Below are 56548 nucleotides of genomic sequence, written 5' to 3'. Positions count from 1 at the left end.
CATCTTCCGAAACAAGAAAAGCCCGCTGACCCTGGAATTCCACCAAGCGGCCTGCTAACGCCGCCGGTATGCGCTCATTTTTACTAAACCGGCCACTTGGCTCAATGACCCCAACCCGTACCAGTTCACCCACCAGGTCTATCAGGCCGCTGCCGCAAAGGCCGATAGGAGTAGCATTGCCAATAGTCTTGAGATGCACATCTCCCTCATCGAAAATCGAAACAGCTTCAATAGCTCCACCCTCAGCCCGGCACCCATGAGAAATGTTCATTCCCTCCAAGGCGGGACCGGCGGCGGAAGAGGTGCCGGCGAGAAGACCGTCTTTGAGGGCGACGATTTCCCCGTTAGTGCCAATATCAATAAATAAAGAAGGTTTCTGGAAATGGTGAAAGTCAGTGGCCAACAGACCCGCGACGATGTCGGAACCGACGAAGGCAGAAGCTGAGGGGAGGAGGGTTACCACCCCGCCGGGAGCGATTTTGATACCAAGAGGACCGGGACTGACTTCCAATTGATCGATAAAGACGGGCCGATATGGCGCGATGGCCAGGGAGCGGGGATTGACACCCAAAAGTAGATGAAGCATCGTTGTGTTGGCTGCCACAACAATTTCGTAAATTTCCCCGCAGGTAACTTTCTGAGTGCCGCAAAGAGATTCAATAAGTTTATTGATCCCTTTGACCACTTCTGATTGGAGGATTTGAGCCCCGCCGGCCTGGCTTGTCGCGTAAGAAATCCGGGTCAGAACGTCTCCGCCGAAAGCTATTTGTGGATTAAGGCTAGAACACGTTCCGAGGTGTTCCCCGGATTCCAGATCCGTCAGTTCGGCTACAATACTGGTAGTCCCAATGTCCAGGGCTATTCCAAGGCATTTTTTCCCCCGGCGGTAACGCAGGTCCAGGAGTATGTTGTTTCGCACAATAGCTTCCGAATAGTTGCGCTCCGTCAGATGTTCCTGTGCCAGAGCCCGCAAGAAGACGGGCAACCGTTCCGGAGAAATATGCTTCGCGTGACTCAAGTCAAGGGTCTCCCAAAGGGTCTTTCTTTCTTCCCCTATTTTATGGGGTGGAAGAACGAGCTTTCTGATCAGGGGGTTAATCTTTCCCCCTTTGTTTTGTCCGTCCGTGACGGTCTCGAAAGTTTCCTCCTTGCTTTTCAGCAGATCTACTTGGGCAGGCCCGAAAACTCTGGCCTGACAGGCTAATCTGATTCCTTCATCTGCCAGCGCGCCCAACTGCTCCAATTCTTTCTCTTCAGGGGCGTTTAAACTGCCGCTTGCCCTAAGCCTGCATTTCCCGCACTTTGAAAGGCCGTCGCAAGGCGCCTCTAGGCGTAGTCCAGCCACCCGGGCGGCCTGCAGGAGGCTGGAGCCCTCCTGAACCAGAGCGGTTTTCCCTTCCGGCTGGAATATCACCTCGTAAAAACCTTTACTCATGTCTTACCTACCTCCAGGATGTTATAACATCGTAAGCAGCTTTAATCGCTTTCGGGGAAAGCCCTTTGTACAGTCCGCCCGAGGAACCGAAAATATAGCCCGGGAAACCGGCCCATTCTTTTAATAGGTTGAGGACCTCGTTTTTTACCTCAGTGTCACTTTTTAGTCCGGCCTGCCCTTCAAATTCGAAATTCCCCCAAAAAACCCAGTTCTCCAGGCCTTTCCCGCGAAAACTGCCGGCTCCGATTCCCACCGATGGTTGCAGGCCGTGAATTCCCCAAAATCCCGCTTTACGGAGGTGGACAATAAGTTCCATGATGATTCCATCCGAGTGAAAGACGCATGGTACGTGCCGGCTGCCGATTCCCCGCAGTAATTCGGCGATAAGAGGGAAATACTTTTTTTCGAGGTAAGAAGGGGAGATCAGGAGACCCCGGTCGCCAGCCAGGTCATCCGCCGCAATAATTCCGTCACAGCCTGCTTCCAGGGCTGCAGTGGCCGATCTGACGCTGTTCTGAATAATTTTGCTCATGATCTCCCGGGCTTCCCAGGGTTTCTTTACCATCAGGCGGCTAAACCCCAGCCAGCCCAGTTTCCTGTTGAGGTATGTTATTGGACCCGTTATAAGGCCAAAAATGAAATACCCGGTTTTTGCCCAGGTCCTCCAAAGAGATGAATTCATTTCAGGCTGCTCAATCGGCAGGACCACCAAATCCGTGTTTAAATAAGCAAGAACAGTTTGGATGTCGGGGCGGCGAAATTCTTTTACGATTTCCGGAGTGATCAAGATCTCGCCTTTGGGCGGGCGATCTAAATGGCTGCCCTGGAAAGCAGCCCACACTCTCTTACGGCCGGTCATCATTATTTAGCCCTTTCACCGCGCCGGTAAGAGTCCTTAAATTATTTAAAGGGGTTTGCAGGCTGATGCCGCAGGCGGGGGATATGATCTCAACACCACAGTCAAAGCTGTTTTTAACCGCCCTGGCAATTCTATCCGGGGTGCCCTGGTGCAGGAGTTGGGTGCTGATGTTGCCCATCAGAGGGAAACCTTCAAGTTCTTCCTTGGCATGTCTCATGTTTACCAGGGAATCAAAACTTAAAGCGGCTCCTTTGATCTTGTTTAATTCAGCCAGGAGTACCGCGGCGTCGCCACAGATGTGGACGATGGCGCCGGCTCCGGCCGCCCGGATTTCTTTTACCAGGCGGATCAGGCAGGGACTGACGAACTCCCGGAAATTTACGCCGCCCAAAATTTCCCCGGTAGCCGTAGGGTCGGCGATGGTTATCACATCGGCCCCGGCGGCAATCTGCATGCGGGCGTAGCTGATCAGGTATTCCGTCAGATAGCTAAATAAAAGGTGTATGTCTTCCCGTTTCTTGCGCATCAGCCGGAAAATTTTCATGGGATCGATAACCGAGGTGGCCAGGCTGACCGGACCGGTCAGGTTGCCGATAACAGGAGTTTCAGTGTTTCTCCGGGCTAAAATGCTGATAGCTTCCAGGACAACCGGGAGCCGGCCTTCCTTTTGCGGGTCGGGGAAGGGATGCTCTGTAATATCAGCCGGTTCCCGGGCCGCGTATGCTGTTACACTCGGTTCCACCGCCGCGTCACCGAGGTCCACTACGCTTCCCAGGGGTTCCGCTTCCACCGTCATGCAAAAAGGCACGCCCAAGTTCTCAAAACCGGTAGCTCTCCGGATTTCCTCGGCTGTTTCAGCCATGACCAGGGGATCTGTATGAAAATTACCCTTTGCTTTCCGGAGTATCTCTGTGGTAGCCGCGCTCATCATCCCACCGGGGCAGATAACCGGTGGACGTTCTATTTTCTTTCCGGCCAGACAACTCAATAATCTTTCTTTTTCCGTCATCTTCTCACTTCCCAAACTATTTCGAACCGGCGCGCTTCCGCCGCCAAGTCTTACTCATATCTACCGAAATCCCTGGCGGCTTGTAGCATCGCGTGGACATTCAACGGGGGCGTAAGGGCCGGCAGCGCGCAGGCGGGCATTAGAATAAAGCCGCCGGGATGGTATTTCATTTTTTCGATCACTTGCCTGGAAGCCTCATATACTTGATTGGCGGAACCGGTCTGCAGCAATGTTGTGTGGACGTTCCCTCCGATGATATGGTCATCTCCAAGGGTACAGGCAAAATGTTCGATGTCTGCTTCGTGTCCGAGGTGGAAAACTGTTCTCGGGGCCAGAGGAATTTCTCCAGTCCAATAAGGCAGGTTGTTTGTATGATCGCCGCATAAATGAACTATCCATTTTTTTATACCTTTATCCAACAGCTTTTGGTGTATTTCCTTGATATAAGGCAGGCTGAAGTTTGCAAAGTCACGGTGCGAAATTAAAGCATGGCATTCTAAAGGGTAAGTTGAAAAGGCGGCACAATTTAGAGCCCCAAACTCAAAAATATACCTGTCAGCGATTGTTAACAAGAAATCCGTTGCCAGGCGCAGGACCCGGTGGATAAGTTCCGGCTCTTTCTTAAGCCAGCGCATCATCAGTTCAGGGCCAATAACAGCGCCGGCAATTCCCATAGCTGATCCCGCGGGAATAGATACGCCAAACCCTTTCTCCCAGGCCATTTTAGCGAACCTGAAAACCCTGCTGAATGCGGGAGCCTGATCTAAATCAGGCATCTGCAACTTTTCCACATCCCCAGGCTCCTGTACAGCTCTTTTGCTTAGATAAGGCAAGGATATTTTGGGTGAAGTGGGGAACACCATTTCCCCCCCGAAATCCCAGCCGCTCCAATCAGGTATATTATAGGATGGCGTCCCGTCATATTGATGCAGTGCCAGTGCCCATAATCCTGCTTCCATAGCCTTTTCAGGTTCTAGATAGTAGTCTCTGGCATACATTCCTGAAATGGCGGCGGCGTAAACACTGGCTCCCGCGTTAACCGGGATCCGGTCGAGTCCTTTCCTGGTGAGCAGCGCCTTCATTCGTTCCGCTCTTGTCAACCGGTCTTCACTCATCGTCCTTATCCCCCGGTCGTTATTTTTCAATTTTCACAATGCGGGCCAAAAGAGCCCGGTCAGGCGGAAACCCGCTTACCGGGTCTAAAACCTCACTGTCAGTCAGGATATTGCTATTGGCTTTATCCCAGCCATGTGGCGCGAAGATAACTCTGGGGTCGAACTTTGTGCTGAAACTTACCTTCATCTCGATACTGCCGCGCATCGATTCAACCTTGACTGTCTCACCGTCACAGATCCCCATCTCTTCGGCTTTGGCCGGGTGAACGAGAAGCAGCGGTTCCGGTAGTAATTTGCGCAGCGACTCGATGTTGCGGTAGCGGGAATGATAATAACCTATTGTCCTTGCTCCGGTTGATAATATCAAGGGGTATTTTTCAGCGACCTGCGGACTTGTTAGAGGACTTTCACCGGGCTCCCGGTACACCGGGAGCGGGTCGAAGCCGTAATCGGCTAATTCTTGTGAAAAGATCTCAACTTTGCCCGACAAGGTCTTAAAGCCAGCCTTTTCGTATTTTTTTTCCTCTTTTTCTGAATAAACATAGCCCAGGCCGTTATCCTTTAACTGGTCATAGGACAAACCCAACGGTTTCAACCTGAAATTAAGGGCGTCCACTTCATTCGGCCAGGGAAAGTGCTCCTCATGGCCCATCCGCCTGGCCAGTTCATTCCAAAATTTCCAGTCAGTAATTCCTTCGTCCTCAAGAACCTTGTCGATCAGACTGATGCCCTGCACTCCGTAAGTCGAAGAAGCATCCCTCAGCTCGTAGCGTCCGAGGAAAGTTGCCGCCGGAAGGACCAGATCAGCTAAACGGCCTGTTTCAGTCATGAAGTGATCGATAACCAATAATAACTCCAGACTGGACAGAGCCTCTTTGACTTTGGAAGCGTTTGGCCAGGTTAGCACCGGATTGCTGCCGTCAACGATCATCCCTTTGATGTGATAGGGATCCCCTTTCAAGATCGACTTGTAATAAATGTTTGCCTGGGCTCTCTTTGTATATTTGTGGAAGACAGGAAACTCTTTTTCCCCGATAGCCGGTTTTTTTGCTTCCTTAATGGGAATTTCCAAAGATGAAAGTTTCGCAGGCGGAACAAAAAGAGCCCCCCCTGTTATATCAAGGTTGCCGGTGACAGCCTGCAAAATCGCTAGAGCTCTGGCTGTTTGAAAACCGTTGGTCTGGAGTTCCAGCGAAATGCCCGGTGAAATATTGGCGGGAGATGTTTGGGCAAAAAGGCGGGCAGCCTCTACTATTTTTGCCGCCGGTACCCAAGTGATTTTTTCTGTAATTTCCGGGGTATATTCTTTAACAAGCTCCTGGAGCTTGTCAAAGCCAATCGTCCATTCGGCTACAAAATTCTTGTCATATAACTCTTCGTTAACAATAACATACAGCATCCCCAGGGCCAGAGCCCCGTCGGAACCGGGTCTCTGCTGCAAGTGGATATCGGCGCTGAGCGCCGCCGGGGTAACCGTTGGGTCGACAACGATTAGCCTGGCGCCGCGGGCTCGCGCCTTGTTTATATTATTCATTTGCGGCGGGCAGGCATTGGCGGGATTGTATCCCCATAGAACGATGCAATTGCTGTTCAGGTAATCGGCGGCCGGTAAAATCCCATATGTTATCTCGTTGGCCATACTTTTCGATATGTGGCAGTGACTTCCCGCTGAAGAGCAATTGGGTGTGCCGTAAACAGCGGCAAACCGCTCCAAGTAATTAGTGAATTCTTTCCTGACCCCCGTTTGTCCCACATGAATAGCCAGGGATTCCGGCCCGTAATTTAGCTTTAGTTCCTTTAGCTTGCTTACAATGTAAGCAAAGGCGTCCTCCCAGGAAATATCCCGCCACTCGCCGGGCGCCACCTTTTTAAGCGGTTTTGTCAGCCGGTCCGGCGCGTATACCAATTCTTTCAAAGCCTTGCCTTTGGGGCAAATGTAGCCATTGGTAAATGGATCATCTTGGTCGCCCTTAATACTGGTGATGACACCACCGCTCAGCTCGAGGCAAATCCCGCAGGCGCCGTTGCAAATCCCGCAAATTGTTTTTATCGTCCTGGTTTCGCAATTATTTAGCATAGCTATCATGCGCTTTCTTCAAGAACGAATCGTCAACAACGTTTGCCATCGCTACCGGTTCCTTAATCATACCCACGTCTAAAGCGGATTTTGTAACGGTATCATGGCCTTCTTGAGAAAAGTAACCATCTTTGGACAAGGTAAGTTGGACGTCTTTAATATCGCTAATCAAATCGTCCTTATTTGCATTGGGAAAAAATGGAGATATTTTTTCCGCAATTTCCTCGGGCGAATGAGTGTTTTCCCAATGCATAGCCTTCACTACGGCGTTACTGAATTTTTGAACGGTATCGGGATGGTTTTTTATAAAATCATCGGTTACCTGGACGACATAAAGCGGGAAATCTTTTGAATTGAGTACCTTTTGATGCTGCTGCGGATCAGTAAGATCCACAAGCGGTTTGTAGCCAAGATTAAGAAGCTGAATCTTGGTTATCCCGCTGCCAATGCCGGCGGCGACTTCGCCCTTCTCTAAAGCTCCAATCAAGGATCCCGACGAGGGCAGTGTAACATACTCCACATCCTTTTCGGGATCCAGGCCGCCGTATTTAAGACATGCCCTCACAAAGGCACGCGGTGACGAACCTTCCATGCCGCCTGAAATTTTCTTTCCTTTAAGGTCGGCAAAACTCTTAATGTCTTTACCGACAAACAGGGACCAGGGGTTCTTGTCGGAAGTAGCCATGATCATTTTAGTGCTTTTGCCTTGACCATAAGTCTTCAGCACCTGATCATAACCTGTCAAAGCAAACTGTGAGTCGCCGGCTATGAGGGAGGCAATCACCAGGGGGCCATGACCGCCGCCAAAATCCGAGTAATCAACATTGAGACCTTGTTCGTCAAAGTATCCCAGTTTATCAGCCAGGTAAACGGGGAGCCAGCTTTCTCCCGTGCCGGGTTCTGCTATCACAATTTTTTCTATTTTCTTATCGGTATTTGTTTGTACGGCATTTTTACCGGCGCAGCCGGTAACGTTAGCCAGCAGCAGCATAAACACTGTAATTACAACTATTTTTAATTTCATCAGTCAATCCTCCATATTGTATATTTGTTCTAAACAAGGCGCTTCACTGAACGGACGGGCGCCATTTTAAAACGCGCTTCTCCAGCAGTTTCAGCCCTCCGTTCATAATAGCGATAATCATTGTTAATATTAAAATCGAAGAAAAAACACGTGTTGTATCGTACATGCCGCCCGCGGTCAACACCATCCAACCCAAACCGCGGTTTGATCCGATATACTCGCCGACAATCGCCCCCAAAAGACTTGCCCCGATTCCGGCCCGCAGTCCGGCCATTATCCAGGGCATACATGAAGGGAAAACTACCTTTCGCATGATCTGCCCCTTTGTGGCGCCCATTAACTTGACCGTGCTTATTAAAGAAGGCTCAACACTGCGAAAGCCGGCGTAAGCGCTAAAGAAAACCAGGAAAAACACCGCAAATGTGGATATGAATATCTTTGCTTTAATACCAAGTCCAAACCATAGAATAAATAAAGGTCCTAAGGCAAGTTTGGGAATCCCGTACAGTGCCATGACAATAGGATCAAATATCCCGGCGATTAAGTTAAATTGGCCAAAGATAAAGGCTACTATGATGCCTGCGGCACTGCCTATGACTAATCCCCAAAATGTCTCTTGCAAGGTGATGATAATATGCGGCCATATTTGCCCCGTAACGAATAGTGTTTTTAAATCAAGCAAAATAGCCGAAGGTTTACTAAAGAAAAAATAATCAATTACCCCGCGCCCGGCCAGCATTTCCCATAGCGACAAAACAAAAGCGGCAACTAGGATTGTACCGGTCATGGAGGTTATTCTATGTTTTTTGCTATCTTGCAATATCTAAACCTCCTTTAGGCTCGATAACTTCATCCCGCAAATCATTCCAAATAAGTTTATGTAAATCAAGAAATCGCGGTTCAAAGCGGATTTCCACAGCAGATCTGGGACGTTTCAACGGTATGTCATATATCGCTTTTATCGTTGAGGGGCGGGAAGTCATCAGAATTACGCGGTCGGCCAGCGTAATAGCTTCGGCAAGATCATGCGTAACGAAAACAATGGTTTTCTTCGTCTCTTGCCATAATTTCAGGATATCATCCTGCAGCTTCTCTCTAGTAAAGACATCAAGCGGGCCAAAGGGCTCGTCCATGAAAAGAACTTCCGGGTCCAGAGCCAGTATTCTGATAACGGCAACTCTTTTCCTCATCCCGCCGGAAAGTTCAAAAGGATAACTTTCCTCAAAACCGCCAAGGCCTGCCCGTTGGATTAGCTCTTTGGCAATAACCTTTCTTTTAGCTTTGGTTATTCCCCTGATTTCCAATCCAAGCGCCACATTTTCAATTACTGTCCGCCACGGCAACAGAGCATCGGACTGGGACATGTAACCGATTCTCGAGATGATTCCATTAATAGGTTTTCCCTCGATAAAAACATCACCGGTTGTGGGTTTGATAAGACCGGACATGATATTCAACAACGTACTTTTGCCGCAGCCGCTGGGACCCACGATAGCTACAAATTTGTGGTCCTCTATTTCCAGATTAATATCTTTTAGACATTCGGTCGGTTTACCGTTGGACGAGAGGTACATGTGGTTTATGTCTTTAACTGCCAGTTTGATCTTGGCGGGCTTTTTGTTTAGGGCGGGTGCCAATTCCAGAACATTGTCAGCTCCTTTCACCTGAATCTCACCTCCATATCCTGAAATACTTAAATTAAATCGGCGGATACTTCTAGGCGCATGCTCTTACCTCCAATAGTTCCTTTAACTTCCTGGCCGCAGAGTTGGCGTCAGGGGCGTAAAGGTCCGCGCCAATCTCTTTGGCAAATGCCGGGGAAATAGGGCCGCCACCGATAATAACCAGGAATTCGTCCCGGATTCCACGTTTTTTCAGATCATCTATAACCGTCCTCATACCGTCCATGGTGGTGGTCATCAAGGTGGACATGCCGATGATTCTGGAACCTACCTCCAGGGCTTTTTCCGCGAAATCCTGCAAAGGCACGTTGCGTCCCAGGTCGTATACTTCAAAGCCGGATGCTTCCAGCATGATTTTCACCAGGTTTTTGCCGATGTCATGGGTGTCTCCCTGGACAACTCCGATAACTACTTTTTCCGCGGCCTTGTTGCCATCCACGGGCAGGTGAGGCTGCAACACCTCCAGTCCGGCCGTCAAGGCGTCTGAACAGAGGAGCACTTCCGGGATAAAGTACTCCTGTCGCTCGTATAAGTCCCCTACGACTTTCATGCCCTTTACCAGTCCGCCGTTTATCGCTTCATAGGCCTCAATGCCGAAGTCAATGGCTTCACAGGATGTGTTTCTCGCCTTGTCTTCCTCCATGTCTATTACTGCTTTGGCTAGATCCTGTAAAATTTTCTCCTTACTTTTCAAAGCGCACACCTCTCTAGCTTAAATTCTACTATTTTGATATAGTAAATATAGCATAAGAAAAAGTCATTTTACCAATAAAAAATTTATATCTAAATTGCTATGGTAATAAGATAATTCAATCTAAACGATGGTCACGGAGAATACAAAAAAAAGAGGAGCAATTTGAAAACGTCTCCTCTGTAATCTTGATAATAATTAAACCAAAACCATCATTTTTTGCAATTATACATGAAATTGTAAGTATCCTTTGCCTTCACACAAGTATCATGCTTTCCAAATCTATAACTACTTTGGATTTCATCAAATAATCCATTCCAAGGATTCCGTCAATATCAAATCCATAATCCATATCACCAATTTGTATTTTAAATTTGGTCAATTTTTTGGTGCCCAACTGAATTCTGTCAATATGTTTTTCATACACATATTCTGTTCCGCCAACGCCGCGTATTTTTCTTATGACATCCAAAGGTTCAGGACCTAACCCCAATTCCACTGCAATTTCGGCAGCGATAATTGTGGATGCAGAGCCGGTATCTATCAAAAAATTATCAAAACTGAGGGATTTATCCCTGTGAACAAGTACAACGTCAGTAAACGGCAGCCCATATTTTAATTTTAGATTCATATATCGGCACGCACCCCAATCCATCTTTGCTCGATTATATCCAGTTCAGGACGCGAAGTGTGAACAACATAAAGCTCTCTTTCCCTATGCTTTCGGTGTAATTGCAAATATTGCAACAAAGCCTTATTATTGTCGTCCTGGAAATTGTCAACTACAGTCATTTGAGCTATAATCCTTTTATCCCCTTCTGTATGGGCCTCAATAGCTTCAATGATTACCCACTGATTAGGATATGCTCTTTTTACTTCTATCCATAACATTTTTGAACCCTCCTTTGAGGTTTTTTTCATTTCTTCCCTTATAAAAAGGTAATAGCTATCTTTATTTTCTCAATTTACCCATGGTTCACTAGTCGCATTTTAATTAATTATAACACGTAAGTGAAAATGACAGACACCCTCGGCAACACCACCCAGTACGAATACGATCAGACACAGCTCTATTGGTTGTGAGAATTCTTCAAAACTATTAATAGATATATAGGCGCCCACCACTCGTACCTTTGTATAACGGAATGCCAATATTCCCTGCAACAGATTCAGGGCGGCATGGCTTAAAATAAGGCAATCATATAAAAGCGCGCCCTTTGCGATGCGCTTTTGTATGGTCCATATCAACATTTTTATGATATCTTACCCTGTAGCATCATCTGCTGGATCTCCTGCTGCAACTGGGTAACATTTTGCATCTTGGCGTCACGCATTTGGGTAAACAGTTGACGGATTTCAGGATTGGTTATGTCCATCATATGTTTATTATACATAGACTGCAGCATCATTTCTCCCTGCAGGGAATCTTGCAATTTATCAAGGGTATTCAATAATATTACCCCTTCCATTGTTATTAGTATAAAATAGTTTTTTATACTTTTTCTTCTATACTATACCAAGATTGCTCATCTTCTGGGATAGAGTACTATAATTATTACGGGCGGCCATTTCCATACCTTTAAGCATCTGTTGCAGTTTAGGATCAGTTACTTCGGACAGGTTATGCGCACCCTGATTTTTGGGAGTGGCTGGATTGATCAGTTTTTTCATTTTGGGCCCGTAATTATAAATCTGCACTAGCAGGATCACGATTAGCGCCGCCACTAATAACAATTTTATGAATAGTACGATGCCTGCCGGCTGCTGAAAAAAGGGGGTGAGTTTTTCTGCTTTGTCGATGGTAGCATAGGTACCAGTGACAATTAGAACCACCAGACTGGTCCAGGTCAGAGGAGAAAAATGCCCCGTGGCAATCATGTTGATAGCGCTGGCTTTCGGAGCGCCAAGGTGCTTTAGGGCGGGAGCCACTGCGAATTGGCTATAAATCATACTTCCGATCCAGGTTACCGCAGCTAGAATGTGTAAAAAACCGGAGATAGTATGTAAAAGTTTTTCCACGAATTTTTACTCCTTTGATCCAAAATATCTAATTCATGCTTTCAAAAATATTATCCCATTTCACAGTAGATATATTCTTGGTTCAAAGAATAGTTTTTTAATGGGATTTCTCAGTAATAATGATTCTGTTGACAGGATAAACTTAACGCTTACAGAGACATATTAATATTGCATAACAAATCTGCTGAAGGAAGGGGGTTAATTGGTATGTCCAGAGTAATGAGATGTATGTGCGAGGAGTGTCACTATAACAACAAGCATGAGTGTCACGCTGACAGCATTGAGGTCCGGTCTAGTGGTGACAACAAGGTGGAAACATCGGCCGGGACTTGCTGCCATACCTTTAGAAGCAGAAAGGACGCCAAGTAACTGATACGGCACATGTTTAGCTGCGATACAATAGCTGAATCGCACATGGTTTTACCATTACCAGACATAACACCGAATGTTGCTTGGAAGCTTCTATAATAAATTGATAGAATAATTGGGGTATCTTTTAAAATATTAAGGTGGCTAATAGCCACCTTAATATTTTAAAGTGATATTATCACTACTTGCAGTATTTCTGCATAGCCTCATTAAATAAACGATGTGGTGATATTCATCCCGGATGCTCCTTTCCAAAAGCTCTTTGATGTATGGAGCGCCAATCCTTTGTTGATGATCGCGGTAGGCCACGATGGCAGCCCATTTAGACGCGATGTCGGCCGCCAGCTTGTCGCACACACTATAGCCGTAGTAGACATAAGCGGCATTCCAGTATATTTCTTGGTTGTTCCGGAGCACTCGGGAACGCGGGTCCACACCTAATAGCCTGATTGTTTTCGCCAATAGTTCCATATGGTGCATCTCTACCAAAGATATGCACTCCTCCAGGTCAGTAACTTCTTCATTTATCCCTTTAATTCTTTTTATTATTTTTATTAGGGTGACATTTAAAAAGAAGTTAAGCTTTTTAAAGGATATTGCTTTAAAGCAGTAATTAAATTAATAAACCACCTTGGCTTTTACGCTGCCCTTGCAGTCAAGGAGGTGGGTCGCACAGGATATGCAAGGGTCGAACGAACGGATGGTCCGGCCAAGAATCGTGAAAAGCATGTCCTGGCCGGGTATTTCGGTTCCCACCAGCGCGTTTTCCAGCGGCCCGCGGCCGCCGTGTCCGTCTTTGGGCGAAAAATTCCAAACCGTCGGGGTAATAATGTTGTATTTCACAACTTTTTCGTCTTCAATGAGCGCGGTATGGAGGAGTGCGCCCCGCATGGCGTCCGTGACGGCGGTCACCTCTTTTTTTACCGGAGTACTTTTTTGGTTGACGGGGGGATGACTGGGCTTCAGATCTTTCAGCCATTCCTGGACCAATTCGGTTAGCAAAAGGGTTTCCAGCGTGCGGGCGTAGATTCTATCCATCGTCGCGGTGCCGCCTTTATAAAACCCGTTGATTATCATGCGGGCAAGCGGACCCACTTGAAAATAACGTCCCGCGTACCGCACTGATTTCACCCAGGTATAAGCGCCCGGTTTAAAAGGATCCGGCTTTATTTCTTCAGCGCCGGTTTTATCAAACCAGGAACTGGTTATGTCCTCGCTGATCAGTGCCAGCTGTGGAGGGTATAACTGGCCATCCGCCAGTACGCCGCTTCGCCACAAAAACATTTCATTTTTAGCGCCGAATCTGAATAAGCCAAAAGATAAAAATTGCCAGGGAGTTATTCCTATTCTAAAATAGTCGCTGTAAACCCGCGTTATCAACTCGGTATCGGGAACCATCCTGCTTTTAACAAATTCACTGATATTGCCGATCAGTGCCAGCGCCTGTTCAATTTTATCCGCTGTAGGAGCTACCGTTACGCCGCCGTGGACAAAACTATGCTGGTGGGGCGCTTTGCCGCCAAATAAGGCCAGGATTTGGTGGCTTTCCTGGGCCGCCTTAACCGCTTCGAAGTAATGCCCCGCCAGGCGCTGGTTATCTTCGGGATTAAGGCGGGTGTCAGCAGGGTTTTGCCCGTGGAAGGGAGGGCGTTCCGGCATTTTTATAAAGTCAGGCAGGCTGAACAAATAAAAGTGCTTAATATGGTTTTGCAAAAAATCTGCGGCAAACATTATATTACGCAAATATTGGGCATTATCTTCCAGTTCATTATCATAAAGCTCATCCAGCAGGTAACTTGCCACTGCCCCGTGAGACAGTGAACAAATACCGCAGATCCGCTGGGTCAAATATACCGCGTCAGTGACGTGCCGGTCACGCATGATCCACTCGTAACCCCTGAACATGGTGCCGCTGGCGTTTGCTTCTGTCACCCGCCCGTTTTCAAGCATCACGTCAACGGATAACAGGCCGCTCAGGCGGGTGACGGGACTGAACATAACTCGCTGTTTGCTCATAGTTTGGCTCCTCCCTGGCTCGAAGTGTTTTTACCACTTTCTTTACCTGTGCTTTTTTTAGGCATTGGAGTAAAAAAGGGCGAGGAGCCGTCCGGGAAATCCTCATTGGTGCAACCTATGCAAGGGGTGTTGGCCTTGACCGGCCAGCTTACATGATTTATCCACTGCCTGTACGGGCAGTCGGCGCTTGTGCGGGGACCCATACACCCGAGTGAAAACATGCATTCGATGTCACCGAGCTTTTTGGCAAAATCTTTATTGTCAAAGTAAGAGCGCCGCTGGCAGTGCCTGTGCACCGTAAAACCGTAAAATAGGGTGGGGCGGCCCAATTTGTCAAGATCCGGCCTGCCATACATTAAAAGGTGGGCCAGGGTTCCCACGAACCAATCGGGATTGACCGGACAGCCACTGACGTTGATCACTTCCCTGTCCAGCACGTCACGTACGCCTGCGCTGCCGGTAAGATTGGGCCGGGCCGCGGTAGGTCCGCCAAAGCTGGCGCAGGTACCGATGGCGACGACATATTCAGCCATCTCGCCCAGCCGGGTTACCGCTTCAAGGGCGGTAATGAAACGGGTTTCAGTGCGGGCGATGGCGTTGTACAGACCGTTGTCCTTTTTTGGTATGGCTCCCTCAACAATCAAAGTGAATTTCCCTTTGTATGTTTCAGAAACCTGCTCAAGAATGCTGAGCGCCCCCCTACCCTGGGCGGCCATGAAGGTGTTGCTGTAAAGCAGATCGATCATTTCCGTGAAAACCCGGCCCAAATAGGGGTAAGTAGTGTTCATAAAAGCTATATTGTTGTCACCGCTGTCGTTGGTCTCAAGCCAGATCACCGGCAGCTTCTTTTTATTGTGGAAGGCCAGATGTTCTTCAACTACGGGCAAAATTGCCCCGGAAAGGGCGTGGTTGCTGCCGGACGACAACTCACGGCATATTTGGGAAAACTCCTCTTTTTGCATGCGATAACTCCTATTCAAATTAATTAATAACATGAAAATACGCTATATTTTATGCAAATATGTTACGAAAACTTCGCAAATATCCACGCAAGGGAAAGGACCTGGTTAGCAAGTAACCAGGTCCTTTCTTGGGGTTTAAGGGAAATATTTTATGAGGTTTTTGTGAGCAAATGGTGATCTGGCTGTGAGCGCCAGGAAGGGCGTCTTCTACCGGCACACTGAATGGGAACATGCTTTTCTTCGCGCTTGCCTGACAGCTTTAACCAAACACTCTACTTCTTCTTCGGTATTGAAAAAACCGATGGAAGCCCGGACACAATTTAACTCTTTGATTGTGCGAATAATAATGCCTTGACTGGCCAAAGTCTTGACTAATTGCTGCGGTTCCACCCCGTTCAGCTGAAAACTAATCAAGCCGGCCGCCGCTGCAGGAGTCAAGACTGTAACGTCCGTAACAGTCGCCAATTCCTGTCTGGTCAAGTGATGAAGAGTCTTGATCCGGTCAAAAGCCCAGTCCAGACCAACATATTCGGTAAGCCAACGGATACTGGCCCCTTGGCCGAGCAGTGACGGCGTATTTGTTGTGGCAAACTCAAAGCGGCGGGCAGTGCTGTGAAAGCTAAAAGACCCCTCCGGGTCGAAATGTTCTACCGATGCATATCCGATATATGCCGGGTGCAGGTCATTTAACCGCTCCTGGCGGATATAAAGGGCGCCGGTGCCCTCCGGGCCGCAAAGCCACTTCTGACCGGAGAAACTGTAAAAGTCCACTCCCAATTCGCTTATATCTACCGGTATGGCGCCAACAGCCTGGGCGCCGTCGATTAGTACCGGAATCCCGTGTTGGTGGGCTAACTGAGCGATTTCCTGTATAGGCAACAGTTCCCCGGTGCTGTAAGAAACGTGGGAAATGGCGATAAGCCTGGTGTGGGGACTTATCAGTTCTTTGAACGCTCTTAGCGGATTACCGTCTACCCGGGCTGTTTTTATGCTGACTCCATATCTCTGATTAAGTAAAAAGAGCGGCAGCAGCACGGCGGCATGTTCAATATTGGTAGTAATCACTTCGTCCTCCGGCTGCCACTTAATCCCTGAGATGATCAGGTTAATGCCTTCTGTGGTGTTTCTGGTTAAGACGATCTCATCATTATTAGCCTTAATTAATTCAGCAAGCAATTGTCTGGTTTCGAGCTTGGCCCGTTTTTTAAGTTGCACTACTTCTTTATTAATCCTTCCATTATACAACTCAGCTTGTTGAGCTTCTTGAACAGCTTGTATGGCCGTTACAGGCAAAGGACCAGTGGTGCCGGTATTCATATACACAATATTTTGTGTCGCGGGCAGGTTCTGTCTAATCTTTTCGAGGTGTTCAAGATGAGAGATCAAAATCATATCCTCCTCAAGTGTACTGCTAAACCTCAGTTTATGACAGTTCGCGCAGCAGGGAAAATAGCGAGCGGGCTGTATTGTCATTCAGCCACATGACGGACCAACAGTGGACGCCTCCAAGGTTATATTCATCCAGAAAACCCAGCTTGGCCCGCCAACTGTCATAGTCATCATAATAAACAAAATGCTGCGTTCCGCTCTCATCCTGATAGCTGTAATGAGGTATGCCCACTAGGTCTGCTTGTGTTGTTTCCCGTTCGATCGAGGCGGAATATTCCGCTGACCTGCTCAATGCCTGGGCCAGACCCAGAGCATGCGCCTCGTACGTGGAACCTGTTGACGCCCAGTCCCGGCCGTAGTATGGAAGGCCAAGAAGAACTTTGTCCATGGCTACATGCTGAGCCCGGGCGTAGTCCAGGACTCGTTTGATCCAGTCAGGAGGAGCAATGGGCCCAGGCTCGGAGGTACTGTAATCATATGTCATAATTGCTAGATAGTCCACTGCCAGGGACAGGCTTTGGTAGTCAAACGCTGTGTAAGATCTGCTTGTAGACGTGCGTGACGGCACGGCTTCCACAAGCAATTTATCCCGGGCATGTAGTTCGGAGGAGAGTTCCAGCATGAATTGCGTGAGAAAAGGTCCGGTGGAACCGCTCATATACTCAAAATCAATCACGACCCCGTCCGCCCCTGAAGAGGTGATCATTCCAACTATTTGATTAACTAAATTTAAACGGGAGGTCTTTTGGCTTAGCACATTATACAAGGTCATCTTTCCTGTATCGTCCCAGTCCGCCGCAATCAGCGGTAAAACTTCAAAACCGCGATGATGGGCAACGGCAACCAGCTGATTATAGTTGCCGCTGGAAAGTTCCCAGGGACCGGTGAAAGTCCCGTCGGCGGAATTATTTAAGTGATACCAGTTGGGCGAAACCGCGGTAATACCATTGGTGCTGTCTGTTACCAGGGAAAGTTGCTTGCGGTAGTCAGAATAAGAATCAGGTCCATAGGCCTGAAGATATTGCAGGAAAATACGGTGAGAATCAGATCTTTTGGAAGAAAAGGCTTCTGACGATGCAGAGCATAAGACAATAACCAGAAGCCCAAGCAAGACGAGTACAGGATACTTTGAGATGTTTTTGGACATTGAAATCACTCTCTCCTGATCCATTAAAGCTTTTCCTAATTTATTATATAGTATTTATTAAGGTTCAGGAGATAATTTCTGAGCATTTTCGAGTGATTTCGAATTCACTATCGAACTTCTTTTCTTAGTTGGTAAGCCAGATTTCCGCGTCTTCCCGGGTTTTAAAAATCCTAAAGTGATTTCCTTTGTTTGTTTCCGAAATCATGTCCCTTAATTTACCTTTAATAACAAATTGCTCAGGAATAATAACCGCGGTTTTTCTCCGCATAAGGCCACCAGATCCAAGGCATCTTGTTCGGTGTTCAATGGAAAGGCAGCCGAAATAAATTCAATGTACTTATTTATCCCGTTTTCAACAATTACGTAATTCATTTTGCCTCTCTAGAACAACCCAGGCATGCCCTGCGATCTATTTTGCGAATCTCCCGTCGTCTCTTGTAGATGAAAGTTTTTGAACACTGTTTTTAAACCACCCAATTTTGACCGCTTCTCTGACGTCAAATTCTGCCACATAAGGTTTTATATCCAGAAGAGGAGTCCCATTAACAATATCTACATCCAGAATGTGGAGTATATTGCCTTCAACCTTAGCAAGACGCACTACCGAAAAACCAATAGCATTGGGCCTGCTAGGAGCGCGCGTGGCGAAGACTCCGTGCAGTTCATTGTCCAGGAATGGTTTCACTAATAAAGTAGACTCTTTCGCCAAGTGAAAATGGTAAATCAAAATAAGGTGAGAAAACCCTTCAATATCCTTTAACCCTTCAATATACTCGGGGTATACTTCAATAACACCGGCAGTGTCCCGCGCCGCTGTCGTCTGAATAGGTGTTCCTTTCGGTTTTTTAAACGGAGATTGAATGACGCCGATTGGCTTGAAATTAATCATAACTTCACCTCAATAATAATATGCTTCTTGTTGAACCAGGTGTCAATAACCTCCGGTGATTTACGCATATATTTAGTTATTTGCCTTTGTAAACAGGGGTAGAGAAATGGTTAAGTAACATGTGATGTATAGCTACACCAGCTACGCCAATAATAGAAGCGATATTATAACAATCAAAGCTTCTTTATATTTGCGCCCCCATGAACTATTTGGTTAACTAAAAAACATTTATTTGGAGTTGTAACCCGTTATTTCTTCCATAACATTATCAGAGCGCGTTAACCAAAATTACGACCGCTTTTTAAATTCCAGAGCGCTGAAACCAGCAAGTCTATTTCTTCACATGTGTTGTAAAACGCCAGTGAAGGCCTGACGGTGCTCTCTTGCCCGAACCTCCTTAAAATCGGCTGGGCGCAGTGATGGCCTGCCCGGACAGCTATTCCTTCCTGGCTCAGGGCACTGCCGACTTCTTCCGTGGTGAAACCTTCCAAGACAAAGGACAGCACGCTTGTTTTTTCTTTGGCCGTACCGATCAGTCTTAAGCCGGGTATGCGCTTTAAAGCGTCCATACTGTATTCCAGAAGATTATGCTCGTATCTTCTGATATTTTCCATACCCAGGGAATTAACATAATCTATGGCGGCGCCAAGCCCGACAGCGCCCGCGATATTCCCTGTCCCCGCCTCAAACCGGTGTGGTGGGTCCTGATAAACAGTTTTTTCAAAAGTCACATCAAAAATCATGTTTCCGCCGCCATGATAAGGGCGCATAGTATGCAAAATTTCAGGTTTGGCATATAAAACCCCTATCCCCGGCGGGCCGAAAACCTTGTGTCCGGAGAACACATAGAAGTCACTGTTTAAAGCCTGAACATCCACTTTCAAATGAGAAACAGCCTGCGCTCCGTCGACTAAAACTTTCGCTCCATATCGATGCGCCATCTGCGCCATTTCCGCTACCGGGGCAATGGTGCCCAGCGCATTGGAAACATGAGTAACCGCGACTATTTTCGTTCTGGAGCTAAGCAGCTTTTCATACTCATTCAAAAGCACCTGACCGGTTTCGTCAACGGGAACAACACAAAGTTTGGCTCCTGTTTCAGAACAAAGCATCTGCCAGGGAACAATGTTGGCGTGATGTTCAAGCCAGGTGATGATAATCTCGTCATCTTTCTGAAGGTTGTATTTTCCAAAGCTCTGCGCGACCAAATTGATCGCTTCGGTTGTCCCGCGGACAAAAACAATTTCCGAGGATGAAGGAGCGTTAAGAAACTTGCTTACTGTATCTCTTGCCCCCTCGTAAGCATCTGTCGAGCGGGCGGCAAGGGTGTGCGCCCCTCTGCGCACGTTCGAGTTTTCATGTTCATAGAAATAGACTAACCGGTCGATGACGCTTTTGGGTTTCTGGGTTGTCGCCGCGTTATCCAGCCAGATCAGGTTTTTACCGTTAACTTTTTCCGATAATATTGGGAAATCCCTGCGGACAGCGTTCACGTCAAAATGCTCAAAAGAAAAATCCGCTAAAGGAACGATCACTGGTGCGATACTTACACCGGGAGCCGGGTAATTATTAAGAGTTTCATTATTATTAACTGATCCGGTGGGATTAGACGATAAAATCGATCCGGCATTTTCAAGAAAGGAAAACTGCTGCCATTCATCTTGAATTGCCGCCTGATAATATTTATCGAGATCAGTTATGGATGGAAACACCCTGATGTCATCTGTTTTCAGGGCGTCCGGGATTGCTTTTAAGAAATCCTCCTCCGAAAAAGCATTCTTTATTGGCACCGGGTTTGGCGCAAATTCTTGAATAGAAGAACTCTTAGCAGGGGTTTCCTGAGCGGAAAACTCGGGGAAATATTCGCTTGCCATAGCCTCGATATTAGTTATATTCATAATAGTTACCCACATCCACGTCTTCGAGCACCCCAACCGCGTCTTCCGTCAAAATGGCTAAAGAGCAATATATCGCAAGAAGATATGATGCTATTCCGTTTTTATCTATCCCCATGAATCTTACCGATAAACCCATCGACTGTTCCCCTGGAACACCTGCCTGGAAGAGGCCTATAACACCCTGTTTCTTTTCACCGGTGCGGACAAGGAGGATATTTGTTTTGCCGGTTTGACTCTCCGGTTTTTTCTGACCGTCGACTAACAGTTTATCCGTGGGAATAATTGGAATACCTCTCCATGTTAAAAACGGCGAGCCGAATAAATTTACTGTCGCAGGTGGTACTCCACGTCTGGTGCATTCACGGCCGAATGCCGCTATAGCTCTTGGATGCGCGAGGAAAAATGAAGGCTCTTTCCATACTTTTGAAATAAGTTCATCCATGTCGTCCGGAGTGGGGTAACCTTTGCGCGTCTGAATTCTTTGTGAATCAGACGCATTTTTTAATAGTCCGTAATCGTCACTGTTAATGAGTTGGCTTTCCTGTCTTTCTTTTAAGCTTTCCATGCTCAGGCGAAGCTGTTCTTTGATTTGGTCCGTAGGGTAACTGTATATGTCGGATATGCGGGTATGAACATTGATTATCGTAGATATTGAGGTTAGTATGTATTCACGAGGGTTTGACTCATAATTGACAAAACCCTCCGGTATTTTTACGTCGTCTTGCTGACTGCAGAGAATATCCAGAGGAGTTTCTCCCTCTTTAACTTTATTCAATCTAAAAATTCCTGCTTCAAGAGGCTTCCATTCCAATAACTTTGGTAACCATCTTGGAGTAATCGAATCGAATTGCGGCGCTATTTTTGTCACTTTGGCAAGTTGATACGCCTCATGCGCGCCTAACGCAGGGACTTTGCTTTCTTGCTCTTCCATTAAAAAACCTCCTATTATTTAATGAACTTAACTTTTCCTTATAATGCAAAATTATGCTTTCCTTCATTTAACAAACTTATACTATTGTTTTTAAACAGCATAAAAAAGACCGTTATACGCTATAATGCCTTGTTTTATATACAACGCCCCAATGCCTTTCGGAGCGTAAAGCTTGTGGCCGGCCACCGTTAGAAAGTCCACGCCAAGCTCTTTTACATCAATAGGTATTTTACCAACCGATTGGGACGCGTCGGTATGGAGCAAAATATTGTGTTTGCGGCAGACTTCGGATATCTCCTTAATCGGTTGCAAGGCGCCTGTCTCGTTATTCGAATGCATCACTGTAACCAGGATAGTTTTTTCCGTGATCAGCTTTTCCAAATCTTCAGCGTTTACCGCGCCGTATTCGTCGACCGATAGATAGGAAATTTCACAACCCAACTTTTCTAAATGCCTGCACGGGTTTAATACGGATGGGTGTTCTATCTGCGAGGTCACGATATGGTTTTCTTTGTCTTTAAAAGTTAAAGCCACTCCCTTTATAACCGTATTGTTCGACTCGCTGCCGCCGCTTGTAAATAACACTTCTACGGGTGAACAGTTAAGAAGATCCGCAACCCGGCTCCTTGATTGTTCAATAGCCGTCTTAGCGCTAAAGCCTAATTCGTGGCTGCTGGACGGATTGCCATATTCCCCGTAGATAAAGGGAAGCATTGCTTCCGCGACTTTTTTGTCCACAGGAGTGGTGGCGTTATAGTCAAGATATATCATTTATAATACTCCTTTCCAAACCGCTTATTTATTAATAATTTTAAACTGACACAAGGCTTTCCCGTAAACTAAAATGGAGACAATTATATAATTGCCTCCATATGTTTGGTCAGCAGGTTTTTTATCATTCTAACACAGATAAAAGTTTTTTCAAACAACATCAGATGTTGTTATATTCGAATTTTTCGATCTTGCTTTTTACTCTTGGAACGAACGTCAGGCCATAAATTGCGTTGATCGAACGTCTGTAGTGAAGTAAGAAAGCGCGCCTTTAAATCAGGGAAGCGTTTAACCAGGTCGGCTATTTGCTTTTTTACCACTTCTCTATTGGTAAAACCGTTAGCCGGGCAGGGGTTTTCGATGAAAGGCAGCGCTTCCTGTTTTACAAAGGAAACGACCTCCTCTGCCGGAAGATATACCATTGGTCTAATCATGGTAAGCCCGGTGCGGTCGAGAAATGTAAACGGAGAAAAGACACGAATCTGGCCGGTATAAATCATACTCATAAAAAATGTTTCTATCACGTCGTCCAGGTGGTGACCAAGGGCAACTTTGTTAAAGCCGAGTTCCAGGACTTTGCTATGCAAAGCGCCGCGGCGCAGATGCGAGCAAATGGCACAGGGGTTGTCATCCTGCCTGTCCTCAAAGACAATCTTTGCTATTTCCGTTTCTACTATATAAAAAGGCACATTTAAAGACCGGCAAAAGTTCTCCAGTACAGGTAAATCCATCGGCCAACCGGTTTTAATAAAAACCGCTGCCAGGTCGAATTTGACCGGAATGGAACGGCTGAGCAGGTAAAGCGAATATAGTAGGGTTACACTGTCTTTGCCTCCGGAAAACCCCACCACTATCCGGTCACCGTCTTCAATCATACCGAAATCATAAATAGCCCGTTTTACTTTTGCTAAAAACCATTTGCGATAATTTTTTGTCAATTTTGTCCCTCTTTATCTAAATTTTTTGAGTCGTATCAATTGCTTTTTCATATATAATAATCGCCTTTCCTGATTAAAACAAGCATTCTCCATGTCGTCTATGCTTCGCGGTTCTATTGCTAATGGGTTTAATTATTTACAGAAAACATTGGCAAGTAGTATAATGTTATTGTTAACTCAATATGTCTCCATGGTTGACATATAAGTGCGAGCTTGCGATTTCTTTGTTTTGTCATGGTGGGAAGAGTGGTGGGGGAAGCGGATGCTGGATTTTCGAGAAAAATGGCTGGCTTGCCCCCATGGATTCCAACATTTGTGACAACGAAAGAATCCATGGGGAAGCTAGCTTTATTTATTAGGTTTTTTCGCTCTTATGAACGCACTGACAATTGAATCTTTAAGTTGCTCCTTCTCGGCTTGGGATAAGCTTAACAATAATGTTTGCATTTTTTCATCTGTAAGATTATATTCACGGGTGATCTCTATCTCAATATTTTCAAAACCGGCCGCGGTAAGTTTATCTTGGTATTCCCGGTCTAATAGCGCTCCGGCCACACATCCGGCCCAGGCCAGCATATCGCGTTGTACCTTCTCAGGAAGATGTTTCCGTAAGACAATATCGGACACGGCAAATCTTCCACCCGGTTTCAATACTCTGAAAGCTTCGCGCAGAAAGTGCTTAAATAATAGCTCAGAATGAAGAAAAAGAAAGTAGAAGTATTGTTAAGCCGGTAAAAGTTCTGGCCGACGAGATTTCAACGTATGCAGAATTATAAAACCGATGATTAATCAGTGGTTTCATAACTATTTTTATAATACTTGCAATTGTTACAAAGGTCGGCTTGGTCCTGAATTACTATGCAATATGATTCCTCTTCCTTCCAGCAGGGTTTGGACTTATTAACTACCTGACTCTTATTTCTGATTTGGCTATCTTGGCAACTTTTTGTTTTCCAGCAGGAGTACATGGCGAGAACCTGTTGCACGCCCGCGATATTCAGCCCTTTTACATTAATTAGGTTATGGATAAACTTCAACCGTTTAAGGTCATTATTCGAATATAATCGCTGCTTATTTTTTCTTGCCGGATGAATTAGATTATTTTTTTCCCATATGCGGAGTGTTTCAGGGTGAACTTCAAGTAATTGTGCCACTACGCCAATGTTTAACATTGGCTTGTCGTCATCCCAGGTGGACATTTAATCCCCCCATATAAATATAATTTATAAGTTTATTATATATATACTAACGGAGTTTGTAAATAATTTAATGTTTTATTATTGAAATAGCATGGAGGGTATTTTACTATTATGAGGAATATGGTTTTTAAGTTATATAGCTGTAATCAATATGGTTTGATACAAATATTGGTACTTTTTATTTAAAATAATTTATAAATTTATACTAAGATATTTGGATATAATTATTGATTATTTGTGCGGGTAGGAACTATAATGTTTAGGAGTTTGGAATCAGCAGTCTATGATGAAAAAGAGAATGATTCGGCTCACAGGTAGTTGTACCGGTGAAATTCTTTGCAAATAATTATGGGTAAATATTGAGGTAACTTAAATCGGTCCATTTAGATTTACTTAAAATTGGTATGGTAATATCGTTGACAATGATGAGGTTGTGTTGTATATATGATTGTGAAACATTGACCATAACATGGTTTAATGTATACTCAATGTAATAACTATTTTAAACTTTACTATCAGGAGGATGTAAATAATGCAGCAAAATAATGATGAAGTTGAAAAAAACGGCGGATGCGGTCATGGCGGATGTGGTCATGAAGGCAAAAGCGGCATTCAGAAATTGCCTGTAAACGAATTAAGCCATATTGAGAATGTTATTGCTGTAATGAGTGGAAAAGGTGGTGTGGGAAAATCTTCAGTGACATCTCTACTTGCCTGTGAGGCTAAAAAAAAGGGCTATTCGGTAGGAGTGCTGGACGCGGACATCACCGGTCCAAGCCTGCCGAAGATGTTTGGCGTTAAGGGTATGGCGAAAAGCACCGGCTTCGCGCTGTTACCTTTAGATACCGATAAAGGTATAAAAGTCATGTCACTAAACTTATTGACCCACAATGAAGATGACCCGGTTATTTGGCGAGGGCCGGTAATTGCCGGTACGGTCAAGCAGTTTTGGACTGATGTCGCCTGGGGTGACCTTGATTACCTTTTTGTCGATTTGCCGCCTGGCACTGGTGATGTGCCTTTGACTGTAATGCAATCCCTGCCTCTCAACGGGCTTATCGTTGTATCTTCACCACAAGACCTTGCCGTAATGATTGTGAGCAAGGCAATTAAGATGGCCCAATACATGAATATTCCCATTCTTGGTCTGGTTGAAAATATGAGTCGTGCCGTTTGCCCTCATTGCGGCGAAGAATTTGAGCTGTTTGGCCCTAGCCGGGGCAAAGAAATATCTGAAAAATTCGAGGTTCCGTTTATCGGTGGTTTGCCTATTGACCCGCACCTTTCAAATCTTTGCGATCAAGGCAAGATTGAAGAATATAACAGTAATCTTTTTAAAAATCTAATCCCTGAAAAGGTAGTTCAATAGAACGTATTAATCTATGGGAGGGTATGGAAAGAATAGGTTAACCATAAGTAAATTTTACTGCAAAATATATATAAGGTTAATTTTGATGGCAAATGCAGCCGGGCTTATTAATGAGGCCCGGTATTTGCCGCTTATTCAAGTTGAGTCGGTGTTAAAGATTCGTTAATAGGTCTTTGGACCCATTAAAAAATAGGAACTATTTCCTATTGAAATTGAGTATTATGTCAAATATAGTCATATGACAGTATCTTATATTGGTTTGATAAAATATTTATTTAGCTTATCGCAAAAATATGTAAACTTCATATTTGGCATAGTTTCCGAAAGGATTCTGCGCAAAGCCACGGGTCTAAGGTAAGTGTACTATGATAGCCGGGTTGCCACGATAACAAAATTTCGTTAGTGCTATAAAAACCCGAGTTTGCAAACGGGTTTTTTGATTGTTATGGGAATGTACTGCCGCATGAGAAATGCTTATTATGGAGGGACTCATGGTTCGTTTTCCGACGCGGGGGGAAAAACAATATAAGTTTGTGTTTTGTGCCTTTCTCTTAGTTTTAGGTGTTTTTGCCTTTGGTCTAAAACCGGCAATTGCGGTTGAGACTTCAATACAGCAAATGGGAGAGCCCGCTGTCCAAGCGGTAAAAACCGACTTTAGAGACTTGGATAACGACAAACAGCTGCTTCCCTCTGTCCATTACCTTGCCGCAAAAGGCATTATCAACGGATTCCCTGACGGCACCTTCCGGCCGGCGGACAGCCTCACCCGCGCTGAGGCTGCAAAAATCTTAGTCTTAACGAAAGGACTGCCAGAGCAGTCTGGCGGACAACCTGTTTTCAGTGACGTGCCGACCGGCCACTGGGCTTTTGGGACAATTCAAGCGGCGGAAAAAGCCGGCTTGCTTTATGGTTATGAGGACGGAACATCTAAACCTGAAGAACCCGTCACTCGCGCAGAGGCAATCGCTTTGCTACTCAGAATTTCCGGGGGAACCCTTACTTATAAGAACGTTGATATTGCCGATAATGTTACCGGCCTAACGCCTGGGACAAGTTACAGCTTCACCATAGAGGCACGCGACGCGGCAGGCAATTTGAGCAGCGATGGGCCGGCTATAGAAGTTACAACGACTTCGCTGCCGGATACCCAAGCGCCTGTATGGGCAATCGGGGGCGCGCTCTTGCCTTCGAATATCACGGAGAACGGGTTGACCCTGAACTGGTTCGGTGCGACAGACAATGCGCTGGTTACCGGCTATGAGTTGTATAAAGACGGTGTCCAATTTGACAGCGTGTCAGGGAGCACGTACAGCTACACAGTTGCAGGTCTGGCGCCGGACACCTCTTACGAGTTCAGCGTCAAAGCGCTTGACGGGGCAGGCAACCGGAGCAGCGAGTTGACAACAACAGTAACGACGGCGAAAACGTCGGACAACCAGGCGCCAACATGGGCCGACGGCGTGATAACGTCATCGAATATCACCTCTAACAGCGTAACCCTGACCTGGTCCGGGGCGGCGGACAATGTTGCTGTAACCGGTTACGAATTGTAGTTATTACTATAAACAGTGTAACTCTGAGTTGGTCGGGAGCGACGGACAACGTATCGGTGACCGGCTACAGATTGTATAAGAACGGGGTAAAGATTGCCGACATACCGGCGGGCACATATAGTTATACCGTTTCCGGCTTGACAAAAAACGCATCGTATACATTCAGTATTGAAGCGGGTGACGCAGCTGGTAACTGGAGCAATAGCGGGCCAACTGCAAGAGTAAAAACAAAAAAGACACCCTAGATCTAACAGGGCGGGCAAAACAAATTCTCTAGCATGTCGAACGACATGCAACAATAGGCAATGAAGCACACGAAGATATTGAGAGTAGCAATTGACTCCAATATCTTTTTTTGCCTTTATCTTACTCCGGAGGAGCTTATGTCAATTATTGATTCGGAAATGATCATAAGTAGGATTTTCGACCGTCGTTGGAGAAGTTGATCAGTTATCTCGACTAAAAAATTTCATGTGAGGAGGTTGCAAAAATGTCTGATAAAATATGCCCGTTGCGCAATACAATATGTGGTACTAAAACAAGAAGGTGAGTTAACAGATGAAAGTACTGTATTTTGATTGTTTCTCGGGGATAAGCGGTGACATGACTCTTGGGGCGCTGATTGATCTCGGCATTGATGTTAAGCTTTTTAAAGATGAGTTGCAAAAATTAAACCTTACCGGTTATGAAATAACAATTCAGAAAAAGGTAAAGCACGGTATCGCCGGAACTGATGTAGAGATCAATACTTATGACGACCATGCCCATAAAGCGCGCAATCTGCGGGATATTGAAATGCTGATCGAGTCAAGCGGGCTGAGCGAGAATGTTAAGTGTTTCAGCGGGAAAGTTTTTCTGGAAATTGCCAGGGCTGAGGCAAAAGTACATAATATGAGTATTGATGAAGTTCATTTCCATGAAGTAGGCGCCGTCGATTCCATTGTGGACATTGTCGGCGCGTCGATATGTCTTGACTTGCTTGGAGCGCAAAAGGTATTTTCATCCCCGTTGCATGAAGGACAGGGGTTTATTGAATGCCGGCATGGAAGGCTTCCCGTACCGGTGCCCGCCGTCATGGAAATGCTTGCCGGGAGTAAAATTCCCATCCCAATCATATCGGAAAACATAAATACAGAACTTGTCACACCTACCGGGATGGGCATTATTAAATGCCTCGCGTCTGGTTTTGGGAACATGCCGGCAATGATTATCAATAAAGTCGGTTATGGCATGGGAAAAAGAGAAACGGGCAGGCTGAATGCGATAAGGATTGTTATGGGAACGTTTTTTGAAGATACCGGTGATATGGAGGAAGTCGTGGTTCTGGAGACCAATATAGACGACATGAGTCCGGAAATCATCGGGTATATGGCGGAACGCCTGCTCGCGAGCGGGGCGCTTGATGTCTTCCATACCCCTATCTATATGAAAAAAAACAGGCCGGCGGCAATGGTGACTGTCTTGGCAAGAAAAGAAGATGAACAAAAACTGGCGGATATTGTGTTAAAGGAAAGTTCAACCCTTGGTATCCGCAGAAGTATTGTTGCAAGGTATCGCATGGACAGGGAAATTATAAACGTTAACACGAATCTTGGGGCGGTAAGAGTGAAAGTGGCATCAAAAGGAAACATAAAGAAAATCGCGCCGGAGTACGAAGATTGCAAAGAAATAGCAATAAGAGCGGGACTGCCGCTCCAGGAAGTTTTGCAAATGGTATTAAAAAAATCAAAGGAGCAGTTAGTTTAGATTTTAATAACTTCATTGAGACTGCCTGTGCGGTAGCCCTGCAGGTCAAGAGTAACATAAGCGTATCCCAGATCCTTGATGCCTGCTACAAGCCGCCCGCGTTGGCCGGGATCCAGCAAGATAGAAAATTCTTCAGGCGGCGCCTCAATCCGGGCAATCCGGCCGTGATGGCGGAGCCGGCATTGAGTCAGCCCGAGGGAATGCAACAGCTTTTCGCCGGCGGCCACCCGGCCCAGATCTTCCGCCGTGATCGGCGTCCCGTAGGGAAAGCGCGAGGACAGGCAGGCGTTGGCGGGCCGGTTCCAGTTTGGCAGTGCGAAGGACTTTGCTAATTGACGGATCTCATCTTTGGTGAAACCGCATTCCTTTAAAGGACTGCGTATACCCAGTTCGATGAGCGCTTTCTGTCCTGGCCGGTAGTCACCCTGGTCGGACTGATTGGAGCCGTCCAATACTTCTTTGAAGCCTTTGGCGTCCGCTGTTTGCCGGAGCATCCGGAAGCGGCTGCTCTGGCAATAGTAACACCGGTTGGCCGGATTGGCCGCGAATTCAGGAATTGACAGGTCGGAAATAGGGATTATTTCATGAGAAATCCCGCATATCCCAGCTATCCGCGCTGCAAGTTCAATTTCTTCCAAAGTTGATGTTTCGGAATGTGTTGTCGCGGCTAATACCCGGGAAGGTCCTAAACAATCTACCGCCAGCTTAAGTAACACGGAACTGTCCACGCCGCCGGATAAAGCTACCAATACACTGCCAAAACTGGAGATTAAAGAATTTATAGAATCAATCTTATTAACTAATTTCAAGATTTTTCCTCCCGCAACAAAGCGTAATACTAATTGTTATCTTAGCTTAATCATTGGATTAATGCAATTTAAATGGAGAAAAATCACAATGGAATTTACGATATAATTATTGACAATCTCTTATTGATGAAATAAAATTTGTTAAAGGATAGTAATTATATTGGATTAAGTATTTTATTAAATTAGTAACCAAACTGCTAAAGTACCGAATTTATTCATATGCCGAAAAGGGGGAAAAATGATGTCCGGGATAGCTAATAGCCTGACAGAACTAATTGGAAATACTCCATTGTTGCGTCTCCAGCGCGTATCGAAAGGCACAAACACCGACCTGGTTGTAAAACTGGAGTCTTTTAATCCGGGCGGCAGTGTCAAGGACCGCATCGGCTTTAATATGATTCGCCGGGCGGAGGAACAAGGGTTGTTGAAACCCGGTTCAGTGATTATCGAGCCCACCAGCGGTAATACCGGAGTCGGATTAGCTTTAGTCGCGGCCGTCCATGGCTACCGGCTGATCCTGACCATGCCTGATACCATGAGTGTTGAGCGGCGGAGCTTGCTGAAGGCCTATGGCGCCGAACTGGTACTTACGCCTGGTTTGCAGGGGATGAGCGGTGCGGTGCAGAAAGCTTATGAACTGGCGAGAGAGATCCCAAATTCCTTTATTCCACAACAGTTTGAAAACCCTGCCAACCCGGAAATCCACCGGTTAACCACAGCTGAGGAGATCTGGAAAGATTCTAACGGCAAGGTAGACATCGTTGTTGGCGGTGTGGGCACCGGCGGCACTATTACCGGCATCGCGCAAGCGCTTAAGCCACGGAAGCCCGGGTTGAAAGTAGTGGCGGTGGAACCGGCCGATTCGCCTGTTTTATCAGGGGGGAAACCGGGGCCGCATAAAATCCAGGGACTTGGAGCAGGCTTCATTCCAGGAGTATTGGAACTTTCACTGGTAGATGAAATTATCAAGGTAAGCAACCAGGATGCCTTTGAAACCGGGCGCAGGTTGGCCCGGGAGGAAGGGATCCTGGCCGGCATATCATCCGGGGCGGCAACTTATGCAGCCCTGGAGGTGGCGCGGCGGCAGGAAAACAAAGGAAAGCTGATCGTGGCCATCCTGCCTGATACCGGGGAGAGATACCTGAGCACGCCGTTGTTCCAGGAGGAACAGTAGGAGCCTCAGATAAATATTCGGGTATTCAGGAGTCAGTAGTCAGAATTCAGAATTCAGAATATTTCAAGACAATTAACCAACTCCCTTTTAGACCCTTGAGTAGTTATTATAGATTATAAAGATAAAGAGGAGATCGTATCATGAGTAATAAGAGCAGGGGTTTTGAAACCCTGGCTGTGCACGCCGGTCAGCAGGCAGACCCGGCTACCGGGGCGCGGGCCGTGCCAATTTATCAAACAACCTCATATGTGTTTAATGACACAGAACACGCGGCGCGCTTGTTTGCATTGCAGGAATCAGGGAATATTTACACCCGGATGATGAATCCCACCACTGACGTGCTGGAGCAGCGGGTTGCCGCCCTGGAAAACGGATTGGCGGCCCTGGCTACCGCTTCGGGACAGGCGGCGGAGTTGCTGGCTATCGTCAACCTGGCCGGAGCGGGTGACGAAATAATATCCGCCAACAGTCTTTATGGTGGTACTTACAACCTGTTTAACGCCACGTTGCGGCGTCTGGGGATTGACGTCAAATTTGTGGATCCTGTCGATCCGGAGAACTTCAGGCTGGCTGTAACCTCCAGGACCAGGGCGATTTTCGCCGAGTCAAGCGGCAACCCAAAACTGGACGTAATCGACTTTCACGCGGTAGCCGAGATTGCCCACGCGGCCGGTGTCCCGTTTATCGTGGACAACACCGTACCGACCCCTTATCTTTGCCGGCCGCTGGAACACGGAGCGGATATCGTGGTTCACTCCGCCACCAAGTTTATGGGGGGACATGGCACTTCTATCGGGGGCATCATCGTAGACGGGGGAAATTTTGCATGGGCAAACGGCAATTTCCCGCAGTTCACTGAGCCGGACCCGACTTATCATGGGGTGGTTTACAGTGAAGCATTCGGCCCTGCCGCGTTTATCGCCAAGGCCCGGGTGCAGCTGCTGCGCGACCTGGGTCCGTGCCTGAGTCCTTTTAACGCCTTTTTACTGCTCCAGGGAGTGGAGACGCTGCCGTTGCGGATGGAGCGTCACTGCCGGAATGCTATGAGCGTAGCGGAGTTCCTGGAACAGCATCCGAAGGTAACCTGGGTGAATTATCCCGGCCTGCCCGGCCACCCGTCCCACGCTTTAGCCCGGCGGTACTACCGCAACGGTTTTGGCGCTCTGTTAACCTTCGGTATAAAAGGAGGAAGTGAGCAAGCTCGAAGTTTCATTGACGCGCTGGAGATATTCTCACTTTTGGCTAACATCGGAGACGCCAAGTCTTTAGTGATTCATCCGGCTTCAACCACCCACCAGCAGCTGACTGCTGAAGAACAGCTCGCCACCGGGGTGACCGAAGACCTGATCCGCCTTTCTGTCGGCCTGGAGTCTGTCGACGATTTACTGGAGGATCTGGAGCAGGCATTGAATAAAGCTTAAGGAGTCAGGAGTCAGGAGTCAGGAGTCAGGAGTCAGGAGTCAGTACTCAGGAGTCAGTACTCAGGAGTCAGAATAAAAGAATGATTAATCGTCTTATTCTGAATTCTGACTCCTGAATTCTGAGTGCCTAAATATAACATAACTTTAAAGATTAATCACAGTTATTAAACAGAACAAGTGAGGGGATGATCGTTATTTACAGTGAGAAAGTTATGGATCACTTCAGCAATCCAAGGAATGTTGGGGAAATACCTGACGCTTGTGGCGTAGGTGAAGTTGGCAATCCTGTCTGCGGTGACATTATGAAGATTTCCATTAAGGTTGAAGACAACATCATAACTGATATTAAGTTTAAGACTTTTGGCTGTGGGGCGGCTATCGCTACAAGCAGTATGGTTACAGAAATGGCAAAAGGAAAAACAATAGAAGAAGCTTTAAAAATCACTAAACAGGCGGTGGCCGACATGCTTGACGGGCTTCCCCCGCAAAAGATGCACTGCTCCAACCTGGCTGCGGACGCCTTGCACAAGGCTATTGAGGACTACAAAAACAGCCAGGACAAATAGATTGCCATTCCCAATAACTTGTGAAGTTAGAGAGGGTGTTAGGCTTGAAATTCACGACGCGGGCAAGATACGGTTTGCGGGCTATGGTGGATCTGGCGCAATACTATTCTCCACACGAACCGGTTCCTCTCGTCCGGGTAGCGGAAAGACAAGGGATTTCCGAGGGGTATCTTGAACAGTTGATGACTTTTTTACGTAAAGGAGGGTTGGTCCGGAGCGTGCGGGGAGCCCAGGGAGGCTATCTGCTGTCCCGGGAGCCTGCCCGGATTACTGCCGGTGAGGTCGTCAGGTGTCTGGAAGGGCCGATAAACCCAACGGGCTGTGTGAGCGAAGATGATCCTGAAATATGTGCGCGGGCTGAAACTTGCGCCACGCGGGTGATGTGGGAAAGAATCCGGGAGTCAATCGCTGGTGTGCTGGATAGCACTACCCTGGAAGATCTTTGCAAAGAAGCGGAAAAGATGCGCCTGTCGAGCGAAGCCAGCATGTATTATATTTAGGCGCTGGAACGGTAAAATGAAGTACAAAGATTTTAAGATAAAAGCCACTCTGGATATCACTCCCGATGTTTGTCCGGTAACATTCGTTAAAACAAAACTCAGACTGGAACAACTGCAAAGTGGTGATATTCTTGAAGTTTTCCTTAACGGCGGAGAAGCTGCAGAAAATGTTCCGAAAAGTGTCAAAGGTGAAGGACATAAAATAATTCTGACCGAGAAGATAGATACAAAATATAGATTATTGATTGAAAAGGGACAATATGAAGTAATAATCACGCTTAACGGTGAGAAGGAATTACTGAGTAAAGAATATACGGTAATTGAACTAGTTAAAGAGTACGGACTTAACCCCGAAATGGTGACCGTCGGTTTGAACGGCGCAATTCTTTTCAGGGAAGCTTTCGAGAGCACGATAATCAAATCGGGCGATTCGGTCAACCTGCTGTTTACGGATGCAGGCAAGTAAAGTAACAAGCCGGGGTAGCGGTGGTCTTGAAAGGATGGTGCGCTTGGATTTTACAGAAGAGCAAATCGTGAGATACAGCAGGCAGATCGTCCTTCCCGAGGTGGGCGGCATAGGCCAGAAGAAAATTAATGACGGCAGGGTCCTGATCGCCGGAGCGGGAGGTTTGGGCTCTCCGGCAGCGTATTACTTGGCGGCCGCAGGTGTCGGAACAATCGGTATTATCGATTGCGACGCAGTTGATCTAAGCAATTTGCAAAGACAAATCCTGCACACTACCAAAGACATCGGCAAGCCCAAAGTTGATTCAGCCAAAGAAAAACTGAACGCCCTGAATCCTGATTGTAATGTTGTGCCCCATTGGGAGAAGTTGACGGCTCAAAATATAAATGAAATTATCCGGGATTATGATGTGATAGTCGACGGGGTAGATAATTTCCCCACCCGTTATCTGGTTAACGATGCCTGCGTCATGGCCGGGAAAATTTTCGTTCACGGAGGAGTCCTTGGTTTTACCGGCCAAACCTTTACAGTTATTCCCGGCAAAGGACCCTGTTTGCGCTGCATATTGCGTGAGCCGCCACCGCCCGGCTCGGTGCCGTCCTGCTCAGAGGCCGGTGTGCTGGGGGTTCTGGCGGGGACGATTGGGATAATCCAGGCTACCGAGGTCTTGAAATACCTGCTGGGCAAGGGGGATTTGCTTGTGGGCCGCTTGATCGCTTATAACGCCCTGGACATGAAGTTCAAAGAAATACAGGTCAGGAGAGATCCTGACTGCCCTGTTTGCGGGGATAATCCTACCATAACCGGACTGACGGATGATGATCTGCCGGGATGCGCAGTTAAAGAAAGGAGAGAAAGTTATTAAAACCTCCACAGAAGCGGTACAATTGGGAGTGGGACAAGACCCTACAGGCGCCCTGTCGATTCCCATTTACCAGACTGCTACCTTCCGTCATCCCCGTTTTGGTGAAAGCACCGGATATGATTACTCCCGCAGCGGCAACCCCACTCGCCAGGTGCTGGAGAAGGGCATCGCCCGGCTTGACGGGGGCGCCGGGGGATTTGCCTACGCGTCCGGTATGGCGGCTTTGACAAACCTGTTGCTGCTCTTTAAGCCGGGTGACCATCTTATTGTGACAGAGGATCTGTACGGGGGAACATTCAGATTGCTGGACAAGGTTTTTTCCCAGTACAGACTGGCGGCAACTTTTGTTGATACCAGTGATCTTGACCAGGTCACCCTGGCGATAAAAGATGAAACCAAGGCTATCCTGCTGGAGACGCCTACCAACCCTCTCCTGAAGGTGGCCGACATAAGCAGGATCAGCGCTATGGCCAGGGAAAAGAGCTTGCTGACTATTGTGGATAATACCTTTATGACACCCTACCTGCAACAGCCCCTGGCAATGGGGGCTGATCTTGTTGTATACAGCGCGACCAAATTTCTCGCCGGACACAATGATGTAGTCGCGGGATTAATTGTGGCCAAGAGTGAAGAGATGGCTGAAAGAATCTATTTTCTTCAGAATTCCGTAGGGGCGGTATTGGGACCCCAGGATAGCTGGTTAGTTATCCGGGGTATGAAAACTCTGGGAGTCAGATTAGACCGGCAAACAGAAAACGCGCGAACAATAGCCTGCTGGCTGGCAAGCCATAAAGCTGTCCGCCGGGTGTTTTACCCGGGACTGGAAACTCACCCCGGCCACCAGTTGCTCAAAGAGCAGGCTCGAGGGTTCGGCGCCATGGTTTCTTTTGAGGTAATGGATAAATCCATGGCCGAACAGATCCTCAACAAGGTCAGACTTGTTTCATTCGCCGAGAGCCTGGGAGGAGTGGAGACACTGGTAACGTTCCCGGCATTTCAGACCCATGCTGATATAGACCCGGCAGAGCGGGAACGCCTGGGCATAAATGAGAGATTATTGAGGCTGTCGGTGGGTATCGAAGATGTCGACGAACTGCTGTCCGATTTGGAACAGGCCTTTATTGAATAGGAGGTCGATGTATGAAATTTGGCACCAGAATCCTGCATACGGGAAACGAAATTGAACAAACCACCGGAGCTGTAAGTATTCCTGTATACCATGCCTCAACTTTTAAACAGAATAAAGTTGATGAGTTTGGACCGTATGAATACGCCCGTTCAGGTAATCCTACAAGGGACGCCCTTGAAGCGATAATAGCCAAGTTGGAGGGAGGCGTCAGGGGTTTTGCCTTTTCTTCAGGGATAGCTGCTATATCCAGCGTGTTATTGCTCTTCTCGCCGGGCGACCATATAGTGGTCTGCGAGGATGTCTATGGCGGCACATACCGGGTGCTGACAGGACTGTTTAACCGGTTGGGCATCGAAGTGACTTTTGTTGATTTCACCGACCCCGCTAAAGTCAAGACAGCCTTGCGGCGAAACACCAAGGGTGTTTACGCGGAAACACCTTCCAACCCTCTTCTGAAAATTACGGATTTGCGGGCAGTTTCCGCCATTGCCAGAGAGAATGGTTTGTTGAGTATGGTTGATAATACTTTTCTGACTCCTTATTTGCAACGTCCCATTGAACTTGGTATAGATATCGTCATTCATAGCGCTACCAAATACCTCGGTGGTCACAGTGATCTGCTTGCCGGATTGGTAGTGGCGGCGGATAAGCAAACCGCCGAACGCATTAATTATATTCAGTATTCTTTCGGGGCGGTTCTGGGGCCTCAGGACTGCTGGCTTTTGATGCGCGGGATCAAGACTTTGAAAGCGCGTATGGACATGCACCAGAGCGGCGCGCGTAAATTGGCGGAATGGCTGGCCGGCTGCCCGGAAGTAAAGGAAGTATATTTTCCCGGCTTGCCGGATCATCCCGGCAAGGAAATCCATGACAGCCAGGCCGACGGGCCTGGAGGTATCGTGTCGTTTCGCATGCAGACTGAGGAGATGGCCAAAAGGTTGTTAGAGAACGTTAAATTATCGGCCTTGGCGGTAAGCCTCGGCGCTGTTGAGAGTATAATCTCCTATCCTGTGACCATGTCTCACGCGGGAATGCACCCTGACCACAGGGTGCGTACCGGAGTGACCGGCGATCTGATCAGGTTGTCGGTTGGACTGGAAGACCCCGGTGACTTGATTGAAGATTTAGCGGCTGCAATATCCTAGTGGAGGTGTTATAAAATGCCCGACTTTGACTTTAACCGCCTGGAAGTGGAAGTTGACGAGGACGGTTTTATTATAGAGCCGGAATGCTGGAATGAAGACGTAGCCAGGGCTTTTGCCGCGGCCGAAGGTATTGAAGAGCTTATCGACGAGCACTGGCGAGTAATCAATTACCTGCGTGATTATTATCAGCAATTTCAAGTTGCCCCAATGATTTCGAAGTTATGCAAAGAGACCGGCTGCAGTTTGAAGCGTATTTATGAACTATTTCCCGCCGGTCCGGCGAAGGGCGCCTGCAAGGTCGCGGGCCTTCCGAAACCGAGAGGTTGTGTGTAGTCAGGGGTACGGTCATTCTTTGCGTAAAACATATCAGGAATAAAAGGAGTTGGATGCTTATAGCGAAGTGATTAAAAAGAGTTTGATGACGAACCTGGCAGGAAAATAATTATTAAAAGTAGTAGATATGGCTTTAGAGTTAACAGAAGAGGGGATTTTATAATATTATAGTCAAAAAGTTATTTTACTGTTTGATTGTGAGGTGAGAAAAATTGCAAAAACCGCTTGAAGATAAACTGATGATTGATGTCCCGGTTTGCCAGGTCAACTGTATTGATCAGGAGATCGTGAACCGGCTTAAGCCTCAGGTGGACCGGATTGAAGGTGTCGCAACTACTTTCAAGGCCCTGGCTGATGATACCCGGGTAAAGGTCATCTATGCTCTCAGTAAGGCCGAGCTTTGTGTTTGCGATGTGGCAGCCCTGATCAACAGCAGTAAAGCGACCGCTTCTTACCATCTCCGGTTGCTGCACCACCTGGGAATCACCAGGTATCGAAGGGATGGCAAAATGGTTTACTACCGGTTAGCGAATACTAATATTGGGAATCTGATGAGAGAAATTTTGAATTACGTGGAAAAGATATAAACAACTACTCAGGAGTCAGGAGTCAGGAGTCAGAATGAAAGAACAGTTTATTATCCCGAAATATTCTGAGTACTGACTCCTGACTCCTGAATACCTGGTATTAATCATTTGAACATGTTTTTAGGAGTGATTTGGGATGGCCCAAGTTGGGAGCTTGAGTATACCCGGAAGTACAACTGTTTTCCGGGTAGAAGGAATTACCTGAATGGACTGTGCCGCCAAGTTTGAAAAGAGCGTGGCGGCGCTTCCTGGTGTAACCAGGGCTAGTTTAAATACTGTGGCCGGCAAGCTGACAGTCGAAGGTCCGGCCGACTTGGAAGCAATCCGGCTGGAAGGCAGGAAGGAACACTACACCATCGTTCCGGCCGGTGAAGAGCAGGTTAAGCCGGTAAAGCCGGAGATTAACTGGGAATTGGCGCGGATGGTGGTTTCCATTACCGCGTTATTGGCCGCTTATATAGTAGAGCAAGCCGGTGTTATGGCGCTCACTTTTATCCCCTTATACGCGCTGGCTATAATGACCGGCGGTTGGGGTAATATTCGTAAGGCCGTATACTCTTTGCCACGTCTGGACATCAACATGAGTGTGTTGATGACTACCGCCATAATCGGAGCCATGGCCATCGGTCAGTGGAGGGAAGGCGCTGTTGTAGCCTTCTTGTATTCTGTTTCCGAGATGCTGGAATCCTGGACCATGGAAAGTGTGCGCCGGTCTATCAGCGGACTCATGAACATCGCCCCCAAAGTGGCCCGGATCCGCCGTCTGACGGGTGAATTGGAAGTCCCGGTGGAGGATATTCAAGTGGGTGACGTAATGATCGTCCGTCCGGGTGAGAAAATCGCCATGGACGGACGTATCATTAAGGGTGAGTCAGCGATCAATGAGTCAGCCATAACAGGTGAGTCCGTTCCGGTGGAAAAAGGGCCGGGGGGTGAAGTTTATGCCGGTACCCTCAATACTCATGGCTCCATTGAGGTTGAAGTCACCAAGTTGGTTCAGGACACAACCATCTCAAAGATTATTCACCTGGTGGAGGAAGCGCAAGCCCAGCGGGCACCCTCCCAGGCGTTTGTGGACCGCTTCGCCGCCGTTTACACCCCGATCGTGCTGGTCCTGGCTATCTGTGTTGTTCTGGCGCCGCCATTGCTGCTTGGCTATGCGTGGGGGCCGTGGATCTACCGGGGTCTGGCTTTAATAGTGGTAGCTTGCCCTTGCGCTCTTGTGGTTTCAACCCCGGTAGCTATTGTCAGTGCTATCGGCAACGCTGCCCGGAAAGGGGTTCTGATCAAGGGTGGTATATATTTGGAGCAAGCAGGCGCGCTTACGGCGGTTGCTTTCGATAAAACAGGCACTCTAACGAAAGGTGAACCCGCAGTCACCGATGTCATTTCTTTGGGGTCCGAGTCTGAGCTGGCACTGCTCCAGATTGCCGCCAACCTGGAGGTCCGTTCCGAGCACCCGCTGGCGATAGCGATTGTCAAGGCGGCGGAAGCCCGTGGTCTTAAGGTGGAACCCGCGGAGGAGTTCAACGCCCTCGCGGGCCGTGGAGCGTATGGGGTTGTCAATGGGCGGAATGTCTACATGGGAAACCTCCGCTTGTTTACCGAGTTGGGTGTGTATACAGAGCCTGTCGCCAGGCGGATCCACAGCCTGCAGGAGGAAGGTAAGACAGCCATGGTTATGTACACTGCGCGAGGTTTCCTGGGGATTATCGCCGTTGCCGATGAAGTACGGGGGGATAGTAAAACAGCGATAGCTGCTCTGAAGCAGGCCGGCATCCGCCGCACCATTATGCTCACGGGGGATAACGAGGCTGCGGCCCGGGCTATAGCGGTACGTGTCGGGGTGGATGAGTTTCATGCGGAACTGTTGCCCCAGGACAAAGTAAAAGCCGTCCATACGCTTTTGCAGGAGCATGGGAGGGTTGCCATGGTCGGTGACGGCATCAACGATGCGCCGGCGCTGGCTGCTTCGACGATTGGCATCGCCATGGGTGGGGCGGGCACAGATACGGCGCTGGAAACGGCGGATATCGCCCTGATGGCCGATGACCTTGCCAAGCTTCCTTTTACGATCCTCCTTAGCCGGGCGGCGCTAGGGGTGATCCGGCAAAATATCGGGATTGCCCTGGTAATCAAGGCTATTGCTATCGCCGCTGTGTTTCCGGGCTGGCTGACCCTCTGGCTGGCGATCATGGGAGACATGGGAGCTACACTGCTGGTAACATTAAACGGTATCCGGCTGTTGCGGATTAACCCGGAAAAGTAATGGAAGAGCTGACAAATGATTCTTGATGGCAAGGATTGTGTGTTATGCTTCGCCGCGTGATGCTACCGGTTTCATTGAATGTATACCGTTTTTGTTATTCTAATTAGTTATGGATAAAACCAAGGAGGCTGCGATGGATAGTTTTTTTAGCGCAATAATATTAGGAATAGTCGAAGGTATAACGGAATTTTTGCCTATTTCTTCAACCGGCCATTTGATTTTGGTGAACAAATTAGTTGGTTTTACGGGCAATTTCGCGAATATGTTTGACGTGGTAATACAATTGGGGGCTATCCTGTCGGTGGTGGTATATTTTTGGAGCAGAATCTTCCCTTTCGGCAGCAATAAAACAATTATAGAGAAAAAAGAAGTATGGGGTTTATGGCAAAAGACGGTCATAGGGGTTGTACCTGCCCTGCTGATCGGGGGTACCCTGGGAAAACGTGTGGAGGAACTGCTTTTTAACCCTTTAACCGTAGCGCTGGCTCTTGTGATAGGCGGCATTGTTTTAATCGTTATTGAGAGACGTAACAGAAATCGCGGCCTTTATGAAATACATTCAGAGGAGAAATTTTATACCGTTCGGGTATTACCGGATAATTATCGGTGTTGCCGTGCTATACTTGAGCGTGATGAAATAGTGGGAATAATTTAAATGTGATAGTTGACTTTAACGGGAGAGGACAGTAGAATGATATTGAGAATGATTCTCGTTATTTTTTGACCACCAAATGATAATTATTATCATTATCAAAATCAAAGATTATTAATCAATTAATAAGTTACGTTCCTAATGAAGGAGGTGTTTAATAATGACCCTGGACCGGGTAAAAAGGGGGCAATCTTTTAAAATTACTTCCATACCTAACGAGGTGGTGCGCGTCCAAGCCATCCGTTTCGGTATCGCCGAAGGAGAGACGGTTAGTTGTGAGGAAGTGGTGCCTGCCGGACCCATTGTAATCCGTAAGAATAAACAGCAGATAGCTCTGGGACGAGGGCTGGCCAGGCAGATCGGTGTGGTAATGTCATGTACTGAAAAGGAGTGATGAACTGGTGGCACATTGTCATGGTCCTGTTGGCCTGAAAAACATACCCGAAGGGGCGAAGAAAATCGTATTAGCCGGAAACCCCAATACTGGGAAGTCGGTATTTTTTAACTATTTCACCGGGCTGTACGTGGATGTTTCCAACTACCCCGGCACCACCTTGGAGATCTCGCACGGCCGCTTTGGTTCCGACGTTATTATAGATACACCGGGGGTATACGGCATCTCCTCATTCAACGATGAGGAGCGCATTGCCCGGGATATCATCCTGTCCGCGGACATGGTGATAAGCGTGGTAGACGCCGTTCACCTGGAAAGGGACCTGTTTTTAACCCAGCAGGTTATTGATACCGGCGTACCAGTCATAATGGCGTTGAATATGGTGGACGAGGCCGAAAGGCAGGGCCTGAAGGTTGATGCCGATCTCTTAAGTGATCTTTTAGGTATACCTGTGATACCTACGGTGGCTGTACAAAGAAAAGGTTTCAGTGAAGTAAAAGAGCGGCTTGCCGATGCTAAAACCGGACATATGACTCCGGGACTGGAGCCCCTCATCAGCCGGCTGGCTAACCGGGTGGGCAGCCAAGGCGAAGCGCTGCTGGTGCTGGAAGATGATCCGTTGGTGGCGGAGCGCCACGGCCTGAAACCGGAAAACCACCGGGAAGAAATATACCTGATGAGGCGGGAGCGAGTTAACGACGTAATCAAACACGTCCTTAAAGAAAGCACTGAAGGGGCTACATTCGGTAGCCTCCTGGGACGCTGGATGCTTAAGCCTGCTACCGGCTTGCCTATTCTGGCCCTGGCCCTTTACGCTATGTACTATGTCATCGGTGTGTTAATTGCCGGGACGGTAGTAGGTTTCACCGAGGAAACCATCATGTTGGAGAAGTATGAACCTGCGGTGCGCGGCATTGTCGGCCAACTCATATCCGCAGAGTCGGTCCTTGGCACTATTCTGATTGGAGAATTCGGCCTGTTGACCATGACCATTACTTACATCCTGGGGCTGTTGATGCCGCTGGTGATTGGTTTCTATTTTTTCCTTTCCCTGTTTGAGGATTCCGGCTACCTGCCTAGAATCGCCACCCTGGTTGACCGCTTATTAACCGGCGTGGGCTTGAACGGCCGGGGAGTAATCCCGTTGATCCTGGGGTTCGGTTGCGTGACCATGGCCACCATCACCACCAGGCTTTTAGGCTCTGACCGGGAGCGCAGGATTGCCGTACTCCTGTTAGGACTGACCATACCCTGCTCGGCCCAGTTGGGGGTAATCGCCGGATTGCTTGCCGGCGTTGGCGGCTGGTATGTTGCCCTCTATGCAATGGTTATCTTTACAGTTTTGGTGATAATTGGTACGATTATGGACACCCTGTTGCCCGGAAAGTCAACGGATCTCCTGATCGACCTGCCTCCTCTGCGGCTGCCCAGATTGGATAACGTACTGAAAAAGACCGGGACTAAATCCTATAACTTCCTGAAAGAGGCCTTTCCCCTGTTTGCCCTGGGCGCTCTTATCATCAGCGTCTTTCAGGTCACCGGCATCCTGGAATTTTTGCAAAACCTGCTGGCGCCCCTGACAGTGGGCTGGCTCAAGCTGCCGAAAGAAGCGGCCACCGCTTTCATCATGGGTATCGTGCGCCGGGATTTCGGGGCAGCCGGTCTAAGCAATATGGTCCTGACGCCGGAGCAAACCATTGCGGCTCTGATCACCATCACCCTTTTCGTGCCGTGCATCGCGTCTATTCTGATTATCTTCAAGGAACGCTCCAAGAAAGAAGCGGCCATGATCTGGGGCGCCAGTTGGGCGGTGGCCTTCCTGGTGGGCGGTATCGTGTCCCAATTGCACAGTGCCTTCGGCGGGGATGGCGGGTATACGGGAGCTTTGGGGATTATCCTCGCGTTCTTTGGCATGACCCTGGCGACAGTCATAGCCTGCCGTCTGGCCAAGCGGGATAAACCCCGGGGGATCGCGGGTTAGGGGGCGGCGGTTGTGACTAATATATTGCTCATGAATATAAAAAACTGCCCCCAGTGTGGCTACCGGGTTGAAGACCCCAACACTCTGCGTTGCCCTCGGTGCAACAAGTCTCTTTTAAAGCCGGCCTGCTGCCACGGGAGCTGCGGCAGTTGCGGAGTGGAGCGGGAGGCTGTTCCGGAGGAGTGCGCGGATTGGCGAAAAACAGGATGCTTATATCAAAAAGGTTAAGTTAATAAGGTTGGCAAAGGCTTGCGCTAGTAATAAAGTGTGAGCCTTTATATTTATAAATTAATTTTTTTATATGCAATAGTAAATCCATAAAAATATTTTATTTTAAATATTAAATTAGCTCATGGTAAAATAATGACTAAGGAGAAAGGGTCAGATATTAAATTTATTTTCCGTTTTGGAGAAGTATAAGTATGGAAGATGCCTGCCGGCTAGCCGGGAATGCCAAACAGCTTAATTCGTCGTTGAAAATGTTTATAAAAATTGTTATCAGCGCCGGGCTGTTAGCTTGGATCCTTAACAGGATTCAGTTGGGCCCGTTAAAGGTGCTTATTATCAACAGTCATTGGCCTTCATTGTTTGCATCTTTTTTAATGGTAAACATATGTATGCTGGTTAGCGTATTAAAATGGCAGCCGCTATTAACAGTTCAAAAGGTTCAAATTCCTTTTATCAGGCTGTTATCGTTTTATTACGTGGGCCCGTTTGCCAATAATTTCCTCCCTTCCAGCATAGGTGGAGATGCCATGCGAATATACGATGCAGCCAGGTCATCCGGTAAAACCAAAGAAGCTGCCGCTTCGGTCATAGTAGAGCGCCTGCTGGCCTCGTTAGCGCTTGCTCTTACTGCGGCGATTGCCCTGGCGCTTGTTTCAGGAACAGGGGGGAACGGTATCGTCAGCTGGCTGGTTGGTGGGATATTGGCGTTCTGCCTGGCCGTAACGGCAATTTTGTTATGCTCTACTTCCAAGGAAGACAGCAAAATAGGACAGTGGCTGTGCCGTTTGGGTAATTATAAAGAGCATCCGGGTGTATTGGTGAAGGTTCTGATGTTGTCCTTTTTGTTTCAGTTTGTACTGGTACTTTCCAATGTTTTTATTTTCCGGGCTATAGGGGCGGATATACCTTTACTTAAACACTTTTTATTCATACCTGTAATCATGGCCGTGTCAATGCTGCCGCTGTCAATTAACGGCCTTGGCATAAGAGAAGGAATGTACGTCTTGCTTTACGGTTTTGCGGGGATAAATCCGGCAACCGCGCTTGCCGGTTCACTGTTGTTTTTTACCCTGGTTACTGTGACCAGCCTTGCCGGTGGCGTTATATTTGCCTTAAGGAAGTAGTGGAGTATACAGATGGATGACTTTTATCAGGATCTGGATAAAGAAGTGCGTATAAGAGCGGAAAAATACTTTAACCAGGACTATAACTGCGCTCAGGCAGTGGTTTTGAGCAACTTGGAACTGTTAAACGGCCAAACAGACGGCATAAGACAGTTGGCCGCGGGTTTCGGTCACGGTATGAACGCCGGCTGCACTTGCGGGGCTCTGGCGGGAGGAGTGATGGCAATAGGTTTACTGCTTGCCGGTCCCGAAACAAAGGGCTTCGACAAGGAAATTTCAGAGGCCGCTGCGGAACTGCACCGTAAGTTTGTAAATGAATTTGGTCTGACCTGCTGCAGGGGGCTCAGAAAGAAACTGTCACCCTTTAAAAATACCAGGTGTAAGGAAATCACCGTTACTACGGCCGCTATTACCCTGGAGTTGCTTTTGGCCAGGAAGACGCTATCAGCGCCTGTCGGAGTACATCCTTTTTAAATCATCCGGGCTGGTTCCTAAAAGGTAAAGCGTCTTTATCTTGTGCATCAGCCAGGCGGTACGCCATTTGCCGTGAATAAGCCAGCGCCTGGCTGAAGTAATGACGGGGCCGGGTAGAAGCAGGGTTTTCCCAACCCGGCGCATGCTTTTGGAAAACTCCCAGTCCTCCATTAATTCAATAGATGGGAAGCCTCCTATTTTGTGAAAGACATCTTGCCGCACGAATATAGTCTGATCGCCGAAATAAATGCCTGTAACGGCAGCCCTGAGGTTTGAACCAAGGGAGGTCAGGTAAAAAAACAAACCGGGGTGGTCGATTTTCATTTTGAACGCGCCCCCAACCACGCCGCTGTCGGACAGAGCTTGATCAAGCTGTTGCGGAAAATCACGTGGCAGGCGGGTATCACTGTGTAAAAACAGCAGTACTTCACCGGATGCCAGCCGGGCGCCCGCGTTCATTTGACTTGCCCTGCCCATGGGAGCGTTGATCAGCTTGACTTCAGGACTGACCAGCCGGGCGGTGCCGTCGCTGCTTCCACCGTCCACCGCGATAATTTCAAGGATGTTGTCCCAGTGGCGCAGGTGCTCAATAGTTTCGTTTATAGTTTTAGACTCATTATAGGTCGGAATTATTATGCTGATCAAAGGGTGCTTGTTCTTGTTCATAATAAAGTTTTTCTCGATTCTTTTTTCTAATCCTTTAATAGTATGTGAGAAAAGAAAGGTGAAAAATGGCTAAACCGGCGCTGGCAATTATGTCCAGAATCCCTTCGGCTGAGGGCAAGAGCCGCCTGAGCGGCGTTCTGACACCGGCTCAGCGGGAAGCCCTGCAGTGGGCCTTTCTTGAGGACACTTTGGACAAAGTCAGGCGACTGACTGAATTTAAAAGCTATATTGCGGCAACTCCGGCGGGTGAAATCAACAAACTGGCTAAGGTTGTGGGACCTGACGAGGAAGTTATCCCCCAGCCTGAGGGAAGCCTTGGACAGCGCATGCTGGGCGTAGCCGGGCAGCTGTTTGTACGCGGCCACTCCCCGGTTGTTCTGATTGGAACTGACACGCCTGCTCTGCCGCCTTCTTTTTTGATAAAAACGCTGTATTTGCTGGACCAATCTGATTTGGTTTTTGGTCCGGCGTTCGATGGGGGTTATTACCTTGTTGGCATGCGGTACTTTGAGGGAAGGGTTTTTGACGATATCGACTGGGGCACAGAAAGTGTTTTAGAAAAAACTTTGACTATCTGCGACAAGTACAACGTGACATACAGCCTCCTAGACCGCTTGTCTGATGTCGACCGGCCTGACGACCTCCTGGCCATGACGGAACAGTTTGAGCGGCAACAAATAGATTTCATGCCGATTAATAAAAGGACCAGTCAGTTTTTAAAATTTATTAGGAGGGCGAAAGCATGATGAGTAGTTATTACAATCCCGCCGACCTGGCAAAATTTCCGACAATGGGTGAGGGTGCGCCCGAGCTCTGGGAAAAGTTTATGTCTTACTATAATGCGGTATTCCAGGAAGGAGCCCTGGGCGCAAGGGAAAAAGCGCTTATTGCTCTTGCAGTGGCCCACGCCCTGCAGTGTCCTTACTGTATCGAGGCTTACACAAGAGAAGCCCTTGAAAAGGGTTCAAATGAAGAGCAAATGACCGAGGCTGTTCACGTGGCCGCTGCAATCAGGGGAGGGGCCGCATTGGTTCACGGCGTACAGATGAAAAATATCGCCGGCAGGCTTGGATTTTAATAGATAGGAGACACTGATGAGTTTAAGCTTGAAAGCACCACAACGCCCGCAAAGCGACAGTGAAAAGCAGCTGGAATTTCTTAGGGAGACCCCGGGGGTCACGCCCATTGTTCACAAGTTCATGGAAGCCGGCCTTTTTCCACTAAGAAGTAACGGTATTTCTGTAATGCAGGTGAACATGGGCAAGGTCTGCAATTTGTCGTGCAAACACTGCCACGTGGAGGCCGGGCCTGAAAGAACTGAGTCAATGAGCAGGAAAACTGTATCCAGTTGCTTATCCGTGCTGGCCGGCACGGGTATCCCCACACTTGATATTACCGGCGGCGCTCCTGAACTAAATCCTAATTTAGGCTGGTTAATAGAAGAAGCCGTCAAGCTGGGGAGGAAGGTTATGGTACGCACCAACCTCACCGTGCTGGAACTGGAAGAATATGCCCAACTGGCTGAACTCTACGCGCGTAACAAGGTGGAAGTGGTCGCATCCCTGCCGTACTACCTGGGAAAAAATACTGACCGGCAGAGAGGGGATGGCGTTTTTGAAGCTTCCATCCGCGTGCTAAGGCGTATGAACGAACTAGGTTACGGGCGGGAACAGAGCGGGCTGCGGATCAACCTGGTCTATAACCCCGGCGGGGCGTTTCTGCCGCCTGCCCAGCATTCTATTGAAACTGAATTTCGGCGGGAGATGACGCGCCGTTACGGGATCGTTTTTAATAAACTCTTCACCTTAACAAACGTGCCAATCGGGCGCTTTCTGAATTTTTTGATGCAATCAGGCAACCTGGAAGATTACCTGGTTCGCCTTGCAGGCGCCTTTAATCCCGCTGCCGCCGAACTGGTCATGTGCCGGAGCCAGATCTCGGTTGGCTGGGACGGGCGTCTATATGACTGTGATTTTAACCAGGCGCTGGGATTGACCTGTACGCCGGATGTTCCCGGATATATCCATAATTTTGATTTGACGTGTCTGCGAAACCGCCCGATCATGCTGGACAACCACTGCTACGCCTGCACGGCGGGCTTAGGCTCCAGCTGCGGGGGCGCTGTTTTGGAGGTTAGGTGCAAATGATGAAACTAGAAGTACCGGCATGGATAAAAGTCGGTATTTTATTGCTCCTGGCAGGCCTCTACGTTTTTGTTGAACCCTTGCAGTTCAGTATCAGGCGGGTTGTTCTGATCCTTTCCATGGTCGATATCACCGCTATGAAGTATTATATTTTATCCTTTGGCATTTGGGCTCCCGTTGTGTCCTTTTTTCTGATGGTATTCCAGTCAGTAGCCGCGCCGCTGCCGGCTTTTGTCATTACCTTTGCCAACGCGGCCTTGTTTGGCTGGGTTAAGGGCGCTCTCCTTTCCTGGTCTAGCGCCATGTGCGGGGCGGCATTGTGTTACGGGATTGCCAGGTTTTACGGCAGGTCGGTGGTTGAGCGGTTTACCAGCAAATTTGCCCTGGAAGAGGCTGACCGGTTTTTTGAACGCTACGGTAAATATGCGATCCTGATTGCCCGCTTGCTTCCCTTTGTATCCTTTGATGTGGTAAGTTACGCGGCGGGCCTCACCTCCATCGGCTTTTGGGAGTTTTTCTGGGCAACCGGCTTGGGCCAACTGCCGGCCACCCTTGTGTACTCCTATGTGGGTGATATTCTGGTAGGCAGTGTAAAGACGTTTGTTTTTGGTATTTTAAGCTTAATATCTGTTAGTGTTTTGGTTGTGGTGATTAAGAAAATTATAAGTGAACGAAATAAGCAATCAGCCAAAGTATAATTTATTATGAGTTCTAAGATTTATGCGTTTGTTATTTGTTTCGTTTCAGGCTTAAAGATAATTTGAAGAAAGTAGTAGTCTTGGATGCCAGGGCAGGAAAAGATTACAGTGAAGGTCATGTGCCGGGCGCCATCAATGTAACTTGGCAGTCTTTGTCCAATATGCAGCCGAAACAAGGGGAGACTGGTTGGGGGGTGGTCCTGCCTCCGGATCAATTAGCGGAGAAAATTGGCAGTCTGGGCATAGACGGCAGTAAATCAATTATTGTTTATAATGATCCGAAGGGTTTAGGTGAAGAAGGAAGAGTCCTCTGGATGTTGAGGATAGCCGGATTAAAAGATTCCAAAATGTTGAATGGCGGTTTCCCGGCATGGAAGGCATTCGGCGGGGAAATAACTCAAGACGTTCCCCCTGTTAATCCAGTTGCCTTTAAAATTACCACACCGGATAATTCATTACTGGCAACTACCGATTATGTTAAAAATAATATGGCCGGTATTAAGCTTTTAGATGCCCGTTCGCCTGAGGAGTACAGCGGTAAGACAAATCATGGTGAAAAGGCGTTAGGGCATATTCCGGGGGCGATTAGTATTCCCTACAACAATGCCTATAATGACGACGGCACTATCAAGGGTATTCCTGAACTTAAAGAAATGTTCAATAAAGCGGGGTTGAAGCCGGAGGATGATATTGTGACTTATTGCACAGTAGGAATCAGGTCCGGCTTTTTGGCGGAAATACTACGCATGTGCGGCTATGAGAAAGCCAAAAACTATAACGCGTCGTTTAGTGAATGGGCCGGGGCGGGACTTTCAGTAGAAAAATAACTAATAAATAAATCAGTAAAATAATTCGAAAGGTCTTGAATAACTTTTGTTGTTCAAGGCCTTTCTTGTCGTATAAGAAATTATGATAATAATCCCGATTCAGATATTGCTTCCAAGCAAAAAACTAACGCTATTTAACTGCAGCCAGGGAATAAGGCTAAAACCTCTCCGACCCTGCCGCGGTTTGTGCTGTCACAGCTAATAAATCTTTGTACGTCGAACGCAATAATTTGGGCGGAAGCATAAGCCCGCCTAACAAACTCTGTATCGTGGTTTGACAGTAAAACAGGGATCCCTTTTTCAGCTAAACCCTTTGCCAGTTTAGCAAGGCGCAGTTGCTCCTCAAGGCCAAACCCGCCCGTGCTATAACTAGTAAAGTTCGCGGTTGGGGAGAGATTTACGTACGGCGGATCGCAGTAACAAACGTCCTGGCCGGGCATTGCCTGAGACATAGCATCTTCAAAGCCGCAGCAAATAAATTGGGCTCGCTGCGCCTTTTTATGGAAATATATCATCTCTTTTTCAGGGAAGTATGGTTTTTCGTAAGTACCGAAAGGCGTGTTAAAATTACCTTTTAGCGAGTACCTGACCAGGCCGTTGTACCCATGGCGGTTTAGATACAGGAAAAGGGCGGCTTTTAATTTATCGTCTTTGGTATTATTGAATTCATGCCGGTATGTGTAGTAAACTTCCTCGGAATTGTTTTCCGGAGTAAAGAAAGTCCTGCAATATTCAATAAAGATTTTCCCCTCGGATTGCAAAAACCTGAATACATTTATCAGGTCCGGATTATTATCCGCCAATAAATAATTATCGTAGTCAGTATTTAAAAACACCGCGCCGGACCCAACAAAAGGCTCTATAAGCCGGCGGCCTGGTGGTAGTTGTTCTTTAACACGGTCAACAATGCGATATTTGCTTCCGGGCCATTTGAGAAATGGTCTCAAGGTATTCACTCCACAATGTAAAATTCATTATCTGCATCTGCCTTTATACTCTTCTACAGGATACTTCAAGGTGTTGGCGGCCACCTTGCACCAACCCTCCATAGCTAGCTCCCGGTTGCCCATGCGTCAAGGGTTTCGAATATATGTTTGTTTATGCTATTGTCTCATAATGAGAAAACATAGTCAATTGAGACTATGTTTTTGAGAGGACATAAATGGTCATTGGGTTAGTCTCCGGCACACTGCCGGTATTTATTTGTGTCAGGTAAAACAATATAAGGGCAAATCGTATAGGCTGTTTGCGCCCGGTTGCTGATCGTCTGCCTTGACAAATCTAGTCCCCGGTATTTTTTCGGGAGCTTCTGCCGGGTAATGTTTTTGTTGCTTGAAGGGTGTTAAATTGAGCTGCTGACGGTTGACGGGAAATGTTCCTGAGTCGGCTGTGGAGGAAAAAGAAAAACAATATAGACCTGGTTGGATTTGTTCAAAGTTAGGTGATGGTTTCATTATTTCAGTGAGTTCCTTCTTCTCTTCATTTGTTTTTATGGTACTATCTTTCACTAGTTGCCGGCGTGGCAGGGTGAAGTTCATAAAGAACATGATTTTACCCCCTTAAAAATTTACTTGAATATATAGTACTGATAAAAAAGTAATTTTGTGTATGAGTAGAAATAACTAACTATATGGTTTAATTTTGATATAGTTACATAATTAACCAAATTTAATATTGCAATGATAAAAGTTGCTGGCATAATATCTTGGGATATAAAGTAATAATTGGTAAACATTAGATAAAAACTGCTCATTAAATTTAATTTTTAAGTTTATTAGTAAAATTAACTAAAAAATTTCACCTTTTCGTCTAAAAAGGCATAATCTGTACTAAAATTAGGTAATTTGCGGTTCGATTTCCGCATACCTTAAAGGAGGAAGCTTCTCTTATGGAAACGCAAGATGTAAGAAAGTTGTTTCCAGAAACCGTTTGTATTGAGGTGCCCAAAGTTTATGATTTTTGTTTTCAGGCCGAGCGCCGTGAAAACGTCTGTTTCGATTTGCCGGAAGATTGTGAAGGAGGGGTATCTGCAGAGTGTAAAATAACAAATGTCTCCTGCAATGAAGTGCTGCCCCGCTCCGAGCCGGATGAACGTGGCCGCGCCAACGTAGTAGTAGCGATTCAGGTGACCCTTAAGATTAAAATCAGGGATGCCTGCGGCGACGTAGTATGCAAACTTTCTGATTTAAGTTTCGGTTTCACAAAAACTGTATCGCTTTGTGCCCCCGCGACACCGTTCCCGACCACCGTTGTGTGCGACGTGCCGAATTTTGCCTGCGGACCTTGCCTGGTCCTCGGGAATCAGGTCTGCTGCAATTTTGACTTGTGCATCGTAATTCAGTCTCTTGCTGTCGTAAAGCTTTTAGTTCCTAGTTTTGGTTTCTGTGTTCCGCATCTCTGTGAAAGCGTTTCGCCGGTAGGCCCGTTTGTGTGCCCGCCTGAGCTGTTCCCGCAGCCGTGTGGACCTAAGTGTGATTAACTAAACAATAAAATCGTGAGGAGAAGTTGATGGACTATCTGATGCATTTTACAGTGGAAGGCTTGTATGATGCAGATAGAACAGCCTTGATGAAAAAAGAGCTTCTTGCCATGGAAGGTGTGAAGGATGTACAGATCGCCGGGGTCGACCGGGTTAGCATTATTTACGATCCTACTAAAGTGATACCAAGTAAGTTGACGGCATCAATGAGATCGGTAGGAGTAAGGACGCACACCGGGTGAAGAAAATGTTAGTTTGGGGGCGTTGCCCCCATTAACTTATTTATGATTCTTTGTTTGGAGTTTGGTGTATGCCTTGCAAATAGCTAATCATAGGGTGGGGTAATCATGAAAATGTTAATTATTGGCGCGTCCGGACAGATTGGCTTCAATCTCTGCCAGGCGCTTGCCGGTTCCCACCAGGTTACCGGCACTTACTTTTCATATCCGATGCCGGATATGTATAGCTTGGATATGACCAAATCAGGAACTGTCACAGATTTTATCACCGCGTTAAAACCGGATGTTATTTTTCTTCCCGCAGCCTTGCCGGACGTGGAAGCTTGCGAAAAAAAACCGGAACTGTGCCGCAGGGTCAATATAGACGGGACGCGAAACGTTCTGGCCGCGGCTGGCGAAATCAAAGCGAAAGTGGTTTTTTTTAGCACGGATTACCTTTTTGACGGCGCAGCCGGCCCTTACGCTGAGACAGAGCCTTCCAACCCGCTCAACATGTATGGAAAGGCTAAAAACGAGGCGGAACAACTAATCCGGCAGTCGACGTGCCCTCACTTGATTATTCGCACAAGTGTGGTGTACGGTTATGAAAAACAAGGAAAAAATTTTGTTGTACGTTTAAACGAGCGCCTTCGCCAGGGAGAAAAAGTAAAAGTTCCTAATGATCAGTTCAGTACACCCACTTATGTGAACAACCTTTGCGCAATCATTAAAGAACTGGTCGAAAGCGGCAAGGAGGGAATTTACAACATTGCCGGCCCGGAATTATTGAACCGGTATGACTTTGCGGTTCTCGCGGCAGAAATTTTTGAGCTGGACCGAAGCTTGATTACACCGGTGGCTACCGGGGAACTGGGTCAGCAAGCGCTCCGGCCTTTGCGCGGCGGTCTGAAAGTCGATAAGGTTCGCTCGGTGGCCGTTACACCACTGATGAATGTTCGGGAAGGGCTAATTGACATGAAAAAACAATGGAGCGGTATAGCTGCTGTTAAGACGATACCGGCGCTTGTCAGGTAGGGCGCTTGTATTGTTTAATGAACGCCACAGCTTCTTCTTTTGTTCGCGCCAGCCCTTCAACCTGTGCGTCGGCTAGTGATTCCAACACCCGGCCGACCCGCTTGGAAGGCTTTATTCCCAAAATCACGCATATATCATTTCCGTCGAGCAACCTGGACGGTGATACATACCGGTTGTTTTCATTCAAATACTTATTGAGAAGATCCAAAATGAATTTCCGGTAGGACCATGCCTCATCCTTATGTCCGGAGGCAGTCCGGCTGGCGGTGATGTCGGCCAGAGACAGCAGCAGCAGCCCTGTTGTCTCCAGGCCTGACCTGCTAAAAAACCGGCGTAAGGCACGGGGGCTGGGTGGATTATCCTTATATAAGAATAAAGGGTCCATATGCGATCCAACCAGGGTTTTGATTATTTGATTTTCAGCGCCGCTTAGCTTCAGCCGCCCTGCGACGGCGCCAGCCACGGGGACTCCCAGTTTGTGGTGGTTATAGAAGGTATACTTACCGTTTCCGGCATATTCCCGGCAAAATTGCTTGCCCACGTCATGGAGCAAACAGGCCAGTTTAAGCGCCGGGAGGCGGTTGCGGGACCGCGTAATTTTTTTACTCGTATAGCCGATTATTTTGTCATTTAAATCCGAAGGCAGGCCGCTATCGATTATACGCTCAAAGATTTCAAGTGTTTTCAGCGAGTGTTCCCACGCGTCATCCGTATGGTGGCCGCCTTGCACCATATCCTTCAGAGGGGCTAGTTCGGGGATAATCTTTTCCAGCAGGCCACATTCAGTATCCATTAGCCTGATTACAGGAACTGATTGCGGGTGAATGAAAATGGCGGCAAGTTCATCCCAGATTCGTTCCCCCGCACAGGCTAAAACCTGTTTTTGCAACTGTGCGATAAGCCGGATGGCGCCGGGTTCAAGGACAAGCCCCAAGTTTGCGGCCAGCCGGAAAGCCCGGAGCGCCCTCAGCGGGTCGTTCTCTATTGAAGTTTCGCTGCAAACCCGGATTGTGCCGCGTTGCAAGTCAGCCAATCCACCCATGGGATCAATGATGCACTCTTTCCAGCAAGGATTATGCAAGTATTGGTCGAGTGGCACGGCTAGGGCGTTGATGGTAAAATCGCGTCTTGCCTGGTCGGATAACAGCCCGCCCGGGTTAATCCCTTCTATATCAATTTGGCTGGAGCTATTCTTCGTGTTGATGATCAAACGGTAAACGGACCTTTTGCCGTCCAGGATCACCAGCGTGCCGTCCAGCTTGCGGGCTAGTTCCTTTACTAGGTTACGCGCCGGTTCTTCGAGCGCCAGGTCGATGTCGCCGGGCTTCCTTCCCAGTAGGATATCCCGCAGGTATCCCCCCACTATGAAAGCCGCTTGGTGATTGTCCGCGCATATTTGTTGAATTGAAGATAATAATGTTTTCATAAAATCATGTACCTGTTCCTTGGCGCTATAAATAATGTTGCCTTAAATACTTCAATTTTAACATTATTAATTTATTTTGTACTATAATAAAACACCTGGTTTAACAACCAGGTGTTTTGAATTTCGGCGTCCGGATAGTGATTTCAATCTTTTTTCTGCTGGATGGATGTTACGGTTTGCTTATTTCTTTGGCGGCGCTAACGTCCGGGGCTTTGAAGGGGCTGCCTAGATCAGTGATTTTCATGTCACCCTTTATCTTCATGTCCATTTTCATTGTTTTCGGCGTGTTATCTGTCGCCGCCCCGCTTGCCTGCTCAGGCGCCGGGTTCTCCATGGACATGATCAACCGGGCGTCAAACTTGACAATCTCACCAATCAGGGTTTTCTTGTTGACTAAAACTGAGTAATTATAATCCAGCGTGGCGTTTTTAAAGAGATCCGCCATTTGCTTCTGTAAGTCGGCAGCGTTTCCAGCGGTTGTGTCCTGCGGTATTGCTTGCATCGCTTGCTGGAGGAGTTTTTGGTAACCTTGTTTAAACTTGTTCATGTCGATAGCTGCGTTCACGACATAGTAATCCTTGCCGTCAACTGTCACGTCGTTGCCGAAGTTCAATAAAATCCCCATTTCCTTCATCAACTCGGCGGCTTTCAATGGGTCTGACTGGATATCCTGCTGCTGTTTCCAGAATTCCGGTGAAAACGGCATGTTCATGACGGTCCAGTCCTGTTCTGGGGCTTTGATATACATCTTGGCCTGGTCCATATATGTTTCAACAATCATTTCACTGTTATTGTCCGCAGTTCCGGGCGTAACAGTTTGTTTCACGTATACCTGGAATGGATTATTCTGAATTTGGCCGGTTAGCTTCGAGGTGATGTTTTTCGGGGCTTGTTCAACAGCTTTCCCGTCCGCCTGGATGTCCATGGCAATGTTGAAGAGGCCTTCCATGGAGTACGTGTTATATGCTTGACTAGCCACTGTGGATTTGGCCAGCAAGTCGGAAACCGACATGCCGTCCCTTTGTTCGTCTCTGGTCAGATTAACCAGCCACTGTTCCCCATCCCAGTCAACTTTAAAACCAAAGGCGTCGCTGACGGCGCGGAGAGGGATGAAAACGCTGTCTCCTGTTTTAGTTGGCGCGACAGGCAGTGTGACAGGCTTGTCCCCCAGCAGGGCTTCAGTTTTTCCCACGGATAGATTCAGGGTCACTCCGTTTTCCGTAATGGCAAAGTTGTCATTAGCAGACCATTTGACTTCAGCGCCGGCAAGCCGGGTAAAGGTGTCCACCGAAACCATACTGCAGTCGTTTTCCAGATACAGGCCGGGTGACGGGACCGCATCGCCGTTTACTTGCAGCCGGATAGTTTCAGCGGCAAAAGCGGGAAATGCTGCGGATATCATCAGCAAGGTGAATGCTAAAACAATGATAAGCTTTCTTCTCATAAGGCTACCCCCATTCAGTTTTTCGATAGGTTCTACAGGATAACCAGCCATGCACCTCCCTTGTTTTATGATTAATATTAAGTTGGCTGTAAGAGGAACATTGTTATTATTAATCAATTTATTATAACATTTTCAAAAGAAAATAATAGTTGTATATTATGGCGCTAATTAGGTTTGCTTATCAATGCCGTTGATATGAGATAGATGTCAACGTATTATTTTTTTGTTTCTTGTCCCTGTGTTTGAACAATAACCATTGTAATATAAAAAATAATGTAATATAATCTCATCTTTGACAGTTACAAACTATAAAAAGGCTTGAAAACCCTGTATTTGCAAGGAGTTCAAGCCTTTTTTGTTATTCTTAAAAAGTGAGTAATGTTATTATTTTTTAACCCTGCTTAAA

Annotated in this window: 62 protein-coding genes and 1 riboswitch (1 of these 63 cut by a window edge); of the genes, 30 read left to right on the top strand and 32 right to left on the bottom strand. The window is 47.4% G+C overall.

Annotated elements, in window-relative coordinates:
* The 13 genes from L7E55_RS04880 to L7E55_RS04820 all read right to left on the bottom strand — a co-directional run.
* Positions 1 to 1435 carry the 5' portion of an ASKHA domain-containing protein gene (locus tag L7E55_RS04880; RefSeq protein WP_277442936.1) on the bottom strand. 374 nt of this gene lie to the left of the window's left edge, so 1435 of the gene's 1809 nt are visible here — the first part of the coding sequence; its start codon is at positions 1433 to 1435; its stop codon lies beyond the left edge, outside the window.
* A gap of 7 nt (positions 1436 to 1442) precedes the next feature.
* The gene (locus L7E55_RS04875; RefSeq protein WP_277442935.1) at positions 1443 to 2297 is read right to left on the bottom strand and encodes a uroporphyrinogen decarboxylase family protein; all 855 of its coding nucleotides are present in this window, start codon (positions 2295 to 2297) and stop codon (positions 1443 to 1445) included.
* Positions 2281 to 3303 (bottom strand): uroporphyrinogen decarboxylase family protein, encoded by a 1023-nt coding sequence (locus tag L7E55_RS04870; RefSeq protein WP_277442934.1) that lies wholly within the window; start codon positions 3301 to 3303, stop codon positions 2281 to 2283. Before L7E55_RS04870 ends, L7E55_RS04875 begins: the two co-directional genes overlap by 17 nt.
* A gap of 50 nt (positions 3304 to 3353) precedes the next feature.
* Complete coding sequence (locus L7E55_RS04865) at positions 3354 to 4418, bottom strand: uroporphyrinogen decarboxylase family protein (RefSeq protein WP_277442932.1); 1065 nt, start codon at positions 4416 to 4418, stop codon at positions 3354 to 3356.
* A gap of 19 nt (positions 4419 to 4437) precedes the next feature.
* Complete coding sequence (locus tag L7E55_RS04860) at positions 4438 to 6504, bottom strand: molybdopterin-containing oxidoreductase family protein (protein WP_277442931.1); 2067 nt, start codon at positions 6502 to 6504, stop codon at positions 4438 to 4440.
* A complete protein-coding gene (locus L7E55_RS04855) occupies positions 6485 to 7519 on the bottom strand; it encodes an ABC transporter substrate-binding protein (RefSeq protein ID WP_277442930.1) in 1035 nt (344 codons plus the stop codon). Before L7E55_RS04855 ends, L7E55_RS04860 begins: the two co-directional genes overlap by 20 nt.
* 43 nt (positions 7520 to 7562) lie before the next feature.
* Positions 7563 to 8339: an ABC transporter permease gene (locus L7E55_RS04850; RefSeq protein ID WP_277442929.1), complete on the bottom strand. Its 777-nt coding sequence runs from the start codon at positions 8337 to 8339 to the stop codon at positions 7563 to 7565.
* On the bottom strand, positions 8329 to 9183 hold the full coding sequence (locus L7E55_RS04845) for an ABC transporter ATP-binding protein (protein WP_277442927.1): 855 nt from the start codon (positions 9181 to 9183) through the stop codon (positions 8329 to 8331). The genes L7E55_RS04850 and L7E55_RS04845 overlap by 11 nt, the downstream gene beginning before the upstream one ends.
* Positions 9184 to 9235: 52 nt before the next feature.
* The gene (locus L7E55_RS04840; protein WP_277442926.1) at positions 9236 to 9895 is read right to left on the bottom strand and encodes a corrinoid protein; all 660 of its coding nucleotides are present in this window, start codon (positions 9893 to 9895) and stop codon (positions 9236 to 9238) included.
* Positions 9896 to 10148: 253 nt separating this feature from the next.
* Positions 10149 to 10523 carry a retropepsin-like aspartic protease gene (locus tag L7E55_RS04835; RefSeq protein WP_277442925.1) on the bottom strand — a complete coding sequence of 125 codons (375 nt, stop codon included), beginning with the start codon at positions 10521 to 10523 and terminating at the stop codon, positions 10149 to 10151.
* A complete protein-coding gene (locus L7E55_RS04830) occupies positions 10520 to 10783 on the bottom strand; it encodes a hypothetical protein (protein ID WP_277442924.1) in 264 nt (87 codons plus the stop codon). Before L7E55_RS04830 ends, L7E55_RS04835 begins: the two co-directional genes overlap by 4 nt.
* 362 nt (positions 10784 to 11145) lie before the next feature.
* Positions 11146 to 11343 carry a DUF2383 domain-containing protein gene (locus L7E55_RS04825; RefSeq protein ID WP_277442923.1) on the bottom strand — a complete coding sequence of 66 codons (198 nt, stop codon included), beginning with the start codon at positions 11341 to 11343 and terminating at the stop codon, positions 11146 to 11148.
* A gap of 55 nt (positions 11344 to 11398) precedes the next feature.
* Complete coding sequence (locus tag L7E55_RS04820) at positions 11399 to 11911, bottom strand: DUF4149 domain-containing protein (RefSeq protein ID WP_277442922.1); 513 nt, start codon at positions 11909 to 11911, stop codon at positions 11399 to 11401.
* Between the two features lie 207 nt (positions 11912 to 12118).
* Between L7E55_RS04820 and L7E55_RS04815 the strand changes: the two genes are divergently transcribed.
* Entirely contained in the window at positions 12119 to 12280 is a 162-nt protein-coding gene (locus L7E55_RS04815) for a DUF1540 domain-containing protein (RefSeq protein ID WP_277442921.1), read from the top strand.
* A gap of 156 nt (positions 12281 to 12436) precedes the next feature.
* On the opposite strand, the gene L7E55_RS04810 is transcribed toward L7E55_RS04815, so the two are convergent.
* From L7E55_RS04810 to L7E55_RS04750, 13 genes are all read right to left on the bottom strand, one after another.
* Positions 12437 to 12769, bottom strand: coding sequence for a ferritin family protein (locus L7E55_RS04810; protein ID WP_277442920.1), 333 nt, complete (start codon positions 12767 to 12769; stop codon positions 12437 to 12439).
* Positions 12770 to 12898: 129 nt separating this feature from the next.
* Entirely contained in the window at positions 12899 to 14296 is a 1398-nt protein-coding gene (locus L7E55_RS04805; protein ID WP_277442919.1) for a nickel-dependent hydrogenase large subunit, read from the bottom strand.
* The gene (locus L7E55_RS04800) at positions 14293 to 15258 is read right to left on the bottom strand and encodes a hydrogenase small subunit (RefSeq protein ID WP_277442917.1); all 966 of its coding nucleotides are present in this window, start codon (positions 15256 to 15258) and stop codon (positions 14293 to 14295) included. Before L7E55_RS04800 ends, L7E55_RS04805 begins: the two co-directional genes overlap by 4 nt.
* Before the next feature lie 207 nt (positions 15259 to 15465).
* Positions 15466 to 16644 (bottom strand): aminotransferase class V-fold PLP-dependent enzyme, encoded by a 1179-nt coding sequence (locus L7E55_RS04795; RefSeq protein WP_277442916.1) that lies wholly within the window; start codon positions 16642 to 16644, stop codon positions 15466 to 15468.
* 37 nt (positions 16645 to 16681) lie between these two features.
* Positions 16682 to 17794, bottom strand: coding sequence for a glycosyl hydrolase family 18 protein (locus L7E55_RS04790; RefSeq protein WP_277442915.1), 1113 nt, complete (start codon positions 17792 to 17794; stop codon positions 16682 to 16684).
* A gap of 124 nt (positions 17795 to 17918) precedes the next feature.
* The gene (locus L7E55_RS04785; RefSeq protein ID WP_277443016.1) at positions 17919 to 17999 is read right to left on the bottom strand and encodes a hypothetical protein; all 81 of its coding nucleotides are present in this window, start codon (positions 17997 to 17999) and stop codon (positions 17919 to 17921) included.
* A gap of 204 nt (positions 18000 to 18203) precedes the next feature.
* On the bottom strand, positions 18204 to 18683 hold the full coding sequence (gene tsaA / locus L7E55_RS04780) for a tRNA (N6-threonylcarbamoyladenosine(37)-N6)-methyltransferase TrmO (RefSeq protein ID WP_277442914.1): 480 nt from the start codon (positions 18681 to 18683) through the stop codon (positions 18204 to 18206).
* A gap of 278 nt (positions 18684 to 18961) precedes the next feature.
* Positions 18962 to 20581: a family 2A encapsulin nanocompartment cargo protein cysteine desulfurase gene (locus tag L7E55_RS04775; RefSeq protein ID WP_277442913.1), complete on the bottom strand. Its 1620-nt coding sequence runs from the start codon at positions 20579 to 20581 to the stop codon at positions 18962 to 18964.
* Complete coding sequence (locus L7E55_RS04770) at positions 20568 to 21512, bottom strand: family 2A encapsulin nanocompartment shell protein (RefSeq protein ID WP_277442911.1); 945 nt, start codon at positions 21510 to 21512, stop codon at positions 20568 to 20570. The genes L7E55_RS04775 and L7E55_RS04770 overlap by 14 nt, the downstream gene beginning before the upstream one ends.
* A 90-nt stretch (positions 21513 to 21602) precedes the next feature.
* On the bottom strand, positions 21603 to 22283 hold the full coding sequence (locus L7E55_RS04765) for a cysteine desulfurase family protein (protein WP_277442910.1): 681 nt from the start codon (positions 22281 to 22283) through the stop codon (positions 21603 to 21605).
* A gap of 170 nt (positions 22284 to 22453) precedes the next feature.
* The gene (locus L7E55_RS04760; protein ID WP_277442909.1) at positions 22454 to 23221 is read right to left on the bottom strand and encodes a PP-loop family protein; all 768 of its coding nucleotides are present in this window, start codon (positions 23219 to 23221) and stop codon (positions 22454 to 22456) included.
* A gap of 348 nt (positions 23222 to 23569) precedes the next feature.
* Positions 23570 to 23848, bottom strand: coding sequence for a class I SAM-dependent methyltransferase (locus tag L7E55_RS04755; RefSeq protein WP_277442908.1), 279 nt, complete (start codon positions 23846 to 23848; stop codon positions 23570 to 23572).
* A gap of 158 nt (positions 23849 to 24006) precedes the next feature.
* Complete coding sequence (locus L7E55_RS04750) at positions 24007 to 24420, bottom strand: MerR family transcriptional regulator (protein WP_277442907.1); 414 nt, start codon at positions 24418 to 24420, stop codon at positions 24007 to 24009.
* Between the two features lie 532 nt (positions 24421 to 24952).
* Here L7E55_RS04750 and L7E55_RS04745 point away from each other — a divergent pair.
* The 4 genes from L7E55_RS04745 (at position 24953) to larC (ending at position 29088) form a co-directional block, all read left to right on the top strand.
* Positions 24953 to 25789: an Mrp/NBP35 family ATP-binding protein gene (locus tag L7E55_RS04745; protein WP_277442906.1), complete on the top strand. Its 837-nt coding sequence runs from the start codon at positions 24953 to 24955 to the stop codon at positions 25787 to 25789.
* Positions 25790 to 26089: 300 nt separating this feature from the next.
* Positions 26090 to 26174: riboswitch (cyclic di-GMP riboswitch) on the top strand.
* Between the two features lie 106 nt (positions 26175 to 26280).
* Positions 26281 to 27342, top strand: coding sequence for an S-layer homology domain-containing protein (locus L7E55_RS04740; protein WP_277442905.1), 1062 nt, complete (start codon positions 26281 to 26283; stop codon positions 27340 to 27342).
* Positions 27294 to 27587: a fibronectin type III domain-containing protein gene (locus L7E55_RS04735; RefSeq protein WP_338091167.1), complete on the top strand. Its 294-nt coding sequence runs from the start codon at positions 27294 to 27296 to the stop codon at positions 27585 to 27587. Before L7E55_RS04740 ends, L7E55_RS04735 begins: the two co-directional genes overlap by 49 nt.
* A gap of 313 nt (positions 27588 to 27900) precedes the next feature.
* On the top strand, positions 27901 to 29088 hold the full coding sequence (larC, locus tag L7E55_RS04730) for a nickel pincer cofactor biosynthesis protein LarC (protein WP_277442904.1): 1188 nt from the start codon (positions 27901 to 27903) through the stop codon (positions 29086 to 29088).
* Here the strand turns inward: larC and larE are convergent.
* Positions 29085 to 29897, bottom strand: coding sequence for an ATP-dependent sacrificial sulfur transferase LarE (gene larE / locus L7E55_RS04725; protein ID WP_277442903.1), 813 nt, complete (start codon positions 29895 to 29897; stop codon positions 29085 to 29087). The two genes, larC and larE, sit on opposite strands and share 4 nt — an antisense overlap.
* 241 nt (positions 29898 to 30138) lie before the next feature.
* Between larE and cysK the strand changes: the two genes are divergently transcribed.
* The 17 genes from cysK (at position 30139) to L7E55_RS04635 (ending at position 45205) form a co-directional block, all read left to right on the top strand.
* The gene (cysK, locus tag L7E55_RS04720) at positions 30139 to 31071 is read left to right on the top strand and encodes a cysteine synthase A (RefSeq protein WP_277443014.1); all 933 of its coding nucleotides are present in this window, start codon (positions 30139 to 30141) and stop codon (positions 31069 to 31071) included.
* A 140-nt stretch (positions 31072 to 31211) separates the two neighbouring features.
* Positions 31212 to 32492 carry a homocysteine synthase gene (locus L7E55_RS04715; protein ID WP_277442902.1) on the top strand — a complete coding sequence of 427 codons (1281 nt, stop codon included), beginning with the start codon at positions 31212 to 31214 and terminating at the stop codon, positions 32490 to 32492.
* A gap of 194 nt (positions 32493 to 32686) precedes the next feature.
* Entirely contained in the window at positions 32687 to 33058 is a 372-nt protein-coding gene (nifU, locus tag L7E55_RS04710; RefSeq protein ID WP_277443013.1) for a Fe-S cluster assembly scaffold protein NifU, read from the top strand.
* A gap of 44 nt (positions 33059 to 33102) precedes the next feature.
* The gene (locus L7E55_RS04705) at positions 33103 to 33558 is read left to right on the top strand and encodes an RrF2 family transcriptional regulator (RefSeq protein WP_277442901.1); all 456 of its coding nucleotides are present in this window, start codon (positions 33103 to 33105) and stop codon (positions 33556 to 33558) included.
* A gap of 16 nt (positions 33559 to 33574) precedes the next feature.
* Positions 33575 to 34024 (top strand): sulfur carrier protein ThiS, encoded by a 450-nt coding sequence (gene thiS, locus L7E55_RS17570; RefSeq protein ID WP_338091163.1) that lies wholly within the window; start codon positions 33575 to 33577, stop codon positions 34022 to 34024.
* Positions 34025 to 34067: 43 nt separating this feature from the next.
* Complete coding sequence (locus tag L7E55_RS04690) at positions 34068 to 34889, top strand: HesA/MoeB/ThiF family protein (protein ID WP_277443011.1); 822 nt, start codon at positions 34068 to 34070, stop codon at positions 34887 to 34889.
* Complete coding sequence (locus tag L7E55_RS04685) at positions 34840 to 36018, top strand: trans-sulfuration enzyme family protein (RefSeq protein WP_277442900.1); 1179 nt, start codon at positions 34840 to 34842, stop codon at positions 36016 to 36018. Before L7E55_RS04690 ends, L7E55_RS04685 begins: the two co-directional genes overlap by 50 nt.
* 11 nt (positions 36019 to 36029) lie before the next feature.
* Entirely contained in the window at positions 36030 to 37163 is a 1134-nt protein-coding gene (locus L7E55_RS04680) for a trans-sulfuration enzyme family protein (RefSeq protein WP_277442899.1), read from the top strand.
* Positions 37164 to 37178: 15 nt separating this feature from the next.
* Positions 37179 to 37496, top strand: a complete 318-nt coding sequence (locus L7E55_RS04675) for a TusE/DsrC/DsvC family sulfur relay protein (protein ID WP_277442898.1) — start codon at positions 37179 to 37181, stop codon at positions 37494 to 37496.
* A 212-nt stretch (positions 37497 to 37708) separates the two neighbouring features.
* Positions 37709 to 38083: an ArsR/SmtB family transcription factor gene (locus tag L7E55_RS04670; protein WP_277442897.1), complete on the top strand. Its 375-nt coding sequence runs from the start codon at positions 37709 to 37711 to the stop codon at positions 38081 to 38083.
* Between the two features lie 205 nt (positions 38084 to 38288).
* Complete coding sequence (locus L7E55_RS04665) at positions 38289 to 40352, top strand: heavy metal translocating P-type ATPase (RefSeq protein WP_476748022.1); 2064 nt, start codon at positions 38289 to 38291, stop codon at positions 40350 to 40352.
* Between the two features lie 133 nt (positions 40353 to 40485).
* Positions 40486 to 41007, top strand: a complete 522-nt coding sequence (locus L7E55_RS04660; RefSeq protein ID WP_277442895.1) for an undecaprenyl-diphosphate phosphatase — start codon at positions 40486 to 40488, stop codon at positions 41005 to 41007.
* Positions 41008 to 41164: 157 nt separating this feature from the next.
* The gene (locus L7E55_RS04655; protein ID WP_277442893.1) at positions 41165 to 41398 is read left to right on the top strand and encodes a FeoA family protein; all 234 of its coding nucleotides are present in this window, start codon (positions 41165 to 41167) and stop codon (positions 41396 to 41398) included.
* Positions 41399 to 41405: 7 nt separating this feature from the next.
* Complete coding sequence (feoB, locus tag L7E55_RS04650; protein WP_277442892.1) at positions 41406 to 43379, top strand: ferrous iron transport protein B; 1974 nt, start codon at positions 41406 to 41408, stop codon at positions 43377 to 43379.
* A 12-nt stretch (positions 43380 to 43391) separates the two neighbouring features.
* Positions 43392 to 43607, top strand: a complete 216-nt coding sequence (locus L7E55_RS04645; protein ID WP_277442891.1) for a hypothetical protein — start codon at positions 43392 to 43394, stop codon at positions 43605 to 43607.
* Between the two features lie 194 nt (positions 43608 to 43801).
* Positions 43802 to 44731 carry a lysylphosphatidylglycerol synthase transmembrane domain-containing protein gene (locus tag L7E55_RS04640; RefSeq protein WP_277442890.1) on the top strand — a complete coding sequence of 310 codons (930 nt, stop codon included), beginning with the start codon at positions 43802 to 43804 and terminating at the stop codon, positions 44729 to 44731.
* A 12-nt stretch (positions 44732 to 44743) separates the two neighbouring features.
* A complete protein-coding gene (locus tag L7E55_RS04635) occupies positions 44744 to 45205 on the top strand; it encodes a C-GCAxxG-C-C family protein (protein ID WP_277442888.1) in 462 nt (153 codons plus the stop codon).
* Here the strand turns inward: L7E55_RS04635 and L7E55_RS04630 are convergent.
* Complete coding sequence (locus L7E55_RS04630; protein ID WP_277442886.1) at positions 45176 to 45871, bottom strand: TIGR04283 family arsenosugar biosynthesis glycosyltransferase; 696 nt, start codon at positions 45869 to 45871, stop codon at positions 45176 to 45178. The two genes, L7E55_RS04635 and L7E55_RS04630, sit on opposite strands and share 30 nt — an antisense overlap.
* A 65-nt stretch (positions 45872 to 45936) precedes the next feature.
* On the opposite strand from L7E55_RS04630, the gene L7E55_RS04625 reads away from it, so the two are divergent.
* The 5 genes from L7E55_RS04625 to L7E55_RS04605 all read left to right on the top strand — a co-directional run bounded on the left by L7E55_RS04625 (position 45937) and on the right by L7E55_RS04605 (position 49540).
* Complete coding sequence (locus L7E55_RS04625) at positions 45937 to 46617, top strand: TIGR04282 family arsenosugar biosynthesis glycosyltransferase (protein ID WP_277442885.1); 681 nt, start codon at positions 45937 to 45939, stop codon at positions 46615 to 46617.
* Positions 46617 to 46949 (top strand): arsenosugar biosynthesis-associated peroxidase-like protein, encoded by a 333-nt coding sequence (locus L7E55_RS04620; RefSeq protein WP_277443010.1) that lies wholly within the window; start codon positions 46617 to 46619, stop codon positions 46947 to 46949. The genes L7E55_RS04625 and L7E55_RS04620 overlap by 1 nt, the downstream gene beginning before the upstream one ends.
* 16 nt (positions 46950 to 46965) lie before the next feature.
* Complete coding sequence (gene arsS / locus L7E55_RS04615) at positions 46966 to 48018, top strand: arsenosugar biosynthesis radical SAM (seleno)protein ArsS (RefSeq protein ID WP_277442884.1); 1053 nt, start codon at positions 46966 to 46968, stop codon at positions 48016 to 48018.
* Positions 48015 to 48713 (top strand): TVP38/TMEM64 family protein, encoded by a 699-nt coding sequence (locus tag L7E55_RS04610; protein WP_420852007.1) that lies wholly within the window; start codon positions 48015 to 48017, stop codon positions 48711 to 48713. The genes arsS and L7E55_RS04610 overlap by 4 nt, the downstream gene beginning before the upstream one ends.
* A gap of 62 nt (positions 48714 to 48775) precedes the next feature.
* Entirely contained in the window at positions 48776 to 49540 is a 765-nt protein-coding gene (locus L7E55_RS04605; protein ID WP_277442883.1) for a sulfurtransferase, read from the top strand.
* A gap of 134 nt (positions 49541 to 49674) precedes the next feature.
* Here the strand turns inward: L7E55_RS04605 and L7E55_RS04600 are convergent, their stop codons facing one another.
* Together L7E55_RS04600 and L7E55_RS04595 are read right to left on the bottom strand one after the other, a co-directional pair.
* Complete coding sequence (locus L7E55_RS04600; RefSeq protein ID WP_420852006.1) at positions 49675 to 50496, bottom strand: Dam family site-specific DNA-(adenine-N6)-methyltransferase; 822 nt, start codon at positions 50494 to 50496, stop codon at positions 49675 to 49677.
* A 252-nt stretch (positions 50497 to 50748) separates the two neighbouring features.
* A complete protein-coding gene (locus L7E55_RS04595) occupies positions 50749 to 51087 on the bottom strand; it encodes an SH2 domain-containing protein (RefSeq protein ID WP_277442881.1) in 339 nt (112 codons plus the stop codon).
* A 341-nt stretch (positions 51088 to 51428) separates the two neighbouring features.
* Between L7E55_RS04595 and L7E55_RS04590 the strand changes: the two genes are divergently transcribed.
* From L7E55_RS04590 to L7E55_RS04580, 3 genes are all read left to right on the top strand, one after another.
* Positions 51429 to 52019 carry a hypothetical protein gene (locus tag L7E55_RS04590; RefSeq protein ID WP_277442880.1) on the top strand — a complete coding sequence of 197 codons (591 nt, stop codon included), beginning with the start codon at positions 51429 to 51431 and terminating at the stop codon, positions 52017 to 52019.
* Between the two features lie 29 nt (positions 52020 to 52048).
* Complete coding sequence (locus L7E55_RS04585) at positions 52049 to 52261, top strand: hypothetical protein (protein WP_277442879.1); 213 nt, start codon at positions 52049 to 52051, stop codon at positions 52259 to 52261.
* A 105-nt stretch (positions 52262 to 52366) separates the two neighbouring features.
* Positions 52367 to 53272, top strand: a complete 906-nt coding sequence (locus tag L7E55_RS04580; protein WP_277442878.1) for an SDR family oxidoreductase — start codon at positions 52367 to 52369, stop codon at positions 53270 to 53272.
* Here L7E55_RS04580 and L7E55_RS04575 read toward each other — a convergent pair.
* Together L7E55_RS04575 and L7E55_RS04570 are read right to left on the bottom strand one after the other, a co-directional pair.
* Positions 53265 to 54698 carry a tRNA nucleotidyltransferase/poly(A) polymerase-related protein gene (locus tag L7E55_RS04575; RefSeq protein WP_277442877.1) on the bottom strand — a complete coding sequence of 478 codons (1434 nt, stop codon included), beginning with the start codon at positions 54696 to 54698 and terminating at the stop codon, positions 53265 to 53267. The genes L7E55_RS04580 and L7E55_RS04575 overlap by 8 nt on opposite strands.
* A 169-nt stretch (positions 54699 to 54867) precedes the next feature.
* Positions 54868 to 56142 (bottom strand): copper amine oxidase N-terminal domain-containing protein, encoded by a 1275-nt coding sequence (locus tag L7E55_RS04570; RefSeq protein WP_277442876.1) that lies wholly within the window; start codon positions 56140 to 56142, stop codon positions 54868 to 54870.
* Positions 56143 to 56548 lie beyond the last annotated feature (406 nt).

Source organism: Pelotomaculum isophthalicicum JI, from assembly GCF_029478095.1.
Classification (GTDB): Bacteria; Bacillota; Desulfotomaculia; order Desulfotomaculales; family Pelotomaculaceae; genus Pelotomaculum_D; species Pelotomaculum_D isophthalicicum.
This window is presented reverse-complemented; position numbering and strand designations above follow the sequence as displayed.

What these genes read in the sequence shown, in the direction of transcription:
- L7E55_RS04580 (WP_277442878.1), top strand. Translation starts at nt 52,367, where the DNA reads ATGAAAATGTTAATTATTGGCGCGTCCGGACAGATTGGCTTCAATCTC.
- L7E55_RS04790 (WP_277442915.1), bottom strand. Translation starts at nt 17,794, where the DNA reads ATGTCCAAAAACATCTCAAAGTATCCTGTACTCGTCTTGCTTGGGCTT.
- cysK (WP_277443014.1), top strand. Translation starts at nt 30,139, where the DNA reads ATGTCCGGGATAGCTAATAGCCTGACAGAACTAATTGGAAATACTCCA.
- L7E55_RS04800 (WP_277442917.1), bottom strand. Translation starts at nt 15,258, where the DNA reads ATGCAAAAAGAGGAGTTTTCCCAAATATGCCGTGAGTTGTCGTCCGGC.
- L7E55_RS04740 (WP_277442905.1), top strand. Translation starts at nt 26,281, where the DNA reads ATGGTTCGTTTTCCGACGCGGGGGGAAAAACAATATAAGTTTGTGTTT.
- L7E55_RS04805 (WP_277442919.1), bottom strand. Translation starts at nt 14,296, where the DNA reads ATGAGCAAACAGCGAGTTATGTTCAGTCCCGTCACCCGCCTGAGCGGC.
- L7E55_RS04745 (WP_277442906.1), top strand. Translation starts at nt 24,953, where the DNA reads ATGCAGCAAAATAATGATGAAGTTGAAAAAAACGGCGGATGCGGTCAT.
- L7E55_RS04870 (WP_277442934.1), bottom strand. Translation starts at nt 3,303, where the DNA reads ATGACGGAAAAAGAAAGATTATTGAGTTGTCTGGCCGGAAAGAAAATA.
- L7E55_RS04715 (WP_277442902.1), top strand. Translation starts at nt 31,212, where the DNA reads ATGAGTAATAAGAGCAGGGGTTTTGAAACCCTGGCTGTGCACGCCGGT.
- L7E55_RS04860 (WP_277442931.1), bottom strand. Translation starts at nt 6,504, where the DNA reads ATGATAGCTATGCTAAATAATTGCGAAACCAGGACGATAAAAACAATT.
- L7E55_RS04640 (WP_277442890.1), top strand. Translation starts at nt 43,802, where the DNA reads ATGGAAGATGCCTGCCGGCTAGCCGGGAATGCCAAACAGCTTAATTCG.
- larC (WP_277442904.1), top strand. Translation starts at nt 27,901, where the DNA reads ATGAAAGTACTGTATTTTGATTGTTTCTCGGGGATAAGCGGTGACATG.
- L7E55_RS04680 (WP_277442899.1), top strand. Translation starts at nt 36,030, where the DNA reads ATGAAATTTGGCACCAGAATCCTGCATACGGGAAACGAAATTGAACAA.
- tsaA (WP_277442914.1), bottom strand. Translation starts at nt 18,683, where the DNA reads ATGATTAATTTCAAGCCAATCGGCGTCATTCAATCTCCGTTTAAAAAA.
- L7E55_RS04685 (WP_277442900.1), top strand. Translation starts at nt 34,840, where the DNA reads ATGATGATCTGCCGGGATGCGCAGTTAAAGAAAGGAGAGAAAGTTATT.
- L7E55_RS04570 (WP_277442876.1), bottom strand. Translation starts at nt 56,142, where the DNA reads ATGAGAAGAAAGCTTATCATTGTTTTAGCATTCACCTTGCTGATGATA.
- L7E55_RS04865 (WP_277442932.1), bottom strand. Translation starts at nt 4,418, where the DNA reads ATGAGTGAAGACCGGTTGACAAGAGCGGAACGAATGAAGGCGCTGCTC.
- L7E55_RS04625 (WP_277442885.1), top strand. Translation starts at nt 45,937, where the DNA reads ATGGCTAAACCGGCGCTGGCAATTATGTCCAGAATCCCTTCGGCTGAG.
- L7E55_RS04750 (WP_277442907.1), bottom strand. Translation starts at nt 24,420, where the DNA reads ATGTCCACCTGGGATGACGACAAGCCAATGTTAAACATTGGCGTAGTG.
- L7E55_RS04815 (WP_277442921.1), top strand. Translation starts at nt 12,119, where the DNA reads ATGTCCAGAGTAATGAGATGTATGTGCGAGGAGTGTCACTATAACAAC.
- L7E55_RS04630 (WP_277442886.1), bottom strand. Translation starts at nt 45,871, where the DNA reads ATGAACAAGAACAAGCACCCTTTGATCAGCATAATAATTCCGACCTAT.
- L7E55_RS04595 (WP_277442881.1), bottom strand. Translation starts at nt 51,087, where the DNA reads ATGTTCTTTATGAACTTCACCCTGCCACGCCGGCAACTAGTGAAAGAT.
- L7E55_RS04660 (WP_277442895.1), top strand. Translation starts at nt 40,486, where the DNA reads ATGGATAGTTTTTTTAGCGCAATAATATTAGGAATAGTCGAAGGTATA.
- L7E55_RS04765 (WP_277442910.1), bottom strand. Translation starts at nt 22,283, where the DNA reads ATGATATATCTTGACTATAACGCCACCACTCCTGTGGACAAAAAAGTC.
- L7E55_RS04855 (WP_277442930.1), bottom strand. Translation starts at nt 7,519, where the DNA reads ATGAAATTAAAAATAGTTGTAATTACAGTGTTTATGCTGCTGCTGGCT.
- L7E55_RS04575 (WP_277442877.1), bottom strand. Translation starts at nt 54,698, where the DNA reads ATGAAAACATTATTATCTTCAATTCAACAAATATGCGCGGACAATCAC.
- L7E55_RS04835 (WP_277442925.1), bottom strand. Translation starts at nt 10,523, where the DNA reads ATGAATCTAAAATTAAAATATGGGCTGCCGTTTACTGACGTTGTACTT.
- thiS (WP_338091163.1), top strand. Translation starts at nt 33,575, where the DNA reads ATGAAGTACAAAGATTTTAAGATAAAAGCCACTCTGGATATCACTCCC.
- L7E55_RS04635 (WP_277442888.1), top strand. Translation starts at nt 44,744, where the DNA reads ATGGATGACTTTTATCAGGATCTGGATAAAGAAGTGCGTATAAGAGCG.
- L7E55_RS04590 (WP_277442880.1), top strand. Translation starts at nt 51,429, where the DNA reads ATGGAAACGCAAGATGTAAGAAAGTTGTTTCCAGAAACCGTTTGTATT.
- L7E55_RS04875 (WP_277442935.1), bottom strand. Translation starts at nt 2,297, where the DNA reads ATGATGACCGGCCGTAAGAGAGTGTGGGCTGCTTTCCAGGGCAGCCAT.
- L7E55_RS04610 (WP_420852007.1), top strand. Translation starts at nt 48,015, where the DNA reads ATGATGAAACTAGAAGTACCGGCATGGATAAAAGTCGGTATTTTATTG.
- L7E55_RS04770 (WP_277442911.1), bottom strand. Translation starts at nt 21,512, where the DNA reads ATGGAAGAGCAAGAAAGCAAAGTCCCTGCGTTAGGCGCGCATGAGGCG.
- L7E55_RS04655 (WP_277442893.1), top strand. Translation starts at nt 41,165, where the DNA reads ATGACCCTGGACCGGGTAAAAAGGGGGCAATCTTTTAAAATTACTTCC.
- arsS (WP_277442884.1), top strand. Translation starts at nt 46,966, where the DNA reads ATGAGTTTAAGCTTGAAAGCACCACAACGCCCGCAAAGCGACAGTGAA.
- L7E55_RS04775 (WP_277442913.1), bottom strand. Translation starts at nt 20,581, where the DNA reads ATGAATATAACTAATATCGAGGCTATGGCAAGCGAATATTTCCCCGAG.
- L7E55_RS04830 (WP_277442924.1), bottom strand. Translation starts at nt 10,783, where the DNA reads ATGTTATGGATAGAAGTAAAAAGAGCATATCCTAATCAGTGGGTAATC.
- L7E55_RS04585 (WP_277442879.1), top strand. Translation starts at nt 52,049, where the DNA reads ATGGACTATCTGATGCATTTTACAGTGGAAGGCTTGTATGATGCAGAT.
- L7E55_RS04665 (WP_476748022.1), top strand. Translation starts at nt 38,289, where the DNA reads ATGGACTGTGCCGCCAAGTTTGAAAAGAGCGTGGCGGCGCTTCCTGGT.
- L7E55_RS04620 (WP_277443010.1), top strand. Translation starts at nt 46,617, where the DNA reads ATGAGTAGTTATTACAATCCCGCCGACCTGGCAAAATTTCCGACAATG.
- L7E55_RS04785 (WP_277443016.1), bottom strand. Translation starts at nt 17,999, where the DNA reads ATGATTTCGGAAACAAACAAAGGAAATCACTTTAGGATTTTTAAAACC.
- L7E55_RS04675 (WP_277442898.1), top strand. Translation starts at nt 37,179, where the DNA reads ATGCCCGACTTTGACTTTAACCGCCTGGAAGTGGAAGTTGACGAGGAC.